The organism is Acinetobacter sp. YH01003, from assembly GCF_013420525.1.
Lineage (GTDB): Bacteria > Pseudomonadota > Gammaproteobacteria > Pseudomonadales > Moraxellaceae > Acinetobacter > Acinetobacter towneri.
Genome location: NZ_VOXY01000001.1, coordinates 173014 through 230684 on the forward strand (window position 1 = coordinate 173014; position 57671 = coordinate 230684).

At 41.4% G+C, this 57671-nt stretch carries 48 protein-coding genes and 4 tRNA genes (2 of these 52 only partly in view); 29 read left to right on the forward strand and 23 right to left on the reverse strand.

Annotation, left to right across the window (positions count from 1 at the left end; genetic code table 11):
* The 4 genes in view from pgaA to pgaD are tightly spaced (at most 4 nt apart) and all read left to right on the forward strand, a layout consistent with a single transcriptional unit that may run on beyond the window.
* Positions 1–879, forward strand: the 3' portion of a protein-coding gene (gene pgaA, locus FTT70_RS00855; protein WP_180095968.1) for a poly-beta-1,6 N-acetyl-D-glucosamine export porin PgaA. The gene continues 1524 nt to the left of window position 1, outside the view; only the last 879 of its 2403 coding nucleotides appear in the window; its start codon lies off the left edge, out of view; it ends in the stop codon at positions 877–879.
* A complete protein-coding gene (gene pgaB, locus FTT70_RS00860) occupies positions 879–2741 on the forward strand; it encodes a poly-beta-1,6-N-acetyl-D-glucosamine N-deacetylase PgaB (RefSeq protein WP_180043615.1) in 1863 nt (620 codons plus the stop codon). The genes pgaA and pgaB (FTT70_RS00860) overlap by 1 nt, the downstream gene beginning before the upstream one ends.
* Before the next feature lie 4 nt (positions 2742–2745).
* Positions 2746–4014 (forward strand): poly-beta-1,6-N-acetyl-D-glucosamine synthase, encoded by a 1269-nt coding sequence (gene pgaC / locus FTT70_RS00865; RefSeq protein WP_180043617.1) that lies wholly within the window; start codon positions 2746–2748, stop codon positions 4012–4014.
* Entirely contained in the window at positions 4007–4540 is a 534-nt protein-coding gene (gene pgaD, locus FTT70_RS00870) for a poly-beta-1,6-N-acetyl-D-glucosamine biosynthesis protein PgaD (protein WP_180043619.1), read from the forward strand. Before pgaC ends, pgaD begins: the two co-directional genes overlap by 8 nt.
* Here the strand turns inward: pgaD and pgaB (FTT70_RS00875) are convergent.
* Both pgaB (FTT70_RS00875) and trpS read right to left on the reverse strand, forming a co-directional pair.
* On the reverse strand, positions 4500–5756 hold the full coding sequence (gene pgaB, locus FTT70_RS00875; RefSeq protein WP_180043621.1) for a poly-beta-1,6-N-acetyl-D-glucosamine N-deacetylase PgaB: 1257 nt from the start codon (positions 5754–5756) through the stop codon (positions 4500–4502). The genes pgaD and pgaB (FTT70_RS00875) overlap by 41 nt on opposite strands.
* 416 nt (positions 5757–6172) lie before the next feature.
* Positions 6173–7186, reverse strand: a complete 1014-nt coding sequence (trpS, locus tag FTT70_RS00880) for a tryptophan--tRNA ligase (RefSeq protein ID WP_180168180.1) — start codon at positions 7184–7186, stop codon at positions 6173–6175.
* Between the two features lie 206 nt (positions 7187–7392).
* Between trpS and FTT70_RS00885 the strand changes: the two genes are divergently transcribed.
* From FTT70_RS00885 to FTT70_RS00895, 3 genes are all read left to right on the forward strand, one after another.
* Entirely contained in the window at positions 7393–8319 is a 927-nt protein-coding gene (locus tag FTT70_RS00885; protein WP_004972181.1) for a DUF808 domain-containing protein, read from the forward strand.
* Positions 8320–8353: 34 nt separating this feature from the next.
* Positions 8354–9259, forward strand: a complete 906-nt coding sequence (locus FTT70_RS00890) for a neutral zinc metallopeptidase (RefSeq protein ID WP_180168181.1) — start codon at positions 8354–8356, stop codon at positions 9257–9259.
* 84 nt (positions 9260–9343) lie between these two features.
* Positions 9344–9679: an MGMT family protein gene (locus FTT70_RS00895; protein ID WP_167845850.1), complete on the forward strand. Its 336-nt coding sequence runs from the start codon at positions 9344–9346 to the stop codon at positions 9677–9679.
* Positions 9680–9833: 154 nt separating this feature from the next.
* Here FTT70_RS00895 and FTT70_RS00900 read toward each other — a convergent pair whose 3' ends face one another.
* From FTT70_RS00900 to carA, 6 genes are all read right to left on the reverse strand, one after another.
* Positions 9834–10274, reverse strand: a complete 441-nt coding sequence (locus FTT70_RS00900; protein ID WP_004972175.1) for a universal stress protein — start codon at positions 10272–10274, stop codon at positions 9834–9836.
* Between the two features lie 189 nt (positions 10275–10463).
* Positions 10464–11102, reverse strand: a complete 639-nt coding sequence (locus FTT70_RS00905) for a CatB-related O-acetyltransferase (RefSeq protein WP_096901002.1) — start codon at positions 11100–11102, stop codon at positions 10464–10466.
* A gap of 135 nt (positions 11103–11237) precedes the next feature.
* On the reverse strand, positions 11238–11450 hold the full coding sequence (locus tag FTT70_RS00910; protein WP_180168182.1) for a hypothetical protein: 213 nt from the start codon (positions 11448–11450) through the stop codon (positions 11238–11240).
* A gap of 113 nt (positions 11451–11563) precedes the next feature.
* Entirely contained in the window at positions 11564–12040 is a 477-nt protein-coding gene (gene greA / locus FTT70_RS00915; protein ID WP_004972169.1) for a transcription elongation factor GreA, read from the reverse strand.
* Positions 12041–12122: 82 nt separating this feature from the next.
* Positions 12123–15353: a carbamoyl-phosphate synthase large subunit gene (gene carB, locus FTT70_RS00920; protein WP_180168183.1), complete on the reverse strand. Its 3231-nt coding sequence runs from the start codon at positions 15351–15353 to the stop codon at positions 12123–12125.
* Between the two features lie 15 nt (positions 15354–15368).
* Complete coding sequence (gene carA, locus FTT70_RS00925; RefSeq protein WP_154320968.1) at positions 15369–16508, reverse strand: glutamine-hydrolyzing carbamoyl-phosphate synthase small subunit; 1140 nt, start codon at positions 16506–16508, stop codon at positions 15369–15371.
* A gap of 323 nt (positions 16509–16831) precedes the next feature.
* Between carA and FTT70_RS00930 the strand changes: the two genes are divergently transcribed.
* Entirely contained in the window at positions 16832–17314 is a 483-nt protein-coding gene (locus FTT70_RS00930; RefSeq protein WP_167845852.1) for a hypothetical protein, read from the forward strand.
* A 124-nt stretch (positions 17315–17438) separates the two neighbouring features.
* Here FTT70_RS00930 and FTT70_RS00935 read toward each other — a convergent pair whose 3' ends face one another.
* Together FTT70_RS00935 and yhbY are read right to left on the reverse strand one after the other, a co-directional pair.
* Entirely contained in the window at positions 17439–17978 is a 540-nt protein-coding gene (locus tag FTT70_RS00935; protein ID WP_180059959.1) for a DOMON-like domain-containing protein, read from the reverse strand.
* Between the two features lie 6 nt (positions 17979–17984).
* Positions 17985–18308, reverse strand: a complete 324-nt coding sequence (gene yhbY / locus FTT70_RS00940) for a ribosome assembly RNA-binding protein YhbY (protein WP_004972158.1) — start codon at positions 18306–18308, stop codon at positions 17985–17987.
* 297 nt (positions 18309–18605) lie between these two features.
* On the opposite strand from yhbY, the gene rlmE reads away from it, so the two are divergent.
* From rlmE to FTT70_RS00960, 4 genes are all read left to right on the forward strand, one after another.
* Positions 18606–19256 carry a 23S rRNA (uridine(2552)-2'-O)-methyltransferase RlmE gene (rlmE, locus tag FTT70_RS00945; protein ID WP_004972157.1) on the forward strand — a complete coding sequence of 217 codons (651 nt, stop codon included), beginning with the start codon at positions 18606–18608 and terminating at the stop codon, positions 19254–19256.
* A 136-nt stretch (positions 19257–19392) separates the two neighbouring features.
* Positions 19393–21282 (forward strand): ATP-dependent zinc metalloprotease FtsH, encoded by a 1890-nt coding sequence (gene ftsH, locus FTT70_RS00950; protein ID WP_004972155.1) that lies wholly within the window; start codon positions 19393–19395, stop codon positions 21280–21282.
* Positions 21283–21458: 176 nt separating this feature from the next.
* Positions 21459–22313: a dihydropteroate synthase gene (gene folP / locus FTT70_RS00955; protein ID WP_218952752.1), complete on the forward strand. Its 855-nt coding sequence runs from the start codon at positions 21459–21461 to the stop codon at positions 22311–22313.
* 91 nt (positions 22314–22404) lie between these two features.
* The gene (locus FTT70_RS00960; protein ID WP_096900998.1) at positions 22405–22719 is read left to right on the forward strand and encodes a DUF5713 family protein; all 315 of its coding nucleotides are present in this window, start codon (positions 22405–22407) and stop codon (positions 22717–22719) included.
* A gap of 24 nt (positions 22720–22743) precedes the next feature.
* On the opposite strand, the gene FTT70_RS00965 is transcribed toward FTT70_RS00960, so the two are convergent.
* Both FTT70_RS00965 and FTT70_RS00970 read right to left on the reverse strand, forming a co-directional pair.
* Positions 22744–23169, reverse strand: a complete 426-nt coding sequence (locus FTT70_RS00965; RefSeq protein ID WP_180095976.1) for a hypothetical protein — start codon at positions 23167–23169, stop codon at positions 22744–22746.
* 117 nt (positions 23170–23286) lie between these two features.
* Positions 23287–23372, reverse strand: a tRNA-Leu gene (locus FTT70_RS00970).
* Positions 23373–23581: 209 nt separating this feature from the next.
* On the opposite strand from FTT70_RS00970, the gene FTT70_RS00975 reads away from it, so the two are divergent.
* On the forward strand, positions 23582–25354 hold the full coding sequence (locus tag FTT70_RS00975) for an alkaline phosphatase (protein WP_180168184.1): 1773 nt from the start codon (positions 23582–23584) through the stop codon (positions 25352–25354).
* Between the two features lie 70 nt (positions 25355–25424).
* Here FTT70_RS00975 and FTT70_RS00980 read toward each other — a convergent pair whose 3' ends face one another.
* The 3 genes from FTT70_RS00980 to FTT70_RS00990 all read right to left on the reverse strand — a co-directional run bounded on the left by FTT70_RS00980 (position 25425) and on the right by FTT70_RS00990 (position 26440).
* A complete protein-coding gene (locus FTT70_RS00980) occupies positions 25425–26156 on the reverse strand; it encodes a hypothetical protein (RefSeq protein ID WP_096900995.1) in 732 nt (243 codons plus the stop codon).
* Positions 26157–26265: 109 nt separating this feature from the next.
* Positions 26266–26351 (reverse strand) — tRNA-Leu (locus FTT70_RS00985).
* A 15-nt stretch (positions 26352–26366) separates the two neighbouring features.
* Positions 26367–26440: transfer RNA gene (locus FTT70_RS00990), tRNA-Cys, on the reverse strand.
* Between the two features lie 152 nt (positions 26441–26592).
* Between FTT70_RS00990 and folD the strand changes: the two genes are divergently transcribed.
* Both folD and FTT70_RS01000 read left to right on the forward strand, forming a co-directional pair.
* The gene (gene folD / locus FTT70_RS00995) at positions 26593–27441 is read left to right on the forward strand and encodes a bifunctional methylenetetrahydrofolate dehydrogenase/methenyltetrahydrofolate cyclohydrolase FolD (RefSeq protein WP_004972142.1); all 849 of its coding nucleotides are present in this window, start codon (positions 26593–26595) and stop codon (positions 27439–27441) included.
* Between the two features lie 270 nt (positions 27442–27711).
* Entirely contained in the window at positions 27712–28380 is a 669-nt protein-coding gene (locus FTT70_RS01000; protein ID WP_004972140.1) for a methyltransferase, read from the forward strand.
* A gap of 39 nt (positions 28381–28419) precedes the next feature.
* Here FTT70_RS01000 and FTT70_RS01005 read toward each other — a convergent pair whose 3' ends face one another.
* Together FTT70_RS01005 and FTT70_RS01010 are read right to left on the reverse strand one after the other, a co-directional pair.
* Positions 28420–28854, reverse strand: coding sequence for a hypothetical protein (locus tag FTT70_RS01005; RefSeq protein WP_026438295.1), 435 nt, complete (start codon positions 28852–28854; stop codon positions 28420–28422).
* Between the two features lie 294 nt (positions 28855–29148).
* On the reverse strand, positions 29149–30978 hold the full coding sequence (locus tag FTT70_RS01010) for a phosphoenolpyruvate carboxykinase (GTP) (RefSeq protein ID WP_096900993.1): 1830 nt from the start codon (positions 30976–30978) through the stop codon (positions 29149–29151).
* 417 nt (positions 30979–31395) lie between these two features.
* On the opposite strand from FTT70_RS01010, the gene FTT70_RS01015 reads away from it, so the two are divergent.
* The 5 genes from FTT70_RS01015 (at position 31396) to FTT70_RS01035 (ending at position 36670) form a co-directional block, all read left to right on the forward strand.
* Positions 31396–32334 carry a diacylglycerol kinase family protein gene (locus FTT70_RS01015; protein WP_004972135.1) on the forward strand — a complete coding sequence of 313 codons (939 nt, stop codon included), beginning with the start codon at positions 31396–31398 and terminating at the stop codon, positions 32332–32334.
* The gene (locus FTT70_RS01020) at positions 32315–33088 is read left to right on the forward strand and encodes a metallophosphoesterase (protein ID WP_131260664.1); all 774 of its coding nucleotides are present in this window, start codon (positions 32315–32317) and stop codon (positions 33086–33088) included. Before FTT70_RS01015 ends, FTT70_RS01020 begins: the two co-directional genes overlap by 20 nt.
* A gap of 185 nt (positions 33089–33273) precedes the next feature.
* Positions 33274–33564, forward strand: a complete 291-nt coding sequence (gene groES, locus FTT70_RS01025) for a co-chaperone GroES (protein WP_004972131.1) — start codon at positions 33274–33276, stop codon at positions 33562–33564.
* Between the two features lie 59 nt (positions 33565–33623).
* Positions 33624–35258 (forward strand): chaperonin GroEL, encoded by a 1635-nt coding sequence (gene groL, locus FTT70_RS01030; protein ID WP_180168185.1) that lies wholly within the window; start codon positions 33624–33626, stop codon positions 35256–35258.
* A gap of 260 nt (positions 35259–35518) precedes the next feature.
* A complete protein-coding gene (locus tag FTT70_RS01035; protein ID WP_004972128.1) occupies positions 35519–36670 on the forward strand; it encodes a helix-turn-helix transcriptional regulator in 1152 nt (383 codons plus the stop codon).
* A 38-nt stretch (positions 36671–36708) separates the two neighbouring features.
* Here the strand turns inward: FTT70_RS01035 and FTT70_RS01040 are convergent, their stop codons facing one another.
* Positions 36709–37905 carry a hypothetical protein gene (locus FTT70_RS01040; RefSeq protein WP_179988557.1) on the reverse strand — a complete coding sequence of 399 codons (1197 nt, stop codon included), beginning with the start codon at positions 37903–37905 and terminating at the stop codon, positions 36709–36711.
* Between the two features lie 283 nt (positions 37906–38188).
* Between FTT70_RS01040 and FTT70_RS01045 the strand changes: the two genes are divergently transcribed.
* The 3 genes from FTT70_RS01045 to FTT70_RS01055 all read left to right on the forward strand — a co-directional run bounded on the left by FTT70_RS01045 (position 38189) and on the right by FTT70_RS01055 (position 43529).
* Positions 38189–41293 carry a multidrug efflux RND transporter permease subunit gene (locus tag FTT70_RS01045; protein WP_180168186.1) on the forward strand — a complete coding sequence of 1035 codons (3105 nt, stop codon included), beginning with the start codon at positions 38189–38191 and terminating at the stop codon, positions 41291–41293.
* A gap of 165 nt (positions 41294–41458) precedes the next feature.
* On the forward strand, positions 41459–42793 hold the full coding sequence (gene mgtE, locus FTT70_RS01050) for a magnesium transporter (RefSeq protein WP_075175071.1): 1335 nt from the start codon (positions 41459–41461) through the stop codon (positions 42791–42793).
* Between the two features lie 145 nt (positions 42794–42938).
* Positions 42939–43529: a DUF4112 domain-containing protein gene (locus FTT70_RS01055; protein WP_131260660.1), complete on the forward strand. Its 591-nt coding sequence runs from the start codon at positions 42939–42941 to the stop codon at positions 43527–43529.
* Between the two features lie 111 nt (positions 43530–43640).
* On the opposite strand, the gene htpX is transcribed toward FTT70_RS01055, so the two are convergent.
* Together htpX and FTT70_RS01065 are read right to left on the reverse strand one after the other, a co-directional pair.
* Positions 43641–44546 carry a protease HtpX gene (gene htpX, locus FTT70_RS01060; protein ID WP_004972117.1) on the reverse strand — a complete coding sequence of 302 codons (906 nt, stop codon included), beginning with the start codon at positions 44544–44546 and terminating at the stop codon, positions 43641–43643.
* Between the two features lie 188 nt (positions 44547–44734).
* Positions 44735–45622: a lytic transglycosylase domain-containing protein gene (locus FTT70_RS01065; protein WP_004972115.1), complete on the reverse strand. Its 888-nt coding sequence runs from the start codon at positions 45620–45622 to the stop codon at positions 44735–44737.
* A 557-nt stretch (positions 45623–46179) separates the two neighbouring features.
* Here FTT70_RS01065 and ttcA point away from each other — a divergent pair.
* Together ttcA and FTT70_RS01075 are read left to right on the forward strand one after the other, a co-directional pair.
* Positions 46180–47100: a tRNA 2-thiocytidine(32) synthetase TtcA gene (ttcA, locus tag FTT70_RS01070; RefSeq protein WP_104853169.1), complete on the forward strand. Its 921-nt coding sequence runs from the start codon at positions 46180–46182 to the stop codon at positions 47098–47100.
* A gap of 248 nt (positions 47101–47348) precedes the next feature.
* The gene (locus FTT70_RS01075; protein WP_004972111.1) at positions 47349–47732 is read left to right on the forward strand and encodes an SCP2 sterol-binding domain-containing protein; all 384 of its coding nucleotides are present in this window, start codon (positions 47349–47351) and stop codon (positions 47730–47732) included.
* A gap of 163 nt (positions 47733–47895) precedes the next feature.
* On the opposite strand, the gene FTT70_RS01080 is transcribed toward FTT70_RS01075, so the two are convergent.
* A complete protein-coding gene (locus FTT70_RS01080; RefSeq protein ID WP_004972108.1) occupies positions 47896–49011 on the reverse strand; it encodes a transglycosylase SLT domain-containing protein in 1116 nt (371 codons plus the stop codon).
* A gap of 363 nt (positions 49012–49374) precedes the next feature.
* On the opposite strand from FTT70_RS01080, the gene greB reads away from it, so the two are divergent.
* Both greB and FTT70_RS01090 read left to right on the forward strand, forming a co-directional pair.
* The gene (gene greB / locus FTT70_RS01085; protein WP_004972106.1) at positions 49375–49872 is read left to right on the forward strand and encodes a transcription elongation factor GreB; all 498 of its coding nucleotides are present in this window, start codon (positions 49375–49377) and stop codon (positions 49870–49872) included.
* 86 nt (positions 49873–49958) lie between these two features.
* Positions 49959–50048, forward strand: a tRNA-Ser gene (locus FTT70_RS01090).
* Positions 50049–50152: 104 nt separating this feature from the next.
* Here the strand turns inward: FTT70_RS01090 and FTT70_RS01095 are convergent.
* The gene (locus tag FTT70_RS01095; protein WP_180168187.1) at positions 50153–50575 is read right to left on the reverse strand and encodes a hypothetical protein; all 423 of its coding nucleotides are present in this window, start codon (positions 50573–50575) and stop codon (positions 50153–50155) included.
* Between the two features lie 65 nt (positions 50576–50640).
* Here FTT70_RS01095 and FTT70_RS01100 point away from each other — a divergent pair, with 65 nt between their 5' ends.
* A complete protein-coding gene (locus tag FTT70_RS01100) occupies positions 50641–51699 on the forward strand; it encodes a restriction endonuclease (RefSeq protein ID WP_225530189.1) in 1059 nt (352 codons plus the stop codon).
* A gap of 325 nt (positions 51700–52024) precedes the next feature.
* Here FTT70_RS01100 and metH read toward each other — a convergent pair whose 3' ends face one another.
* Positions 52025–55714, reverse strand: a complete 3690-nt coding sequence (gene metH, locus FTT70_RS01105) for a methionine synthase (RefSeq protein WP_131261618.1) — start codon at positions 55712–55714, stop codon at positions 52025–52027.
* A 497-nt stretch (positions 55715–56211) separates the two neighbouring features.
* Between metH and FTT70_RS01110 the strand changes: the two genes are divergently transcribed.
* Positions 56212–57671: the 5' portion of an inorganic phosphate transporter gene (locus FTT70_RS01110; RefSeq protein ID WP_136144404.1), read on the forward strand. Its footprint extends 157 nt past the window's final position; the window shows 1460 of its 1617 coding nt (coding positions 1–1460); the start codon lies at positions 56212–56214; its stop codon lies beyond the right edge, outside the window.

Consider the following 57671-nt stretch of genomic DNA (forward strand, 5'->3'; position numbering starts at 1 on the left):
TCGATTCAGCATTCAAGTACTTGGTCGGAAAGTAAGTCTGATCAACAACAACTTTTAAATCAGCTTAAAGGCAGCAATGAACAGAATCATTGGACGCGTCTTAATAGTCCGTGGATGAATGATCATTATCGTCTGTTTGCCGATCATGCTTATCGCTGGTCAAAATACCAAGAAGGGAAAATAGATGATCAGCGAGTTGGTTTAGGTTTAGAGTGGAACAAGCAACGTAAAGCAGCCAGCATTTTGTTGTCAGATAGTGTGGACGATAGCCGTTTTGGCGTTGAACTCGATTGGACGCATGCCTTAAATGATCATTGGCAATATCGTCTTAATTTTAATACGCAGGCAAATATTCCCTTACAAGCTATTCGGGATGGTTACGAGGGCGAGTCGTATTTGGTTGGTTTGAACTGGCAACAGAATGAATCACGCAAAGCAGGCTGGCAATACCAATTGACGGATATTGATGATGGCAATACACGCCATGAAACATCGGCATTTTTTAGCCAGCGAATTTATTCAGCTCCGCATCATTTAACCACAGCAACTGTTGCAGGTTATTACGGTCAAAACGATAACATTGCGACCAATTATTTTAACCCTGAACGAAGCCACAGTCTTGAATTGCGCTTAGCGCACGATTGGATGACGTGGCGTAATTATGAGCATCATTTGAATCAGCGTTTTGAAGCGACTGTCGGTACCTATCAACAAAAAGGTTATTCAAATGATCCGATTTATAACTTTTTTTATGGACATGAATGGCAACTTTCCAGAACTTGGAAGTTGAATTATGGAGTGGGGTGGGGAGTACATCCTTACGATGGTGAGGATGAAGAAAAAACCTATGCAGTTTTAGGTTTTGAGGGACGCTTCTAATGAAAAAACAAATCAGTATTTTAAGTGCAATGTGTCTGGCATTGCTCAGTGGTGGCGCAGCTTCGGCATTTGCTAATAGTGCAACACAGCCTCAACCCAATGCAACTGACGCAGCTGCAACCAATATAGACAACCAACAAGCTTATTCGTTTGTCACCCTGACTTTTCACGATGTCCGTGATGATGTCAAAAAAAGAGGTGATCGTGATGTGTATGCGGTAAGCACCAAAAATTTTGCCCAATTTTTAGCGTGGATTAAGAAAAATGGCTGGCAGCCAATTCGTTTAGAAGATGTATGGCAAGCGCGTCAGTTTAAAAAACCGTTGCCTGAAAAAGCCGTATTAATTACGGTAGATGACGGTGCGCTCAGCAGCTATACCAAAATTTTCCCATTGCTCAAGCTGTACCAAGTGCCTGCGGTTTTTGCCATTCCAACCAGTTGGATTAATGGTAATACCCAAGCTGCCTATGAGGCTTATGGTTCTGGCAACTTAATGAACTGGGATCAGATGCGTGAAATTCAGCGCTCTGGTTTGGTCGAGTTTGTGTCGCACAGTGACAACTTACACTATGGTATTTTGTCGAATCCGCAACAAAATAAGCAGCCTGCGGCAATTGCGCGTTTGTATGATGAAAAAACCCAAAGCTATGAAAGCGACGCAGCATATAAGCAACGTATTCTGGCAGATTTAAAACGCTCTAAACAGGTACTGGAAAAAGAATTAGGTGTAGAAAGCCGAGCAATTTTCTGGCCTTACGGTGCAGCGAGTAAAGAAACCGAAGATATTGCAATAGAAGCTGGTTTTCCAATGTCATTCAGTTTGGGGAGTGTTTTGACCCTCGCTGATGCAGAAAAGACCTATCAACGCGCCTTGATTATGGATAACCCAACGCCAGAAGTGATTCATGAAGGCATGCGTGAATTTTTAACTTATACCCGTGCGCCGTATAAGCAACGCAAAAGTATTTTACGCTATGACTTGGCCGATATGGCTGCTGTAAGTTATGACCAAGCCGATCAAAAACTGGGGCAGCTTTTAAATCAGGTCAATGCACTTAAAACCAATACCTTGTTATTAAAAGTGGTAGCAGACAGCAATGCCGATGGCAAGGTGGATGTTGCGTATTTTCCAAACCGCCAACTGAAAATGCAGCAGGATTTACTCAACCGTACCGTGTGGCAAGCACGCACACGGGTTGGGCATCGCGTATATGCCGAGTTACCGCTCAGTTTGCAAACCCAACAGGGCTATAGCTTGGCAGACTTCACTACAGATTTGGTGAAAAATAATAGCTCGATTGAAGGTTTAATGTTAGATACAGGCTCTAGTCTGAATTGTGCTTTGGCGCAAGAGAAATGGACAGCAGAATGCCAAGCCGCTGTGCAGCAGATTATCGACATTAAAAACCAGACTAAAAAAGCGGCTAAATATTACACCAATATCAGTAACAACTACCAAACAGCTTTAAAAGTAGATGGTAACCAAACCTCATTTAAAGGCTTAAAACAAGTGGTTCAGCTGATTCCAGATCATGCCGATTTTATCTATATCAGCATTGATCCTGTTCAAGCTGCATCGCATTTTTCAGACCTCAAACATGCAATTGCGCATTTGAATGAACAAGAAAGACAGCATTTGATGGTGACTTTTGAAGTGAATCCTCAAGCGACTGCGCATCAATGGCAGCATTATCAAAATGCTTATGCTGCGCTCAGACAGTTGTCTATACAGAAATTAGGAGTAGAAAATTACCATTTGAATATGGGAGAGCAGGTTCATCAACACCTTTATGCGCCGCTCAGTTTAAACGAAAGCCCTTTGGAATATCGCGACCTATTCCAGACCAGAACAGGACGTTGATATTATGATGAACTTTGCACAATTTGATCTGAGTGATTTATATTTTGGCTTTGCATTTTTCTATCCGCTGTTTATGGCGTGGTTATGGATTGCAGGCGGAATCTGGTTTTATTTTAAGCGCGAATATCGTCAAAATGATTTGCCTGAACCTAGTCAGGAAGGCTGTAGTATCATTATTCCTTGTTTTAATGAAGAAGAACAAGTCCGTGCGACTATTCGTTACGCCATGCAGACGCAATATCCACTATTTGAAGTGATTGCAGTCAATGATGGCAGTAGCGATAGAACAGCCGAAATTTTAGATGAACTGGCAGCACAATATCCAAAACTTCGTGTAGTCCATTTGGCTGAAAATCAGGGCAAAGCCTATGCCTTGCGGGCAGGAACGATGGTCAGCCAATATGAGTTTTTGGTGTGTATTGATGGTGATGCCTTACTGCATCCGCATGCAGTATTCTGGATGATGCACCAATTGACCAGTTATCCGCGTGTGGGGGCTGTGACAGGAAATCCACGTATTATTAACCGTTCTAGTATTTTAGGTAAGTTACAAGTTGGTGAGTTTTCATCAATTATTGGTCTAATTAAACGTGCTCAACGTACCTATGGACGTATTTTTACTGTGTCGGGCGTGATCGCAGGTTTTCGTAAAACCGCTTTAGACCGCATTGGCTATTGGCGCGATGACATGATCACTGAAGATATTGATGTATCTTGGCGTTTGCAGTTTGACCACTGGGATTTGCAATACGTGCCGAAAGCTTTGTGCTACATCTATATGCCCGAAACCTTTAAAGGTTTGTGGAAGCAGCGTCTGCGCTGGTCGCAAGGTGGGGTAGAAGTCCTGTTTGCCTATGTGCGTAAGATGTTCAAATGGCGTTTGCGCCGTATGTGGCCGATTGCGATTGAAGCCATAATCAGTATTACTTGGGCATACGTAATTTTCGGGATATTCCTGTTATATCTGTATGGCTTATTTTTTCCTGTACCAACAGAATGGTACATCCAGACTATTTTTCCACAGTGGTATGGTGTAGTTTTGGGTGTGACTTGTTTGATTCAGTTCTTTGTCAGCCTCTGTATTGACCATCAATACGATAAAAGCCGTACATTCAGAACCTACTTTTGGGTCATTTGGTATCCATTATTTTTCTGGATTTTAATGATGCTGACGACAGTGGTGGCATTGCCTAAAACCATTCTGAAAAAGAATAAACGTGCGCGTTGGGTCAGCCCAGACCGTGGTTTTAGAGGAGAAGATGAACATGCCTAAATATGAAATGATTCAGGATGAATCTCAGCTCGAAATTCCTCAATATATTGATGAGCCAAAATATGTGCGCAATAAAAGTGCGGGCTATGGTCTATTCTTTTTAGGATGGCTGGTCTGGATTTGGCTGTTCTTGCCGCTGATTACCTTGCTGTTGTGGTGGTATGAAGGTTATACCGTTTATCACCACTTAATTATTGGCAATGGCCCAGATGGCCCGATCAGTTTGTTGCATATTGCTTTAGCCATCGACATTTTTATTCTGTTCTTGTTGGTGTGGGCAAGTTACAACTGGATTCGCTTTCGTAATAAAGAGCGTCGTCATGCACCGATCCCTGTGACTGCGGAACACATGGCGAAAAGTTTTGCTTTACAAGTTACAGATATTGAAACTTTAAAACAGGCTAAAAATGTGACTTTGCATTATGACGAAGACGGTGTTTTGCAACAGTACGCCATCAACCAAACTTTGCCAGTAGCGTCTGTCGCTACTGGGCTGAATCAGGTTCAGCCTCAAGCTGAAAACTAAGCTGCATGGGTTTGACTTGTGGATGCTGTGCAACAAAGTCATCAGGATAATAACCAATATGTTTCACACCATGCTGCTCTAAAAGTTGGATGCTGTGCTGCAATTCTTGAGTTGAAATTTTCTGCTGGTTGCGCCAATTGACCGTTTGTAATTCAAAAATAGTACGATCCAAATTTGGGTCGTATTTTTTTGCATGCTGAATTAAATCCAAATAGAATTTTTTATGGTTTTTGGCTTGCTCCATATAGGGCATGGCCATGATGGCATTGTAGTCATAATAACGATAGGTACTTGGCATGGACTGTGCAAACCATTGTTCACTTTGGGGTTGCGTGACCACGGGTGCATACATATTGCGCGCCACCAATAAATTGGGTTGGTATTGTTTGAGTACTTGAGTAATACCTGCTGCCAATTGATCTAAATAAGCAGTTTTATATTTGGCTAAGCGTGCCTGTTTGGGATGTCTGAGGTCTTTAAAAATACGATGTGAAAACCCCCATTGCTGATAATATTTACGTGCCAAAGCCGAAGAATCTTCATAATCTGACAAGGTCACATCATCATGGTATAACACGCCATCGACAGGATTGTGTTGAATGAAATCACGGTAAATATCCACAATAATTTCTAGGTTTTTCTGCTCAAAAGGTGAGAGGCGAATATAACCTTTTTGCCCGCCTTGACGATGTTGTACATAATTGAATTGCTGATTTTTCGGCAATTCCCACGCCAAAACAGGCAGCCATGCATAGACGTGCTGCACTTGTGTGTTTTGACGAATTTGCTGCAGTAGCTGTGGAAATAAGTTGTCACGCACAGGCACATAACGGTTTTCGAAATACACCTGATCTGCAGAGCCGTTGGCATCTGGGTCGGCAAAGGCCTGTAAAAAAATCGTATTTGGTCGAATGTTTTGAATGCGTTGAATCAAGGCTTGAATATTACGTTGTTGCTGGGCTTTGTCTGTATCGAAAACATAATCTAAATCAATATGCATAATCCGCATTTGCGCAATAGGCTTAATCTGTTTTGCTTTTTGTTGAGTCTGTTGTGTAGCGGGTTGTTCCAAGTTTTTTAGGACATTTTCAATAGGATGTTGAGTAATCACGGGTAAGCTTTGTGCATGTACCGCCATAGGCAGGGTTAGGCTGAATAGTCCAATTTGACATACTCGGTTCAAGGCTTGGCTAAATTTTTTTGGAAATACAGACATAAGACTTTCATCAAGCAGCACAGAATAGATTTACTCTAATCACAATAGCGGATAGTTCAAGTAATTTTTTGCATCTCGGGAAATTATTTTTATTGTTGTACAAGCTGTATAAACAGCTGATTCAAATAAAAAAATACGCAATGATTGGGGTGATCATTGCGTATGAAAAACGAATCTGCTTTCACAGCTTCGATAACGGAGAAATGTTATGAAATTAGGATTGCTCCTAAAGCATGTAAGTATACTAAACTGAGAATGAATACTATTCCGCAGTATTCAGGTTACGTGATGTTAAATCACGTAAGTAATAAGTGTTTTTTGTGAGTCGAGTCAGCTTGTGTTGATTTTTCACTCAAATAAAAAGTCTCTTATTCATGTGAATAAGAGACTTTAAAATATTTGTATCTACAAAATGCTTAGAAGTGGAATACACCCAAGCCAGCTTTCACTTCATCTAAAGTTTGCTGGGTAATATCACGGCATTTGTCGGTGCCTGTTTTCAAAATATCCATAATGTAGTCAGGATCTTTAGCAAGTTCGATACGACGTTCACGGATCGGCCCAATCAATTCTTTTAGAATGCCTTCCAAACGCTTTTTCACCGTACCATCGCCCAAACCACCACGACGATAATGCGCTTTCAGTTCTTCAAGTTCTTCTTTGTTGGTATCGAAGGCATCTAAATAAGTAAATACTACGTTGCCTTCAACCTGACCTGGGTCTTCGATACGCAGGTGATTTGGGTCGGTGTACATTGCATTGACAGCTTTTTTAATGTCTTTGTCTGTGGCATCTAACACAATGGTATTGCCCAGTGATTTTGACATTTTCGCTTTACCATCAAAACCAGGTAAACGTCCGACATTTGACAACAATGCCTGACATTCAGGTAGTAAGTCATGACCAATTTGACGATTCACCCGACGCACAATTTCATTGGTCTGTTCAATCATTGGAATTTGGTCTTCACCTACAGGAACGACCGTTGCTTTAAATGCAGTAATATCGGCTGCTTGAGCTACAGGGTAGCACAGGAAACCTGCAGGAATATCACGCTCAAAACCACGCATCTGAATTTCAGATTTAATGGTTGGGTTACGCTCCAAACGTGCCACAGTCACGAAGTTTAAATACAACATGGTGAGTTCGTTTAATGCAGGCAGGCAAGATTGCACGCAAATGGTGGTTTTTGTTGGATCAATCCCCACCGCTAAATAATCGGTTGCTACCTCAATAATATTACGACGGACTTTTTCAAAGTTATCGGCATTGTCAGTTAAGGCTTGAGCATCGGCAAGTAACAGATGTTGATGATGTGAGTCTTGTAAACCTACACGTGAACGTAAAGAACCCACAAAGTGACCTAAATGTAGTTGTCCAGTTGGACGATCGCCTGTCAAAATCACAGGACGATTATCTTGATTACTCATTTTTTATTCCAAGTCGTATCTACGACATCTATGTACCGATGAATTGCTACATTGTAAGGCATAACATTTTTCAATGTCACTTCCTTAAGTGAGTTGAATAGAATTTGCTGTAAAAAATTTTGCTGTAAAAATTAATGAAGTAAATACAGACCCTATATAAATTCAGTTTTAAAATAACTTGAAAATCATATAAGGATAACAACGCAATGGCGAGCAGCTTATTACTTTTATTAGATGACATTGCAACAGTTTTAGATGATGTGGCAGTTATGAGCAAAATGGCTGCAAAAAAAACCGCAGGGGTTTTGGGCGATGATTTGGCGTTGAATGCGCAGCAAGTCAGTGGTGTACGTGCAGAGCGTGAGTTGCCTGTGGTATGGCGTGTGGCTAAAGGTTCATTCATCAATAAGCTAATTTTAGTACCGCTCGCGTTATTAATTAGTGTCGTTGCGCCGTGGTTAATCAATCCTTTATTGGTGGTTGGTGGTCTATTTTTAAGTTATGAAGGTGTGGAAAAAATCATGCACACCTTACAACACAAAAAAGCCCAAACGGCTAAAGAAGCGCAACTTGAGCTAATTCAAACTGAGCAAGACCTTGCGGCTTATGAAACCGAAAAAATTAAAGGTGCTGTGCGTACTGACTTTATTTTATCGGCGGAAATTGTGGTGATTTCTTTGGGGACTGTGGCTGCGGCAGGCTTTCTAACCAAAGTGACAGTATTAAGTTTAATTGCGATTGCCATGACGGTGGGTGTCTATGGGTTCGTTGCGTTAATTGTCAAAATTGATGACATTGGTTTATACCTCACAGAACAAGCTGCCAATTTTAAACAACGTATTGGGAGTGGTTTACTGGCATTTGCTCCAATTTTAATGAAGACTTTATCTGTGGTGGGTACTGCAGCGATGTTCTTGGTTGGTGGAGGAATTATCAATCATGCTATTCCTTTTGTGCACCATTTCACAGAAGATACGGTAGAGTATGTACAAGACATCCCAACGATGGGCAGTATTGTAGGTTCAGTCACGCCAATGTTGATGAACCTTGTCGTGGGTATTTTGGCAGGCATCTTGGTGGTGATTGTGGTCGCACTTGTTCAAAAAGTGTGGTCAAAGTCTAAATCGGCTTAATCTATTATCAGAGTTTAAGAGAAGGATAAGAATAATGCGTTGGAAAGGTCGTCGAGTTAGCACGAATGTAGAAGACCGCCGTGGTGGCGGTGGAGCAAAAGCGGGCGGTATCAGTATTTTGGGCTTAGTGGTGGCCTTTGTTGCATGGAAGTTCTTTGGCATCGATCCGCAATCGGCTTATCAAGCGACCAAGCAAGTCACCTCACATGCGCAAAGTGCTGAAACTAAAGGTTTAGATAATCCAACTCCTGAACAACAAGAGGCGATGGAGTTTGTGGGCACTGTTTTGGCCGATACAGAAGATACGTGGTCACAAGTGTTTCAGCAGCAGTTAAATAGCCAATATATACCACCTAAACTGGTGTTATTTACAGGTGTGGTCAATTCTGGCTGTGGTACGGCACAATCGGCAATGGGGCCATTTTATTGTCCTGCCGATCAAAAAGTATATATTGATACTTCATTCTTCCAAGCCATGCGTCAGCAAATGGGCATTGGTGGTGAACAAAATCAGACTGAATTAAGCCGAAATGATCAGGCGGGCGATTTTGCTCAAGCCTATGTGGTGGCGCATGAAGTTGGTCATCATATTCAGACCATTTTAGGGATTTCAGAACAAGTGCATAAAGCACGTCAGCAAGTCAGCGAAGTACAGGGTAATCAGCTTTCGGTACGTCAGGAATTACAAGCGGACTGTTTATCGGGAGTGTGGGCGCATCATAACCATCAACGTACTCAATTCCTCGAACAAGGTGATATTGAAGAAGCAATGGATGCGGTACATAAAATTGGCGATGACTATTTACAAAAACGTGCACGTGGGCAAGTCGTGCCTGATAGCTTTACGCATGGTACCAGTGCACAGCGCGTACAATGGTTCCAGACTGGCTTAAAATCAGGCTTGATCAGTGATTGTGATACATTCAATGCCGCAATTTAACTGACTTAAAAATCAAGTTTTATAAACAAAAGGAGTGCTGCCAGTCGCTCCTTTTTTATAGGCTAAATGAATGCGAGTGGATAGATGCAAACAACGTTAAGCCGTAAACTGAGTGATGAATTAGCACACATGATTTTGAACGTGGTGTGTTTGATTCCAGCAGGTCAGGTTGCGACCTATGGGCAAGTGGCACGCCTAGCGGGTCTGCCCAAACATGCACGTTTGGTCGGTTATGTCCTCAGGCATTTATCGGCAGAACATACTGTGCCGTGGCATCGGGTGATTAATGCGCAAGGAAAAATTAGCCTAAGCAAACTAAACGCCCAAGGAGAAAATATACAAACTTTAAAATTACAGGAAGAAGGGATTGTGGTAATTGCAGAAAAGGTGAATTTAAAACAATACCAATGGCAGAATTAAACTGTGTTGCTAAACCGAATGTTTAATATTGAGATAAGATTAAGTAGAGACAGTTTGCTGAATGCAATGCTGCAAATAAAATTTCAGACAAACAGTGAGATCAGAATGAGAGAAGAGAGTTCCTCACTTCCGTAGAAATGAGGAACACGCAATCTTATTGACGTACAACCAGTACAGGTGTAGTGCCTTCGCTTAGGATGCTTTGCGCAACACTACCTAAGAATAATTTTTTCAAGCCAGTACGACCATGTGAACCAATCACGATAAGGTCAGCATTTAAGTCTTTTGCAGCATTGGTAATTTCGCGTGCAATTACTTGACCTTCAAGTAGTTTAGTTTCAGCTTCAACACCTTGTTCAGTGAATTTTTGCTTTGCTTCTTCTAAAGTTTTTACGATAGAAGCGCGAGCGCGTTCAATCAAGTCATTGGTTTGGTTTGCAGTGATGTATTCTGCAGCAATATACGGGTCAAGTGTAAGTACTTGTACCACAGTGATTTTACTACCAAATGCTTTTGCAAGTTCAGCAGCTTTTGCAACAGCGGCAAAAGAAGTTTCAGAACCGTCCACTGGTACGAGGATGTTTTGGTAAGCCATGAGTGTTTCTCCTTATTGTAATTTCAATACTTTAATAAAATATTCGCTCTGAGTCCTGTCTTATCTTACGCTGAATTCATATAGAATAAAACCCAGTAATTTCATAAAGATAATTGAGTGCTGTAAGTCCTTATTTCACCTTAATTTAGCATGAAATTATGAAGCTGTGCTTTCAATTCAACTAAAGTTTTAGTCATTTTTTGTTTGCGTGTTTGTCAAAAAATCGATCAGTTGATTGACATCATTACTCTGCAATTGTTCGCGGATTTTCAGTAAATATTTTTCATCAAAATCATACAGTTTTAGCGCCAAAAGTTGAGCAATCTCTGTTTCACTAAAGCGGTATTTAATTACTTTGGCAGGCACACCTGCCACAATAGCGTAAGGCGGTACATCTTGCGTAACCACTGCACCTGTCGCCACAATTGCACCTTCGCCTAGTTCAACACCTTGCATAATCATGGCGCGACTGCCAATCCAGCAGCCATCGCCAATTGTGGTATCACCTGCCGCAACAAAACTGCGAGTATCAAACGGAAAAGCCGAAACCCAGTCACTGCGATGCAATTGATTGCCACCCATCATAATCACGCATTCCGCACCAAAACAGACAAAATTGCCAATATGTAATTGATCAATTGGCTTGTCTGCTGTTGCAGGTTTGTCATGTAAATAACGCACCACACAACGTTCAAAACCCTGATCCCAATAGGCTGAATAATAAGAGTAATTGCCTTTGATGTGGATGTTGGGGTTTTTCACAGTTTTGGAGATGAACTCAAATTCGCACCAGTGTTTAACAGGGGAATTAATTAGCGTTTCGGACATGGTTTTTTCGTGTGGAGAGATGAGGGGATTATATCTGAAATTTTGAACCTCTCCCTAGCCCTTTCCTAGAAGGAGAGGGAATGTTCAAAATATTAGTTGACCACTACACTTTAGTGATTTGAAAGCTTAAAGTATCTATCTTAAAAAATTCCACAAATACATAAAAACATTTTTAACACTGTTTGGAAATAAGAATCCCCAAATAGCAAAAAAGAGTGATGATGCCAATACGATACTGACAGGACTGGTTTGTGTATTGATAAAGAGTCCCCAGACTGGAATTAAAATCAGTCCTAACACAGCCCCAGAAAGCGCATAAACAAATGCATGAGTGATGCGATTTTCCATCTTATTTTCCTCTATTTTTATCGCAGTATAATCTATAAGCTCGGCTGTATGATTTATAGGCAATAAAAAACCCCTCAAAGAGGGGCATCGCGTGTAGTCATCTTTATTAAAACTTAAAGATATTCTACATTCACAATTTCATATTCCACTTCGCCTTGCGGAGTGACAATTTTGGCTTCATCGCCTTCATTTTTGCCCAACAAACCGCGTGCAATAGGCGAATTCACTGAAATTTTATTGATTTTAAAATCAGCTTCATCATCACCTACAATTTTGTAGGTTTTTTGCTCTTCGGTGTCTAGGTTTTCAATGGTCACAGTCACACCAAAAACCACACGTCCGTTTTGTTCCAATTCTTTAACATCAATTACTTGGCAAGCGCCTAATTTACCTTCGATGTCTTGGATACGACCTTCGCAGAAACCTTGCTGTTCACGTGCGGCATGGTATTCAGCATTTTCTTTTAAATCGCCATGTTCACGCGCTTCTGCAATCGCTGCAGTAATACGTGGACGTTCAACCGATTTAAGTTGTTGTAATTCTTGCTCTAAAGCGTGTTTACCTTCAGGCGTCATAGGATAACGTTGCATGTTGTCCCTCTTTAAAAATATTGAAGTCTATAAATGAAAAAAGCCCGCCACCCGAAAGGTGACGGGACTTTATTGAAATGTATTAACCTACAGTAAGATCTTGCAGGCGATATACATCCATTGGTAATTTAATCGCTAAGGCTTGGCATACAGCATCTGCGCCATTCAAGGTCGTGGTGTAATACACTTTACCTTGCAATGCAGAACGACGGATTGAGAATGAATCCTGCTGAGCTTGTTTGCCTTCAGAAGTATTGATGATGAGGTGAATCTCACCATTTTTCAAGCGGTCTACAATGTGTGGGCGACCTTCAGTCACTTTATTCACACGTTCACACTCAATACCTGCATCGGTGATGACTTTATGCGTACCACCCGTTGCAACAAGTTTGAAGCCAAAATCAGCCAATTGTTTTGCAATACGCGCCACATGCGGTTTATCTGACTCACGTACAGATAAGAATGCATGTTTCACTTCGCCTTCAGTTGGGATTCCTGGTAAGCGATCATTCGAGCCTAACACAGCTTTATAGAATGCTTCACCAAAAGTTTTACCTACGCCCATGACTTCACCTGTAGATTTCATCTCAGGCCCAAGCACTGGGTCTACACCAGGGAACTTGTTGAATGGGAACACAGCTTCTTTCACAGAGAAGTGTTGCGGAATAATTTCTTTAGTAAAGCCTTGAGCTTCTAAAGATTGACCTGCCATACAACGTGCTGCAACTTTAGCCAATGATTCGCCAATACACTTAGAAACGAACGGAACAGTACGTGATGCACGTGGGTTCACTTCCAAGATATAAACGTCATTGCCTTTCACTGCAAACTGTACGTTCATTAGACCAATAACGCCCAACTCTTTTGCCATTGCAACAGTTTGACGACGCATTTCGTCCTGTACTTCATCTGACAATGAATAAGGTGGAATTGAACATGCTGAGTCGCCAGAGTGAATACCTGCTTGTTCGATGTGCTGCATAATACCGCCAATCACCACATCTTTACCGTCAGATACGCAGTCTACGTCAACTTCAATCGCATCATCCAAGAAACGGTCTAACAGTACAGGTGCATCGTTAGATGCTTGAACTGCATCACGCAAGTAGCGTTTCAATTCTTCTTCGTTATACACGATTTCCATTGCACGACCACCCAATACATAAGATGGACGAACAACGAGCGGGTAACCCACTTTCGCTGCTTCTGCGATACCTTCTTCAGCAGATTTTACAATGCTGTTGTTAGGCTGACGCAATTGCAGACGTTGAATCATTTGCTGGAAACGCTCACGGTCTTCTGCACGGTCAATTGCATCTGGTGATGTACCAATAATTGGCGCACCTGCCTCTTCTAAAGCGCGTGCCAATTTCAATGGAGTTTGACCACCGTACTGTACGATAATGCCTTTTGGCTTTTCAGTACGTACGATTTCAAGTACATCTTCCAAAGTAATTGGTTCAAAGTACAAACGGTCTGAAGTGTCGTAATCGGTAGATACTGTTTCAGGGTTACAGTTCACCATGATGGTCTCAAAACCATCTTCACGCATTGCAAGCGCAGCGTGTACACAGCAGTAATCGAATTCGATACCTTGACCGATACGGTTTGGACCACCGCCAATCACCATGATCTTGTCTTTCGCTGAAGGATTCGACTCACACTCTTCATCGTAAGTTGAATACATATATGCTGTGTCAGATTCAAACTCTGCAGCACAGGTATCTACACGTTTATAAACTGGGGTTACGCCCAAGTTCCAACGGTGTTTACGGAATTGCTTTTGTGAAATACCCATCAAGTTCGCAATACGTAGGTCAGATAAACCTTTACGTTTGAACGAACGGATGTTGTCAGCGTTTAGATCACCAAAACCTAAAGTTTTGATTTCATTTTCAGTGTTCACGATGTCTTGAATTTGAATTAAGAACCAACGGTCAATTTTGGTCGCTTCAAAAACTTCGTCCAAGCTAAAGCCATGACGGAATGCGTCAGCCACGTACCAAATACGCTCAGGGCCTGGAACTTTTAATTCAACTAAAATTTTGTCGCGTGCGCCTTCAGCACCCACTTCAATTTGTTCGTCAAAACCACACGCACCAGTTTCTAAACCACGAAGCGCTTTATTTACAGACTCTTGGAAATTACGGCCAATTGCCATGACTTCACCTACAGATTTCATCTGTGTGGTTAAAGTCGCGTCTGCTTGCGGGAATTTTTCAAAGTTGAAACGTGGAACTTTAGTTACAACGTAGTCAATTGATGGTTCAAATGACGCAGGGGTTGTACCGCCTGTGATGTCATTTTTAAGTTCATCTAGGGTATAACCAATAGCAAGTTTCGCAGCAACTTTTGCAATTGGGAAACCAGTGGCTTTAGATGCAAGTGCAGATGAACGAGATACACGTGGGTTCATCTCAATCACAACCATACGACCAGTATTCGGGCAAATACCGAACTGAACGTTAGAACCACCTGTTTCTACACCAATTTCACGAAGTACCGCTAAAGATGCATTACGCATCAATTGGTATTCTTTGTCCGTCAAAGTTTGCGCAGGAGCAACGGTGATTGAGTCACCAGTGTGCACGCCCATTGGGTCAAAGTTTTCGATTGAACATACGATGATACAGTTGTCGTTTTTATCACGTACAACTTCCATCTCATATTCTTTCCAACCAATAAGTGATTCATCAATCAATAATTGTTTGGTTGGAGAAAGATCGAAACCGCGTTCACAGATTTCAAGGAATTCTTCTTTGTTATATGCGATACCGCCACCAGAACCACCCATGGTGAATGATGGACGAATAATCACAGGGAAGCCAAAGCGAGATTGAATCTCAAGTGCTTCTTCCATAGATTCAGCAATTGCTGCTTTTGGACACTCAAGACCAATTTTGCGCATTGCTTCATCAAACAATTTACGGTCTTCGGCTTTTTCAATCGCGTCTTTGGTTGCACCAATTAATTCAACATTGTATTTGGCTAAAATACCGTTGGCATCTAATGCAAGCGCACAGTTCAATGCAGTTTGACCACCCATGGTCGGAAGTACTGCATCTGGACGTTCTTTTTCAATGATTGCTGCAACAGTCTGCCAAGTGATTGGCTCGATATAAGTTGCATCTGCCATTGCAGGGTCAGTCATGATGGTCGCAGGGTTCGAGTTTACCAAAATAACGCGGTAACCTTCTTCACGCAGCGCTTTACATGCTTGAGCACCAGAATAGTCAAACTCACAAGCCTGACCAATAACAATAGGACCAGCACCAATAATTAAGATGCTTTTAATATCCGTACGTTTAGGCATTATTTCGCTCCTTAATTACTTCTTAGCGGCTTCAATAAGTTCGATGAAATGATCGAACAAGAGTGCGCAGTCATGTGGACCTGAACTTGCTTCTGGGTGACCTTGGAAGCTAAATGCAGGCTTGTCTGTACGATGAATACCTTGGTTTGTGCCATCGAACAATGAACGATGCGTTGAACATACATTGCTTGGTAAGGTGCTTTCATCTACCGCGAAGCCGTGGTTCTGAGAAGTAATCATCACTGTACCAGTTTCTAAGTTCTGTACAGGATGGTTTGCGCCGTGGTGACCGTGCGGCATTTTCATTGTTTTTGCACCTGATGCAAGTGCAAGAATTTGGTGACCTAAACAGATACCAAATACAGGAGTATTCGTGGTTTCTACAATTGTTTTTACAGCTTCAATTGCGTAGTCACATGCAGCAGGATCGCCAGGGCCATTTGACAAGAAAATGCCATCTGGGTTTAACGCAAGGACTTTTTCAGCAGGGGTTTGTGCAGGAACAACGGTTAATTTGCAACCGCGGTCTGCGAGCATACGCAGGATGTTGGTTTTGACACCGTAATCGTATGCAACCACATGATATTTAAGTTCAGGTTGAGTAAAGCCTTTGCCAAGTTCCCATGAACCTTCAGTCCATTCAAAACCTTCAGGGTCGCAGCATACTTTTGCAAGATCTAAGCCGTTTAAGCCGCCAAATGCACGTGCTTTTGCAATTGCTTCTTCTTCAGTGATATTTTCACCAGCAAGAATACAACCGTTTTGCGCACCTTTGGAACGTAAAATACGGGTCAATTTACGGGTATCAATATCGGCAATTGCAACAACATTGTGTTGTTGTAAGTATTCGCCTAAAGATTGAGTAGAACGGAAGTTACTGTGTAATAAAGGCAAATCACGGATAATTAAACCGTTTGCCCATACTTTATGAATTCGACCTGACTCAACATCTTCATCATTGCAACCAGTGTTCCCAATATGTGGGTAAGTTAAAGTCACAAGTTGTTGTGCATAACTCGGGTCGGTCAAAATTTCTTGATAGCCAGTCATGGCAGTGTTAAAAACGACTTCACCAGTCGTGCTTCCCGTTGCACCGATAGACGTACCTTTAAAGATTGTACCGTCGGCGAGGGCTAAAATGGCGGGGGTGCTCAAACCAAAGCTCCTGAACTAAAACCACAAAAATAGGGCTGTAAAAAAGCGAGTAGACGAAAAAAAAGGAAGGTCAATATTTAAACCTACCCTCCTATGTCTGCTCGCTTGAACTTAACATTGCATTATACGCATGAACTCGCCAAAAGTCCATTGTGAATCTAACGAATATGTAAGATAAAAGACTTGCTTTTTTTGCTAGGTTTATGTTTTAGCGTGTAGTCCAAATGTAAGCAATCTACGATTGTTAGACAATCCAAAACCCATTTGAGTCTAAATTGCCTTATGCTTAATTTATAGACAACAACGACCTTGGGTAAAAGCGAATGACTGAACAAGATAAATCAGCCACTGAACCACAAAACAGTGCAATCAAAGCAGTAAGTGAAGGCGCTGAAAGGCTTGAAAAAGTAACGCATGATGCCAAAGAGCAGGTGCTTGATGTAGTTGCGGAAACGCAAGAAAAACTTCAAGCCGAAGCAAAACAACTCAATGCCAGCGTGCAAGAGCAATTGGGTCAGTTAAAGCAAGATGTGTTGCAAAAAATTGAAGCTTTAAAAGCACAATTTGGTAGTTCACCTAAAGATTTAGGCGAATTAAAAGACTTTGTAAAAACTGAATTTAGCGCAATTATTGAAGATCTTTCTAAACTTGGTAAAGAGTTGAAAGAAGATGTCAGCAGCATTTCAGTAAAACACAAAGATCAATTGGCTGAAACTTTTAAGCGTTCTAAAGAGCACACACTAGAAGCGTGGAAAAAAGTAAATCCATCAAAAACTGAAACTAATGATGAAACTGATCAAGCATAATCCAGTTTAATCTGTTGCTGATTCAGCCATAAAAAAAAGTGAGGTCATGCGCCTCACTTTTTATTTAAATTTCTTGCTCAAACCAAAAACTAGTTGTTTCAATCTAAACTACTATTAATCACAGTTAGAACTGATGTAGCCAATCGCGCTTATTGTGAAAATCGGCGGCAGGGCTGCTGTGTTGCATGGCATAAAATTGCTCGCCTTGACTGGTTTTGAGCACAGCCGTCAGCCCAATAAACAAATCTGTCCATTTCAGTTTATGTTTCAGCATAAATTCGGTTAAATCCAAACTGACATTTAAACCGTAATGCGTACGTTTTAGCTGATTCAACTCAATATCATAAGCGGCCACAGGTGGCATTTGCTCAGGATAACGATATTCTTCAAAGGCATAGGCTTGCCAAGCTTGAGAAGAGGAGAGATTGATTTCACGATAAAAATCTTCGCCCTGAACGCCAATGAAAATTTCAAAGCAGGTCTGTTTCCACAAAAAGTCCTGACGTGGATGTGAAGCTACCAATGCAGGCCATTCGACCCACTGATTCGGATCACGCAGCCAATAACCTACATTTAAGCTAAACGGACTTTGTTGTTCAATTGCACCGACCAAAGAAATCGCTTGAAACTGACGATCAAAGGCGCTGAGTTCGTAACTTGCCATATAAGCTTAGTTAGACAAATGAGCGTGACGAACTAAATTTGACAACTTGGCATTTTGTTTTGCTGCTTTTTTATAAAGTAAAGCAATTTTACCAATTGTTTGTACCACTTCAGAACCTGTTGCTGCAGCAATTTCAGTAATTACAGCTGCACGTACTTCACGGTCTTCACCACCAATTTTAACTTTAATCAATTCGTGATCGTTTAAAGCACGGTTGGTTTCTTCAATTACATTTTCAGTCAAACCTTGACCGCCAACCATCACTACAGGGTTAAGTGCATGACCAATTTGACGTAAACGCTTGCGTTCCTGAATAGAGAGAGCCGCCATAAAGATAACCTAATTTTAAAAACGGCTTAGTATAACAAAAGCCAATTTGAAACGCTGTAAATTCTATGCAAATAATCCGCGATCTTGCAGCAGTACAAAAATATCAAAATTGAACATTTGCTTAGGTTTATCCATTAGTGATGAGAGAGGTTTTTTATGCCACAGTACAGAAATAAGCGATGGATTTAATAGAAAAAACTTGTTAGTTATTGGCATTTAGATACAGATGTCTACTGCAAGCTTGCTAATTTTCACGTACAATCGCAATTTAGATGGCTATTCGTTACTAAGAGAGTTATGGCAACACGCATTACCAACCAAAAGTTATCCAAAAGTAGTCGTGCGTGGATGAGAGAGCACCTAGATGATCCCTTTGTGAAAAGAGCGCAAAAAGAAGGGTATCGTGCACGTGCTGCATACAAACTACTTGAGATTCAAGAAAAATATAAACTGATCAAACCGGGCATGACGGTGGTGGACTTAGGTGCAGCACCGGGTAGTTGGTCGCAAATCGCAGGGAAACTTGTCGGCGACAAAGGTTTGGTGATCGCTTCCGATATTTTGGAAATGGATGCACTACCAGATGTGACCTTTTTACAAGGTGACTTCCGCGAAGAAGAAGTTTTCGAAAAATTGTTAAATATTTTAAACGGACGCACGGTAGACGTTGTAATTTCCGATATGGCCCCCAATACATCAGGTAATAAAGCTGTAGATCAACCGCGTCAAATTTACTTATGTGAGTTGGCTCTCGATTTTGCCAATCGCGTATTGGGACCTAATGGTCAGTTTGTGGTCAAAGTGTTCCAAGGTTCGGGATTTGACGAATTTCGTAAACAGGTCGTGGACAGTTTTGATGTGTTAAAGACAGCAAAACCCGCTGCTTCACGCGCGCGTTCCAAAGAAGTATTCCTTATTGGACAAGGACGTAAAAAAGCGTCTAAATAAAGTTTACTTGCCAAGCCGTTAAAAATTGTGCATTTTGTACGTTTTTAATGAATTGTCTAGCTGATCTTCAGCTTTTTGAATGAAAGGTCACCCAGTAACGGGCATGATCAAATTAGATTGATATGGGAATAAAGCTTTGAGCGATCTCTTCAAGAATGCCGTATTGTGGCTGATTATACTTGGTGTGCTGATTCTAATTTTCAGCAACATCAATAACAGTGAAAAGCCAACTGCAATGAACTATTCAGAGTTCGTTACAGCGGTGAATGCTGGTCAAATTAAGCAAGTCACAATTGATGGCGAAAGAATTAGTGGCGAAAAAGTCAACGGCTCGTCCTTTGAAAGCATTCGTCCAGCAGTTCAAGACCCTGAACTGATGCCGAATCTGATTAAAAACAACGTTGTTGTTGAAGGTACTGCACCTCAACGTCAAGGTTTGTTAATGCAACTATTGATCGCAAGTTTCCCTGTACTTTTAATCATTTTGTTATTCATGTTCTTTATGCGCAACATGGGTGGCGGTGCAGGTGGTAAAAACGGCCCGATGAGCTTTGGTAAATCTAAAGCCAAAATGTTGTCTGAAGACCAAATTAAAGTCACATTTGCCGATGTTGCAGGTTGTGACGAAGCAAAACAAGAAGTGGTTGAAATTGTAGATTTCTTAAAAGACCCTGCTAAATTCAAGCGTTTAGGTGCAACTATTCCTAAAGGTGTGTTGATGGTGGGTCCACCGGGTACAGGTAAAACCTTATTGGCCAAAGCCATTGCTGGCGAAGCCAAAGTGCCATTCTTTAGCATTTCTGGTTCTGACTTCGTTGAAATGTTCGTGGGTGTGGGTGCTTCTCGTGTCCGTGATATGTTCGAGCAAGCTAAACGTCATGCACCGTGTATCATCTTTATTGATGAGATTGATGCGGTAGGTCGTCACCGTGGTTCAGGTACAGGTGGTGGTCACGATGAACGTGAGCAAACACTTAACCAAATGCTTGTTGAAATGGATGGTTTTGAAGGCAATGAAGGCATTATTGTTATCGCTGCGACAAACCGTGCCGATGTACTGGATAAAGCTTTATTGCGTCCAGGTCGTTTTGACCGTCAAGTCATGGTTGGCTTGCCAGACATTAAAGGTCGTGAGCAAATTCTGAATGTTCACTTGAAAAAACTGCCTTCAGTTACAGGTGTAGATGTCAAAGTCTTGGCACGTGGTACACCAGGCTTCTCTGGTGCGCAATTGGCGAACCTTGTGAATGAAGCTGCATTGTTTGCTGCCCGTCGTAATAAAAATACGGTGGATATGCACGACTTTGAAGATGCTAAAGATAAGTTGTATATGGGCCCTGAGCGTAAGTCGATGGTGCTGCGTGAAGAAGAACGTCGTGCAACGGCTTATCATGAAGCAGGTCATGCGATTGTTGCTGAAATGCTGCCGGGTACAGACCCTGTGCATAAAGTAACGATTATGCCGCGTGGCTGGGCATTGGGTGTGACATGGCAATTGCCTGAACATGACCAAACTAGCCATTATAAAGACAAAATGCTGAACGACTTGTCTATCTTGTTTGGTGGTCGTATTGCAGAAGAAGTCTTTATTAATCAAATGTCGACAGGTGCATCGAATGACTTTGAGCGTGCGACTAAATTAGCACGTGCGATGGTGACCAAATACGGTATGTCTGACAAGTTAGGCGTAATGGTCTATGAAGATGATACACAACAATCATTCATGGGTAGTTTAGGCAGCCGTACCATTTCTGAAGCCACCCAGCAACAAGTGGATGCTGAAGTTCGTCGTATTATTGATGAGCAATATAAAGTTGCCCGCGATATTTTGGAAAATAACCAAGACATTGCCCACGCAATGGTAAAAGCATTGTTGGAATGGGAAACCATTGATCGTGACCAAATCCGTGACATTATGGAAGGTCGTGAGCCACAGCCACCGAAGGTGTATATTGCAGACAATCCTGTGATTGATGTAACACCAACCGATGGTCCAAGCACACCGCCACCATTACCAGCGAGCTAATCAGCTCACATGATGTTAAAAAAGAGTCTTTGTATAAAGGCTCTTTTTTTATTCGTGTGGTTTATGTGCAGTTGTGACCGGAATATTAGGGTCTGTTGACGCTCATCGAAAAGAATTCCACATCTTTAAAATTAGCCTTGTTAAAATAAGCTTTTCAAATTGAAAGGAAGACCAGCATGCAGCTAATGCCATTACCCAAACGTGTATTGCAATGTGGACGTTTGCGTTTAGATTTATCTCAGCCGCATGTGATGGGAATTCTAAATGTGACACCAGACTCGTTTAGTGATGGTGGGCGACATAATGAAAAAGATGCTGCTGTGGCGCGTGCTTTGGAAATGATAGCCGAAGGTGCAACCGTGATTGATATTGGCGGAGAGTCAACACGTCCGGGAGCTAGTCCTGTGAGTGTAGAAGAAGAAATTCGTCGTGTGGTTCCTGTGGTAGAAGCCTTATCTGCTTATGATGTGGTACTTTCGATTGATACGTCACAGCCTGAAGTGATTCGTGCTGCCGTAGCTGCGGGGGCGCATATCTGGAATGATGTACGTGCGCTGACCCGTCCAAATGCGTTGCAAACAGCTGCTGAGTTAAATATCCCCGTGATTATTATGCACATGCGTGGTGAACCGACCACCATGAACAATTTAGATCAATATGATGATGTCACTGCAGATGTGATTGCAGAATTGCAGCAACGTGTCGCTGATGCTTTGGCGGTAGGGGTTAAGCCTGAAAATATCATGATTGATCCGGGTTTTGGTTTTGCGAAAAATGCACAGCAGAACTTGAAATTGTTAAATGAGTTGCATCAACTCAATGGTATGGGGTATCCAATGTTATCGGCATTGTCTCGTAAACGCTTTATTGGTGAAGCTTTAGGCGGAGCAGAGCCAACACAGCGTGCAGTCGGTTCAGTAGCGGCTCATTTACTCAGTATTCAGCAAGGTGCATGTATTGTGCGTGCGCATGATGTTAAGGCTATGTCTGATGCCATTAAAGTCTGGCAAGCAATGCAGTTGGCAAATTAATTGCAGTTTATAGATTTAGGGTGAAGCTAGAATTAAAGCCGTGCTTATGCTATATAGGCACGCTTGAATCTCTGTATTTTTGAGTGCCTGTATGTTTGCAGATTTACTTCTCCCGATGTTTGATGATGAGTTTTATCCTGATATTTTAGTTGCTGAGTTAAAACAACTGATTCAACAGTTTGCAAAACACGTGTCTAAATCCAATTTATCTGAAACGGATATTTATCATTTTGCAGATCAGACCGTGCAAGCCATTAATAAAATGAAACCACAATTTGAAGATCTGGATTCAGATTTGGACGATACCGCAGCAGATTATATTGCTGAGGCGATGATGATGGTGTTGCAAGATCAAGGCTATTTCGAGATTGAAACGGAAGAGTTGATTGCAACGAGAGAGTGGTGATAGACACTCTCTTTCAGCTTTCACTTATAGATGATTTAACAAATCATCCAAAACATCATTCAAATGGCAACTTTGCTGTGTATGTAGTTCTGCAATTTCCCGAACATTTAGCGTGTATTGACCATTGTGTTCACTTGGCTGTGCAATTAAATTGACCCAAAACTTTGTATTTTGTTGCAGCAAAGTTTTGAGTTGCTTTTCTTCTTCAGGATTTTGGAAATTTAATAAATATAAATTGTTGCCTAAGCTGCAACGACGTAATTGTAATTCTTGATTTTTATATTGCAATGTTCCTGCAAAAACATCATAAAATTCTGCATCAGTTTCAATTGGGTTTACGGATTCGGTTGCTGACTCAAGGCTGGGATTTTGTGCATGGCTTGCAAAACTGAGCAAGCAGCATAAACAGATCACCCATTTGAAAGAGAGGATAAAGCGTTGTAGAGACATTTCAAATCATCGGCACATAAGTGTTATCGTTTTCAATATTATTTTTTAGGCATAAAAAAACCAGCTTAATGCTGGAGTTCTTTATTTGCACCATTTGAATGATTTGATTCATTAAAATGGTGCCCGAGGCCAGACTCGAACTGGCACGCTTTGAGGGCGGGGGATTTTAAATCCCCTGTGTCTACCGATTTCACCACTCGGGCATGTGCGCAATAATAGAGGACGAAATAAATCTTGGCAAGTAAATTTATTTACAATTGCTTTCTTTTCAATCAATTCAACTTATTAGCTTGAAAAAAGTTCGGTTTGCAGCATATTTCTGCTGTTTGTCATCAATATTTCATGAATTTGAGATCAAAGCGAAATCATAAATTTCTATGTTGAGCGTTCAAGAAAAATAAAAGGAATATTCATGAACATTCGCTTAACTCGCCGCGAGCTGATTCAAAAAAGTTTGGCTGGTTTTGGGGCATTGTCATTGCCAGTCGCATTAACTGCATGTGGCGATGACAATGAAAATACAGTAGAAAATGCTTTAAAAGTGCAGTTTTTGCATGGTGTCGCCAGTGGTGATCCGCTGCATGACCGTATCATTTTATGGACACGTGTAACGCCAAATGATACAGCAGCGCGCATTGAAGTGGTTTGGGAAATTGCTAGCGATGAGGTGTTTAAGCAATTAGTAAACACAGGCAAAGTACAAACCAGTGCAGCGCAAGATTTTACTGTAAAGGTCGATGCAGATCGTTTGCAGACAGGGACTAAATATTATTACCGTTTCCGCTTTGGTAATACGGTTTCTGCTATAGGACAGACCAAAACCTTGCCACAACGCAGCGATCAAGTGAAATTTGCGGTCTGTTCTTGCTCGAACTATCCCGCAGGTTATTTTCATGTGTATAAAGAAATGGCACAGGAAAACAATCTGGATGTGATTATTCACTTGGGTGATTATATTTATGAATATGGACAAGGTGGCTACGCGACTGACGATGCAAAACAGTTAGGACGTACCTTTGCTGCAGACAATGATAAAGAAATTATCAAGTTAGATGATTATCGTAAACGTTATGCTTTATATCGTACCGATGCTGATTTGCAGACTGCTCACCAACGCCATCCATTTATTGTCATTTGGGATGACCATGAACTCAGTAATGATACTTGGGAAGCGGGTGCAGATAATCATCAAGAAGGTGAAGGTAGCTTTATAGAACGTAAAATTGCGGCATTACAGGCTTATTTCGAGTGGATGCCAATTCGTCCAGTTGCAGAAAATGATCATTTGAATATTTATCGCCAGTTTGATTTTGGTGGTTTGGTGAATCTGATGATGCTGGATACCCGTATTTTGGCGCGTCATAAGCAATTAGATTATGCTAACTATATGACGGCAGAAGGTATTGATGCTGCTAAATTTCAGGCAGATTTATTTAGTGATCAACGCACATTGATGGGTGGAGTTCAACGAGAATGGTTGCAAAAGCAGTTGGGGCAGTCTAGGGCTACTTGGAATGTTTTGGCTCAACAAGTGTTGATGGCGAAAATACTGATTCCACAAGAACTGTTATTGCCTTTAGCGAAAATCACCAATGGTGATCAGCAACCTGAAACACTTGCACAAATGAAGCAGAAAATTACAGAATTGGTCACGCTGAAATTGCGTTTAAAAGCGAATGATCCAACTTTGACAGCAGTAGATAAGGCACGTTTGTATGCGGTTGCACCTTATAACCTCGATGCTTGGGATGGTTATGCCTACGAGCGAGAAGTTGTGTATGGGACATTGCAGCAACTTGGGAAAAAAGCAGTGGTGTTGGCAGGTGATACTCACAATGCTTGGGCTGCAACCTTGCATACACATGAAACAAATCATGAGGTTGGGTTGGAATTCGCGACCAGCTCGGTATCATCGCCCGGAATTGAGTATTACTTAAATGTGCCTGCAGACGAAATGGCAGCGTTGGAATATGCCTTTCAAGAACTGATTGATGAACTGGATTATTGCAACTTAAATCAACGTGGTTATTTAACGGTGACTTTTGATCGTGCGCAAGTGGTTGCAGATTGGAAGTTTATAGATACGGTTAAGGCACGTGAATACAAACTCGATGATACGCGTGGTCATCAACAGAAGTATGGTGTAGACTTAAAACCAATCATTGATGTCGCTAAAACTACTTAAAATTGGTGTGATATTTACAGAAAACCGAGTCTAAGTTGCTCGGTTTTTTTTGATGATTAAGCGGAGGTTTTTAATCGAGTTTATCTTGAATATAACTGTCTAAATCTATGTATTTAATGCTTTTACATAAATTGTGTTCAACCTGCATCAGTTGTTGGTGTAACTGAATTGCATGTTGATATTGCTGATTCAATTGGGCAAAACGAGGGCTATTTTTATTGGAAAAATACATCCGATATTGAATTTTAGCAGCTTGACGATATGACCAATACGCAGCACGGCGAAATTGCGTTAAGCAATATTTTTGTTCAAGGCTTATGTGGTCACGGAACATATTCTCTTTATAGAAACGTACAAAACCAAAACTGATGCAGAAAAAGAATAAAATCCCTTGCAGAATTGCACTCTGAAAATAGGCGAAATTTACCGCTTGTAGCAGAATCAATACTGCTATTTTTATGGTGGCATGTTGCTGTAGTTGATACCACGATGCCGAACTGTGTTTAATTTGATACAACACATAAGGTAGAAGCAGCATAAAACCTAACATGATGGCTAAAATCGCCAATGCCTTGGCTTGAAAGGCATCGTACTGCGGTGCAAAGTTTTGAATCCCGTGCGCCAGACTGATTGAAATAGGAATAAAAATCAGGCAGGCCAAGACCCATGGAATCATTTCTTTCCAATCATCCAGCATGCCTTTGCTTTGAATAAAACCATAAAACAAAATATTTCTTTTAAATGCAGCAGGGTATTGTTGTTGCAATTGCTGCAAATCAAGAAGCGCTTGTTTAGGGTTCATAGAGGCATCATTGAATATTGAATAAAGAGGGGAAAACCTAAAATTTAGGCATAAAAAAACCAGCTTAATGCTGGGTTCTTTATTTGCACCATTTTAATCTATTTTAAAATGGTGCCCGAGGCCAGACTCGAACTGGCACGCTTTGAGGGCGGGGGATTTTAAATCCCCTGTGTCTACCGATTTCACCACTCGGGCATAGTTTTACAAGATTGGAGGCGGAGGTCGGAATCGAACCGGCGTCCACGGAGTTGCAGTCCGCTGCATGACCACTCTGCCACCCCGCCGCGTCTTGTGATGCGTATATTAGCAAGCTCTGAAAAAAAAACAATACTATTAAATGAGCAGATGCACATTAATTCGACATATAGAATAAAATAGTCTAAATAATCATGTATTATTTGCAAAATTGATTCATATCAACATTTGGAGATGTGCCGTGGCATTAATTTTAGACGGTCGTGCATTGGCAAAACAAATTGAAGCTGATCTGTTAACACGTGTAGAAGCGTTAAAAGCAAAATCAGGTCGTACCCCAATTCTAGCGACTATTTTGGTCGGTGATGACGGTGCATCTGCAACTTATGTACGCATGAAGGGCAATGCTTGCCGTCGTGTGGGCATGGATTCTTTAAAAGTAGAATTGCCAACAGAAACCACCACAGAACAATTATTGGCAGAAATTGAAAAATTGAATGCCAATCCTGATGTGCATGGTATTTTGTTGCAACACCCAGTTCCTGCGCAAATTGATGAGCGTGCTTGTTTTGATGCGATTTCACTTGCAAAAGACGTAGATGGTGTGACCTGTTTAGGTTATGGTCGTATGGCAATGGGCGAAGCTGCATATGGTTCTGCAACACCTGCAGGCATTATGACCATTCTTAAAGAAAAAAACATTGAAATTGCAGGCAAACATGCCGTTGTTGTGGGGCGTTCGGCAATTTTAGGTAAACCAATGGCTGCGATGCTTCTTGAAGCCAATGCAACAGTAACCATTTGCCATTCACGTACCCAAGATCTTGCAAGTTTTGTGAAACAAGCGGACATTATTGTTGGTGCGGTTGGTAAAGCTGAATTGATTCAAAAAGACTGGATCAAACCAGGCGCTGTGGTTGTTGATGCAGGCTTCCATCCACGTGATGGCGGTGGTGTTGGTGATATCCAATTGCAAGGCATTGAAGAGATTGCTTCTGCATATACGCCTGTACCAGGTGGCGTTGGCCCAATGACGATTACAACTTTGATTCGTCAAACGGTTGAAGCGGCTGAGAAAGCGTTAGGTTGATGAAGACCTCTCCCTAACCCTCTCTTGCGCTTCAATTTAAAAGCAGTGCTTTAAATTTTGCTCAGGAGAGGGGAAATTCATTGTGAAAATAATGGATGCTCCTTCTCTTGCGCCGTATACGGCTCAGGGAGAAGGCTGGGATGAGGGCTTAAAAATTCTCTCCCTAACTCTCCTAAAAAAGAGTGGGGAATTCATTGTAAAAATAATGAATGCTCCCTCTCCTTTAAAAAAGCAGAGGGAACTTTTTAAATTAGAACGAATAAAAATCCAATGAGCTGTACCTTTCAATTTCCTAAAGCCCCTGAACATCTTTTAGATGCTTTACATGATGTAATTCCAAATTGTGAATTACTGGCACAGCAATTGCCTGAAACGCCTATTTCACTTTGGCTTATTCCACCAGTATTTCCTACCGACAAGCTAGATGATGAAGTGATTCGTCGTATTTGGAATGATACGCCGTACTGGATTTTCTGTTGGGCTTCAGGACTTGCAATGGCGCAATGGTTATTGGCAGAACCGCAGCAAGTAAAAAATAAAGTCGTTTTAGACTTTGGTGCAGGTTCGGGCGTGGTGGCGATTGCTGCAAAAATGGCAGGTGCCAAACGGGTAATTTGTTGTGATATTGACCCCATTAGCCTTGCAGCCTGTCGAGCCAATGCTGAATTGAATGATGTGGTGCTTGAATATTTAGATGATCTATACAAAGCAGAACAAGTGGATGTATTGTTGGCTGCCGATGTACTTTATGATCAATGCAATCGCTTTTTTTTAGATGAGTTCTTAAAGTTCGCCCCAGAAGTTTGGGTGGCAGACAGCCGAGTGAAAAACTTTAGTCATCCACAATATATAAAAATAGATGAACGCAGCGCGACCACATGGCCAGATTTGGATGAAGCCAAAGAGTTCCGTAATGTGAGTTTTTATAAGACGCGATAACTCATCACGTCTTATAGGAAGCCAGTTTTGTGGCGCGAATTAATTGCAGCTATAACGCACAATGCGCAGTGTGCTTGGGCGAGCATCTAAGGCCTGACGTGTAGCATAGTTTTCACTGCTATGTAGCTCAGGTGTGTTCGATAAGCCAATAGAGGTGCGGCTTTGCCCAAGTTGGCGACCATACGGGTCTTGTTGGTTGGCTGCAGGATTCACCACTTCATTAATACTTAAAATCCGCAATTGATAAGTTTTATGCGCACCAAGTTCTTTTTGGCAGGCACGCTGTAATTTACTTTCATCGCGCTGTTGGTTTTGACGTCCTGCAAGCGTATAAGCCAATACGGCAGTGCGATCAGTTTTGCTTTCGACTTTATAGCCAACAAAACTATTCTCGTTTTGCTCTGGCAAACTTTGACAAGCGGATAAACCTAACCCAAGTCCCGTCATAGCCAAAATAATCATTGTATTCTTCATGGTTTTATTCATGATCATGTCCCATGTTTTTGATGTCATTTCATTCTTGTTTTAAGTATGCCATAGCTGAGAGGACAAAGCATGGCTTTGTTGGCGGTGTAGCAGGCTGTCTATATTTGAGCTGATAAGCGTGTGCTTGTGATGTCATGTTTTTACCTTGAATCTTCGTATTATTTAGTATTTACACATCAGGTGGGATTGTTGAAGAGCGGATTTCGGTGCTTTTAACACATAAAATATTAGGGCAATAAAAAAGGTCACCGAAGTGACCTTTTTTTAGCCATCAGCGTTGAATTACGCAGACTTAACCGCTTCAAGTAAAGCAGCTTGACGTGCTTTCAATGCAGCAGGTAAGCGCTCACCAAGTTTGTTGAATAACTCAGTGTGGCTTTCTAACTCTTTGATCCATTGTTCTTTGTCTTGCGCTGTTACAGTTTCAAATTGCTCTTTAGAGAAATCTAAACCAGTCCAGTTCAATTGCTCATACTTTGGAACGAAACCAATTGGAGTTTCAACAGCTTCTGCACGACCTTCGCAACGATCAATGATCCACTCAAGCACACGCATGTTTTGACCAAAACCAGGCCATACGAAGTTGCCTTCTGCATCACGACGGAACCAGTTTACATTGTAGATACCTGGTAATTTGTTGCCTGCAGCTTTTGCTTTCTCGCCAACTTGCTCACCCATCTCTAACCAGTGAGAGAAGTAGTCTGCCATGTTGTAACCAGCAAACGGAAGCATTGCAAATGGGTCACGGCGTACAATACCTTGTTGACCAACGGCTGCTGCAGTCGTTTCAGAACCCATCGTTGCTGCTTTATATACGCCATCTACCCAGTCAAATGCTTCTGAAATTAGAGGCACTGTGTCTGCACGACGACCACCGAAGATGAACGCTGAAATTGGAACACCTGCTGGATTTTCCCAGTCAGCATCGATAGAAGGGCATTGACCTGCTGCAACAGTGAAGCGCGCATTTGGATGAGCTGCTTTTTCTGCGCCAGTATGTGGTTGACCTTTCCAGTTGGTTAAGTTTGCAGGAACTTCTTTAGATAGACCTTCCCACCATACTTCGCCGTTGTCAGTCACAGCAACGTTGGTATAAATCACGTCTTTGTGCAGAGTTGCCATACAGTTCGGGTTAGTCTTGGTGTTTGTACCAGGAGCAACACCGAAGAAACCAGCTTCAGGGTTAATTGCATATAAGCGACCATCTTCACCTGGTTTGATCCAAGCAATATCGTCACCTACAGTTTCAATTTTCCAGCCTTCATAACCTGCAGGTGGAATTAACATCGCAAAGTTGGTTTTACCACATGCAGAAGGGAATGCTGCTGCGATGTAGTGTTTTTCGCCTTGTGGGTTGGTCACGCCTAAAATTAGCATGTGTTCTGCTAACCAGCCTTGTTCACGACCCATTGCAGAAGCAATACGAAGCGCTAAGCATTTTTTACCCAATAATGCGTTACCGCCGTAACCAGAACCATACGACCAGATTTCACGAGTTTCTGGATAATGTACGATGTATTTTTCTTTGTTACATGGCCAAGCAACGTCTTTCTCGCCTTCAGCCAATGGTGCGCCCACAGTGTGTACGCAAGGAACAAATTCGCCATCTGTGCCCAATACGTCATAAACAGCTTTACCCATACGAGCCATTTTAGACATGCTGACAGCAACATAAGGAGAGTCAGTTAATTCAATACCGATGTGCGCAATGTGGCTACCTAATGGGCCCATAGAGAATGGAACCACATACATGGTACGACCAGCCATTGAGCCGTCGAATAAACCGTTTAATTTAGCGCGCATTTCAGCTGGCGCTTCCCAGTTGTTTGTCGCACCAGCATCTTCTTTGTTTTCAGAGCAGATGTAAGTACGGTCTTCAACACGAGCAACGTCAGAAGGATCAGAATTTGCAAGGTACGAACCAGGGTGTTTTTCTTGGTTTAATGCTTGCATGGTGCCGTTAGCGATCATCAAGTCGATTAGACGTTGATATTCTTCTGCGCTACCGTCACACCATTCAATTTTTGCTGGTTTCGTTAACTTTGCAATTTCTTCAACCCATGCAATAAGCTTAGGGTGACGAACGAATTCTGGTGCGTTCACTTGGGTCATGGTGAGGCCTATCTTAAATGTGTACAAGTCGTGTACAAAGTACAATCTGAACGATGGGGTACATGGTTCAGATGAAATATGAAAAAAAAGTGGCTGTATTAAAGCACAAAAACATAAAAAAAATAAGACATAGGCTTGATTTAGCTTTATGTGAAAAATACCCATATAAATAATGAATAACATATATGAAACATGGGCTTACAACTTTTTTGTGTTCCATTTATCATTATTTAAAAAAATTATGGGCATTATTTATTTTAATTATTTTTAATTAAAACATGTACTTATATCTTAAATTTTATAAAGAATGATTATTGATTTAATGAATGGTCGTCATTCGATTTTTACATAAAGCTGCTTTTCATTCTGCATCAATTGGTTGAAATTAGAGCAAAAGCTTTAAAATGATTGAAGAAAATGTCGACAACATTACAGCCTTTATCTCTTATTTATAATCAAAAATCAGGATTTCATGCCACACAGCAAGAAGGTGTCTATGAAGAACTGTTGCATGTTTTGTCACAGCATGGTTTTGAAATCCAATTGTTTGAAATGGGTGAAATCGCCAATTTTGATCAACTGATGCAACAGGTGTTAGCACGGCATCAAGCAGCGCAGTTAAGCGGTGTTGTGGTTGCAGCGGGTGGAGATGGTACTTTAAATGCGGTTGCTGCAAAGTTAAAAGGGACATCTATCCCCATGGGTATTTTGCCTTTGGGCACGTTTAATTATGTGGCGCGCTTACTGAATATTCCGCTAGATTTAATTGAAGCAGCGCATGTCATCGCAACTGGCAGTACGCGTGCTGTGCATGTGGCACAAATCAATCAACACATCTATTTAAACAATGCCAGTTTGGGTTTATACCCTTTATTTATTCAAAAACGTGAGCGTTATAACCGTTATTTAGGACGCTTTCCTTTACATGCCTATACCTCGGCTTTAGATGTACTGCTGCGTGACCGTAAAGAATTAAAATTAGAAATAGAGGTCGATACAAAGCGCTATCCGCTGAAAACGCCGCTCATTTTCTTTGGGAATAATCAATTACAACTGTCTGAAATGAATTTACGTATTGCCAAAGCTGCTGCAGCAGGCAAAGTCGCAGGTGTTGCAGTGGCAAAGTCCGATAAATTGACTTTATTTAAAATTCTGTGGCAATTAATTCAGGGGAAGGCTGAGCAAGCCAATGATATGTACAGTTTTGCAGCAGAGCAGGTGGTCATTCATAGTAAACGCCAACAACTGACCGTGGCGCTTGATGGAGAAATTGTCAAAATGCGCCCACCACTGCGTATTTCTGTATTGAAAAATGCATTGAAGATTAAGGTGCCGCATGCTGCTGCATCTGTCTGATTTGCACTTTGGCACTGAAAATGTGGCTTGTATGCAGGCAGTACAACAACTGTGTGCAAGTATGCGACCGGAAGCGGTTGTGGTCAGTGGTGATTTAACCCAACGTGCACGCTATGCACAGTTTTATGCTTGTAAGCATTTTTTAGACAGTTTGAATTTACCGTATTTGGTTGTGCCAGGAAATCACGATATTCCGCTATATCATCTTTGGAATCGTTTTTTTAGTCCGTTTGCGCGGTATCAGTTGTTTTTTGGGCGTATGGAAACAATTTTGGAAACCGCCCATTTTTATGTGATAGGGGTGAACAGTATTCGGCGACGTTTTCATACTCGTGGGCATATTTCTTTGAATCAAATTCAGGAAATAGATACTTTGCTGCAAGCTGCGCCCACAAATAAGTTAAAAATTTTGGTGGCGCATCAACCATTTTATACACCACCAGATGATCGTCACGGTATTAAAGATTGCCCAGTGTTGGGACGAATTGCTTTAGAGCAGTGGAGCAAAAATGGTTTGTATGCCTTGCTGCATGGGCATTTACATCAACCAGCCGTGTATGACTTAAATCAAATTTATGCCTTAGGTGTAGCGCATCCTGTGCTGGATATTCATGCAGGTACTGCAATTTCGTATCGTTTGCATCAGGGCATACCCAATAGCTTAAATATATTGAGTAACCATGGGGATGTGCAGCATTACCTGTTCGATGCCGCACAAAAGCAATTTGTGTTGTGGCAACAAAATGCAGAATAAATCACCGATCTAGCCAACTTGTCTAAAAAAACAACAAAAATTGAAAAATTTTTAGCTTTTCCCCTTGAAGCGTTTTTTTCCATCCCCACAACTGTGTCATCTAAAATTTATTTTGATGATGACCAAAGGAATAAATAAGTCGTCATCAGGAATCTATACATAGACCTAGTCTGATGGAGTTATTTATGAGCAACATTCGTCCATTACATGACCGCGTAGTTATTCGTCGTGTTGAAGAAGAAACAAAAACAGCTGGCGGTATCTTGCTTCCAGGTTCTGCAGCAGAAAAACCAGCGCAAGGTGAAGTGATTGCAGTAGGTAATGGTCAAATTACAGACAATGGCGTACGCGCTTTAGACGTAAAAGTGGGCGACAAAGTCTTGTTTGGTACTTATGCAGGCACCACAGTTAAAGTAGACGGTGAAGAACTTCTAATTATGAAAGAGTCTGACATTTTAGCAGTACTTGAAGGCTAATTTCAGAACTCATATTCAAAGCAAATTTGAACATTATTTAAAAATATTTGGAGTTAAACATGTCAGCTAAAGACGTAAAATTTGGTGATTCAGCTCGTACAAAAATGATTGCAGGTGTGAACGTACTTGCAGATGCTGTGAAAGTAACTTTAGGCCCTAAAGGCCGTAACGTAGTGATTGACCGTTCTTTCGGTGCACCGCACATCACTAAAGATGGTGTATCTGTTGCGAAAGAAATCACCCTGAAAGACAAATTTGAAAACATGGGTGCACAGTTGGTTCGTGAAGTGTCAAGTAAAACCAATGACATCGCAGGTGACGGTACAACGACTGCAACAGTACTTGCACAAGCCATTTTAAATGAGGGCATCAAATCTGTAACTGCGGGCATGAACCCAATGGATTTGAAACGTGGTATCGACCTTGCTGTTAAGGCAGTCGTTGCAGACATTAAAGCAACGGCTAAACCTGCTTCTGACACGAAAGCGATTGAGCAAGTAGGTTCTATTTCTGCAAACTCGGACACGACTGTGGGCAAGTTAATTGCAGAAGCAATGGAACGCGTTGGTAAAGAAGGCGTAATCACTGTTGAAGAAGGTTCAGGCTTTGAAGATTCGCTTGACGTTGTAGAAGGTATGCAGTTTGACCGTGGTTATATCTCGCCATACTTCGCCAACAAACAAGACACGTTGACTGCAGAACTTGAAAATCCGTTCATTCTTCTTGTTGATAAAAAAATCGGCAACATTCGTGAATTGATTAGCGTGCTTGAAGCGGTTGCAAAAACAGGTAAGCCTCTTCTGATCATCGCTGAAGATGTTGAAGGCGAAGCGCTGGCAACGCTTGTTGTGAACAACATGCGTGGCATCATCAAAGTATGTGCGGTGAAAGCGCCTGGTTTTGGTGATCGTCGTAAAGCAATGCTTCAAGATATTGCAATCTTGACAGGCGGTACGGTTATTTCTGAAGAAATTGGTATGTCTTTGGAGCAAACATCACTAGAGCATTTGGGTAGCGCGCACAAAGTTACAGTCTCTAAAGAAAACACCGTGATTGTGGATGGTGCTGGTGATGCAAATCAGATTTCTGAGCGTGTTCAGCAAATCCGTGCGCAAATCGAAGAATCTACTTCTGAATATGACAAAGAAAAACTTCAAGAACGTGTTGCTAAATTAGCAGGCGGTGTAGCAGTCATCAAAATTGGTGCTGCAACTGAAGTTGAAATGAAAGAGAAGAAAGACCGTGTGGATGATGCGCTTCACGCAACTCGCGCTGCGGTTGAAGAAGGTGTTGTTGCAGGTGGTGGTGTTGCACTGGTGCGTGCTGCATCTGCACTTGATGGTCTGACTGGTGCTAACGATGACCAAAACGTAGGTATCAACATTCTTCGTCGTGCAATTGAAGCTCCGCTTCGTCAAATCGTAGCCAATGCTGGTGATGAGCCATCTGTAGTAATCAATGCTGTGAAGAACGGTGAAGGTAACTATGGTTATAACGCTGCGACTGGTGAATATGGCGACATGTTGGAAATGGGTATTCTTGACCCTGCAAAAGTAACTCGTTCTGCACTTGAGCATGCAGCGTCTGTTGCTGGCCTGATGTTAACAACAGAATGTATGATTACTGAAATTCCAGAAGACAAGCCAGCAATGCCAGATATGGGTGGCATGGGTGGTATGGGCGGTATGATGTAAACCTCAGCGTACCCAAACTTCAAAAACCTCGTATCGTCAGATACGGGGTTTTTTTTATGGCGTAGTTTTTGTAATGTAGAGATTGCACACATGAAAAGACAAAATCACCTAGCTATTTTTTATTTACACATTAAATGTGTAATATGTATCTAAACTCCTTTTTTTTGTGAATAAAACTCATTATTCTTTTTAGAACAATAAGAAAAACAAATGATTAAATAAATGTAATGCAGATTGGAGTAGGCATAAAGGGGATAAAAATGGATAACCGAGAACACGAAATTATAGGCAGTATTTATGATGCCGCTGTAGATGTGAATTTATGGCCGCAAGTAATTGAAAAAATTGTTCAATATACAGACAGTAAAACCGCCATTTTTACTGCCTTAGATCAATTTAGTCCAAGTTACGATTTTTTATTTAGTCACAATATTCCAGATGAAGCTTTGCATGCCTATCGTGATGAGCGGATTCGTGTGATTGACATGCAGTTACACCGAGTATTGTGGGAAAATTTAGGTGTGGGCCAAGTAGCGAGCTCGGATTTATCGCATTATGGGGAAAACCCTGAAAGTGATGAATATATCTTTTATGAACGGTGTTTGAATCCGACGGGAATTAGTTATATCTCGGCTGTTTTGCTCGATCAGGGTTCACATCGCTGGGCGGTTTTGGGATTACACCGTGCGCCAGATGTAGCGCCGTATCAACAAAAAGAGTTGGATTTTTTAAAGCATTTGGGTGTGCATTTACGCCGTGCTTTACAAATCCATCGTCAGTTTAGTTTGGTTAAACAAGAAAATTTAAGTTTGTATAGCGTGCTCGATCATTTAAAAACAGGTGTAATTTTGCTTGATCATCAGCTGAGTTTGACTTATTCAAACCCTTTAGCTCAAAGCATGCTGGAACACGATTCATGTTTAGATTTGGATTTGTATAATCGATTAAAAACCCATGCTTATGATCAAAGTCGTTTAGATCAACTATTACATTCAGCGTTGTTGGGACAGTCGGCATTAAACGCAGATGTAGGCGGTGTATTGTCTTTGTCAGATGCGAAAGGACAACAATTAATGCTGACTATCGTACCTTGTTCTAAATTAAAAAATATGCAGCATCAAAATGCAGGACAACATCAAATTGCGGTATTTCTGACCGATAAACATCAGCACTATGCCTTGTCTAAAGCCTATTTGCAGCAAGCTTATCAATTATCTAAACGTGAGTTTGAGTTGTGTGAGTTGTTGTTGAATGGTTATAAGTTAGAAGAAATTGCGGAACATTGCGGGATTACCCTCAGTTCGGTGCGCACTTATTTTAAAAATATTTATGAAAAAACCCAATGCAACTCGCAAATTGAACTTATGCATTTATTAATGGGTTGTACCATTCATTTTGAGCATATTGGTTAAAGCTGCCTAAGTTTGGCTTAGGCAGCTTTTGAATATGTTTAGTTACTACGTTGTAGGGTAACAGAGTCTTCGCCTTGCGGATGCAAGGTTAGGCTTGTTCCTGAGATGCTGTAAGTTGCATTCACTTTACTGCCATCCCAAGAGTCTTGTAAGCCACCGCAATCGTTGGTGTCATATAACACTTCTGTTGCGGCAAGTGTATTGGCTGTCATTGAATATTTGCCATATTCAATACCTGGGTTAGCGCAATCATCATCGCCTTCAGTGTCTAACAAGAAATAGAATCCTGTGTCAAAGAAAGCAAATAAATGAGTTTGATTAAATTGCCAAGTGCCGACTAAACCTGATGATTGTTTGACTTTAGTTAAAATATAGGTGCTATTACTTCCTACATCAGTCAGCACTAAATCTGTACCGTTATAACTTAGGCGGTAATGACCATCATTGTCTGGATGTGAAAGCCCGTAGTCTCCATTAGTATCTACTGAGATCACAGGGCTCAGCGCTGAAGTTAAAGCATTCCAATTTAGTCGTCCTGTTTCGATACCAGACTTCCCTGTTTCATCAGCTACATCTGCTTCACCTAGCGCATAACGTCCGTCTGGTAAAATATGTAATATAACAGCAGTGCTTTCAGTACGCCCAATTTCCCAAGTGCCTGCAATATCTTTATAGAAAGTGGCTTGGAAGTTTTCTGCAGCTTTTTCAGGTGTCACGATTCGATCTAGTGGGATATCGGTTTTAGGGATCACTTCATTGACAAACGTAGTTGAAAACTCTGCGGGTGTTTGCTCGAAATTCATATTCACAGCGGTTAAGGCTGTTTGAGTGTCTGCAGTAATTTCAATTCCATTGCTATGGTCGCCATCGCTATCTAAAGATTGTAAAAATACCATTAAGTTGGTACGGGCATTTTCACTTTCAGCCAAATCTAGTGGGGTAATACGTGCTTTAGCTTCAATGGCTTCACCAAGTTGCACATCACCAATAAAGAAGCGAACAGTATCACCCTCAGCATATTCAAACTCACCTTTATCATTGGTGATACCTTCAATACTTTCACCTGAACTCGAAGCTCTGAGATATTTAACCCCAGTTACAGGGCCATCGGTCAGTACACCAATCTGTGTTGCTGAACTCGGTGGCGGATTCTGATTGCTACCAGAATCATTGTCTGACCCGCCACATGCACTGAGTAAACCTGCTAAGGCTAAGCAAATTAACGTTTTTTTCATCATGATTTCCTTGTCATCTCGTTGTTTATAGACAAAGTATAAAAACATGGCTGAGTCGCTGCATATCCTAAAATGAGGAGGTTAAGGGCTTAAATCTGTGAGAAAAAATGAAGAAAAAACAACATTTTTGTGACAAAACTAGATTTTTTGATGTGCAGTCATCCAAGTTCTATTTTGCTGTGTTAATTTGAAACACGGTTTCAAGTTTTTTTGATGATCTTCATCCACTTGATTCATTTCATATTTAAATATCAACATTGCCATCTATAAGTGATCCAGTTTTATGCTGTCTAAATTTTTTATTGAACGTCCTATTTTTGCAGGTGTGCTCGCTATTATGGTGATGGCACTCGGGATTTTTTCAGTATTAAATTTACCTGTAGAACGCTACCCAGACATTGCACCACCTCGTATCACCGTCAGCGCAACGTATACAGGAGCTTCGGCAGAAACTGTTGAAGAAAGTGTGACTCAAATTTTAGAACAACAAATCAAAGGTTTGGATCATCTGCTGTATTTCAGTTCTAGCAGTGATTCTTCAGGACGAAGTCGCATCAGCATTAGCTTTGAAAATGGTACCAACCCCGATACCGCACAAGTCCAGGTACAAAATGCGATTAATGGCGCAATTAACCGCTTACCTGAAGATGTGCAACGTCAGGGGGTAAATGTCTTTAAATCATTGGGTGATACCCACATGGTCATTGGGCTGTACGATGCCACAGGCAAAAGCAGCAATATTGCCTTGTCTGACTATATGATGAGTCATTTAGAGCAAGAGTTGGCACGCATTGAAGGTGTGGGTGAGGTCGATGTTTTTGGTGCACAATATGCAATGCGGATTTGGCTGAATCCGTTAAAGTTAAAACAATACGCACTCATGCCAAGTGATGTACGTGCTGCAGTATTGGCACAAAATACCCAAGTCGCAGCAGGCGCAATTGGTGAATTACCCACAGCACAAGAACAATATCTCAATGCCAAAGTCACCTCAGGTTCACGCTTAAAAACGGTAGAAGAATTTGAAAATATTATTTTAAAAGCAGATCAGGCAGGTGGCTTTGTTTATTTAAAAGATGTGGCACGTATAGAACTCGGTGCAGAAAATTATCAAAACTTTAATACCATTAATGGTTTTCCATCGGCAGGGATGGGGATTTCTTTATCGTCTGGTGCCAATGCGTTACAAACTTCAGCCTTAATTCAAAAACAAATTGAGCATTTAAAACAACAATTGCCCGAAGGTTACCAAATTGTCTATCCACGAGATAACACGCCTTTCGTGCAGGAATCAATTAATGAAGTGGTGAAAACTTTAATTGAAGCGGTGATTTTAGTTGTCATCGTGATGTTCTTGTTTTTACAAAACTGGCGCGCGACGCTCATTCCTACCGTAACCGTGCCTGTAGTGATTTTAGGCACCATGGCCGTGTTGCAACTCTTTGGGATGAGTATTAACACGCTGACATTATTCGCTTTGGTCTTAGCCATTGGTTTATTGGTGGATGATGCGATTGTCGTGGTGGAAAACGTCGAGCGTTTAATGCACGAACAGCAGCTCTCGGCTAAACAGGCATCTATCGCATCTATGCAGGAAATTAGCGGTGCTTTGGTCGGCATTACCTTGGTTTTGACCGCAGTATTTATTCCAATGGCATTTTTTGGTGGTTCGACTGGAGTAATTTATCGCCAGTTTTCTATCACCTTAGTGACTGCGATGGCGCTGTCTTTAGGTGTGGCCTTAATTTTAACGCCTGCTTTGTGTGCTTTGATTTTAAAACCCAATTCACAACCTGCTCAATGGGCCATCTGGTTTAATCAAAAACTGGAAAGCTTAAAACAACACTATCTCAAATTATCAGGCTGGACGATTCAGCATAAAGCGATTTGTCTGGTTATTTTTGCAGGCTTACTGACGGTTTTTGCTTTGTTTTACCGTGCCCTACCTACCAGTTTTATCCCGAATGAAGATCAGGGCATGTTGTCGGTGCAATTTAAATTACAGGAAGGTGCGCCGTTGTCTAAAAGTCGTGAAGTGGGCGAAAGCATACGCGAATACTTTATGCAGCATGAAGCCCACAATGTTGATTTGGTGATGATTCGTTATGGACGTAATTTTTCGGGAACAGGGCAGAATTTAGGGCAGGGTTTTATTGCGCTAAAACATTGGGATGAGCGTCAAGGGCAACAGCATACCGCACAAGCTATTCGTGAACGTGCCATGCAGCATTTTCGACAGCATCCCAATGCACAAATTACCATTGGCATGCCCGCAGCAGTTCGTGGTTTGGGGCAAACCGATGGCTTAGAGTTCTGGATGCGCGATGTGAATGGTACAGGACGCGATTTTTTAATTCAGAAATTTCAAAATTTACAGCAGCAAGCCGCTCAATATCAAAGCTTTAAAAATTTAGATCAACGTGCCAATCCTGAAAAAGCGGAGTTAAACGTCACGATTGATCAGAAACAGGCGATGGCAGCAGGTTTAAATCAAACGGCTATTAACAGTACCTTAGCGGCAGCTTGGGGCGGTAGTTATATCAACGACTTTATTGACCGTGGTCGAATTAAACGTGTGATTATGCAGGGTGATGCCGAATTTCGTGGTAAACCTGAAGATTTGAATCAATGGTCGGTACGCAGTCAGCAAAATCAAATGGTACCTTTTAGCCAGTTTGCTCAACTCAGTTGGAGCGGTGGGCCAGAAGTCGTCAATCGTTTTATGGGGTATAGCGCCGTGCAAATGGAAGCCGATACTGCCGAAGGATATAGCTCAGGGCAGGCGATGCGTGATTTAGAACAGATGGTGGCACAGCAGCAGGGCATTGACTTGGCATGGAGTGGGTTGTCTTTTGAAGAAAATCAGTCCAGCAATCAGGCTTTGTTACTGTATTTGGTTTCCATCGGGTTTATTTTCTTATGCCTTGCTGCCTTGTATGAAAGTTGGAGTATTCCAACAGCCGTGATGAGTGCCATTCCTTTAGGAATTGGTGGAAATATTATTTTCAGCTATTTGGCAGGTTTCCCGAACGACATTTATTTCCAGATTGCCTTGCTTACCACCATTGGTTTGTCATGTAAAAATGCCATTTTAATTGTGGAGTTTGCTTCGGCTGCGCAGCAACAAGGCAAACAGGTGATTCAAGCCGCTTTAGAAGGTGCAAGCTTACGGCTCAGACCTATTTTAATGACCTCATTGGCATTTGGTGCAGGTATTTTGCCGCTAGTATTTGCCTTTGGTGCAGGTGCAGCAAGCCGTCAGGAAATTGGGGTGAGTGTTTTAGGTGGAGTTATTTTTGGCACAATTTTAGTGCTTGTTTTTATTCCGTTTATGTATGTGCTGGTTCGTTCTATATTTCAAGTGAATCGTTCATCACCCATAAACTAAAGATGTTTTTTATTAGGCACTTAGCAAAATTATAGGCTATGATATGAAACGCTAAAAATCTTGCATAAATCTACAGATTTTCGGTTTTTTAAGGGTTGGTTTGGGCCGAGACACTGCGCCCATTCTTCATTTTACGTTTTTGGAATGATGGAGTGGGTGAGAGCAATGACCAATCTGCACGCTGAACAGTTAGAACAAGCCTTACAATTGCATCAGCCAAGCACAGTACACAGCCTGATCGACAGTATCAATCCTGCCGATTTAGCCGACTTAATGCAGTATTTAAGCCTGAAAGCACAGCTGAGTTTAATTGAACAAATTGACAGTGCTGCCTTGGTGATGGAATTTTTACCACTGCATTCACAACTTCAAATTGCCGAAGCGATTGCACCGCAGCAATTGGTCAAACTGATTTCAGCCATGCATTCAGATGACCGCACCGACTTATTTAAGTTACTTTCTCCGCATTTACAGCGTTTTGTCAGCTTACACATTACGGAAGAAAAACGCGCACAGATTCAGACTTTAGCGCGCTATCCTGAAGAATCTGCGGGCGCGATTATGAGTTCGGATTTCGTGGTGCTCTCGCCAGAACTGAACATGCAGCAAGCTATAGATGAATTGCGCAGAATGACCACAGACCGGGAAACTTTGTACCTGATTTATATTGTCGATGAACTAATGAAACTATTGGGGGTTATTTCTTTAAGGGAAATTATTCAAAACCCGCCTGAACAAAAAATTAAAAATGTGATGTGCACCGATTTGGTCACAGGTTTGGTGACTGAAGATCAGGAAAGTATCGCGCAAAAACTCAGCCATTATGATTTTTTGGCCTTACCGATTGTAGATGATGCACAGCATTTACTGGGGATTGTCACCTATGATGATGCGATGGACGTGGTACAGGCAGAAACTACAGAAGACTTTTTAAAATCAAGTGCGGTAGCGTCTTCACCTGGCATGAGTATAAAAACTGCGCCAATTTTATTTTTATATCGCAAACGTGTGTTTTGGTTGGTGATTTTGGTATTTGGCAGTTTATTGTCTGGAATTGGCATTGCGCATTATGAAGACATTATTGCAGCACATATTGTACTGGTTTTTTTCTTGCCGCTTTTGGTCGGTAGTGGTGGTAATGCGGGTTCTCAGTCTGCGACCTTAATGGTACGGGCACTGGCTACAGGTGATGTGCAATTTAAAGATTGGCTGCATTTACTCGGACGTGAAAGTTTGGTGGCGCTATGTTTGGGTGGAACTATGGCTTTTGCGGTTTCAATTTTAGGCTATTACCGTGGCGATATGATGGTGTCTGTGGTATTGGCACTGAGTATGCTGGGCATTGTGCTGATGGGCTGTTTAATTGGCATGAGTTTGCCTTTTATTTTGCATCGCCTGAAACTAGACCCTGCCAGTGCCTCTGCGCCTTTGGTAACCTCGATTTGTGATGCAACGGGCGTGGTGGTGTACTTATTTATTGCTTCACAGTTGTTACTTTAAACACTGTCGGTGATGATGACTTATTCAAGACCTCATCTTAAACTTTTTGCATTGATCAAAATTCTGTTTATAAAATCATAACAGACCTGAGTAAAAAACTGCTTTATTCTCAAGTAGATTGCATTTACCCAACGATACGTTTTCTATGCCAGAACCTGCATCTTCAAAAAAACTTAGCCAGCAAGAGGTGATTCGCTTAGAGCGCGATTTAGCCAAGTTTGCCAATATGATGGATTCTGTGGTGCGTATTCCATTTACCAAGCAGGGCGTGGGAGCAGATGCCGCATTAGGCACTGTACCTGTCGCGGGGGATGTCGCAGGTTTTGCACTGACCTGTTATGCGATTTATAAAGCCAAACAAATTGGTGTACCACAAACCAAACTCACTCCCGTGATTAAACTTGCTGTGATGGATGCAGTAGTTGGTTTTGTGCCAATTGTCGGCACAGTATTTGATGTATTTATTCGTCCAAGCCGTAAAGCTTTAGATGTAGTGCATACGCATATCCGTGAAGAATATCAGATTCACAGTGAGCATCATGTGGTACATCCTTTTTTACATGAGCGATTGGAACGTAAACAGCAGCAGTCAGCATTTTGGCGTAATCCTGTAGTGGCATGGCTGTGGCTACATTTGCCTGATTTGCTTGGTGTGATTTTTCTTATTTTCTTTATTTGGGCAGCATGGCTCGGTGTAAGTTGGTTGTGGCACTGGTCACAAAGTTTTGCTGTTTAAATGAACCTGTTTAAAGTACAAAACCATCTGGCAGATCTAATTTACAGACATGAAAAAAGCTTCCCTGAGGAAGCTTTTTGGTGTCGCTGTTACAATATCTTGCTAGCAGTATTAAGGTAAATTTAATTGCTGTAAAGCTGCAACACGTTGTTCAATGCTTGGGTGAGTTTGGAATAACGCTGCCAAGCTAAAACCTTCTTCTTTACCTGCAGAAATCGCAAAAGCTTTCATTTCTTTTGGCATTGCATCAGGCATTTCAGATTCTGCCTGTAAACGTAATAATGCAGAAATCATGGCTTGCTTACCTGCCAAACGTGCACCTGCTTCATCGGCACGGTATTCACGTTGACGCGAGAACCACATCACGATTGAAGAGGCCAAAATACCAAATACGATATCCAGTACAATGGTAATTGCAAAATAAGCCAAGCCTGGTGCTTCGCCATCTTCACGACCAAATACGTTACGGTCAATGAAGTCACCTGCAACACGGGCAAAGAACATGACGAATGCGTTGACCACACCTTGAATCAGTGCCAAGGTCACCATGTCACCATTGGCAACGTGACCAATTTCGTGTGCCAAAACTGCACGTAATTCATCTTTGTTCATACGCTCAAGCAGCCCTGTAGATACAGCGACTAAAGCATCGTTTTTATTCCAACCTGTTGCAAAAGCATTCGATTGGTAAGAAGGGAAAATACCCACTTCTGGCATTTTGATACCAGCACGTTGCGACAATTGCGCAACTTCATTTAATAACCACGCTTCAGCTTGGTTACGAGGGGCATTCGGGTCAATTAATTCAGTCCCAGTTGTTTTTTTCGCCATCCATTTAGACATGAATAGTGAAATTAAAGAGCCAACCATACCAAAGACAAAACAGATGACCAACAGGTTGCCTAGGTTTAAGCCACCCGCGCCATGGTAACTACCGACACCGAAGAGTGACAAAATTATGCCAGCTACAACCAGTACCGCGAGGTTGGTTAGCAAGAACAAACCAATCCGCATCATTGAGTAAATCCTCTTATATTAAAAATGTAATCTGATTTATTAATAAACCATGCAGTAAATATGCGGTGTATGTATTAAAAATTCAAGAAAAATAATAAAACTGTACTAAAAATATTTTGAGCTGATACTGCAATCGGCACTTCATTTGAGCTTGCGGCAACGCAAGCTCAAATGAAGTGCTGTAGCTTTTATTCTGAAATAAAAATACGTGCCGAAGCCGTGGCATTCCCTGTCGCGTAAGAACCTGCAGGTGCATCGGTAAAGCGACCATCGGCAGCCATAATAATTTGACGTTGTGGACGTTTGTTTGCCGCCACTTGATGATTACTGGCAGTGTAATTGTCTGACTGCGCAATCACTTGTGCATTTTGACTCTGAGTATTGCTATTGTTATTTGCCGTAATCGCGTTACTGCCAGAACTTGCACTAACGCCGCTAGCATATAGGTTGCTATAGCGACTGGTCACACGACGTACATAATCCTGTGTTTCACGAAAAGGCGGTACGCCGCCGTATTTTGCAACATTGCCTTCGCCTGCGTTATAGCCCGCCAAAGCTAAAGTGGTGTTGCCATTAAAGCGTTTGAGTAACCAAGCCAAGTATTTTGCACCCGCCATAATGTTTTCATGCGGGTCATAAGCGTTGCTGACATTAAAACGTCGTGCTGTCGCAGGCATGAGCTGCATTAGACCTTGTGCACCGACAGGCGAGCGGGCGTTGACATTAAAACCTGATTCGGTATGCATCACTGCTTTAATTAGACCTTCTGAAACACCGTGTTGTTGTGCTGCTTGCTGAATAATGTGGTCAAAGGCGTTTTTATTGCGGCTATAACTTGGCAATACCGATGCTTCGGAATTGCCCCAGTTGCGATAACTGTGAATATTGCTGTCTGGATAATAGGTGACTTTTACTTTTGTCAGCGAACGATCTGCACTTTTGCGGTTAGTCAGCAAGGTACTGCCATTGCTGTCCTTATACATATAAATTTGACCTGCGTGCGTTGTCGTTGCCAAAGGCATGATGCTGGCAGTCCCCAAAATATACAGTAAAAAGGCATTAATTTTATTGTTCATGCTGTGAATACACTAAAAGCTGTCCCCAAACAGTTAATAGGAGTTTAACAAAAATCTCACAGATGAAAAGGCTTTGTACAAATTCATTTACAGTAGTGTCGAAAAAAATCAAGCTTAATTGCTGACAGAGTAATCAAAAAAAATATTTATTTTTTTTTAATTGGATCAGCTTGACACACTTAAGTGTATGATTTTAAATTAAAATAAAATCGATTAAAAAGTGATCAATTTAAAGAGAAGCCTTAGAATAACGGCAAGAGGCGTTGTCAAGTTGTTTTAAATCCACAAAGTTATCCACAGCTTTTGTGGAAAACTGTGGAAAAGTCCAAAAGATAAGCATCTTGGCGAAAAAGTGAACCTGAGGGTTCAAACTTGCCACAGAAAAAAACGATCTGCGCAGATAGAAATAAAGTGTGTAAACAGAAATGAACGCGCAGTCAGAAATTAAGTTCTTTGACGAAAAGGAAGATTGCGATGAAATTACATTCTTTTGATGCGGGATTGGTCTGAATCGGCTAAAATTGCGCGGTAATTTTTTTCATGGGTTAATCGCGTCTATGTTCTCACCAGTTGAGTCCGATCAAGGCTTTAATTTCAAACCAGAACTTCCAACCAGCTCTGCGTATTATCGTTTGTTGAAAAAGCTGCGTCGTCAAGTCGGGCATGCGATTCGTGACTTCAACATGATTGAAGATGGCGATAAAGTCATGGTGTGTATTTCTGGTGGTAAAGACAGTTATACCTTGTTGGACATTATGTTGCAGTTCAAGCGCATCGCACCCATCAATTTTGATGTGGTGGCTGTGAACTTAGACCAAAAGCAACCAGGCTTCCCTGAAGATGTATTGCCGCGTTATTTAGAAGAAAATAACATCCCATATTACATTTTAGAAAAAGACACCTATAGCATCACCAAGCGTTTAACGCCTGAAGGTAAAACTTACTGTGCAGTGTGTTCGCGTTTGCGTCGTGGTTCTTTGTATGGCTTTGCGCAGGAAATAGGGGCAACCAAAGTGGCGCTTGGGCATCACCGTGATGATATTTTGGCGACTTTTTTCTTAAACTTGTTCCATGGCGGTAGCTTAAAAGCCATGCCACCGAAGTTGTTGTCATCAGACAAGAAAAATATGCTGATTCGTCCACTGGCTTATGTGGAAGAAAAAGACATCATTAAATATGCAGAAATGCGTAAATTCCCAATTATTCCGTGTAACTTGTGTGGTTCACAGGAAAACTTACAGCGTGCCATTATTAACGACATGTTACGTGAGTGGGATAAAGCACATCCTAAGCGTTTGCACAGTATTTTTGGCGCATTACAGAATGTATCGCCATCGCAGTTGGCAGACCGTGAATTATTCGACTTTGAAGCGTTAGACAGCCAGCGCGTATTTGATTTTGCCGATCAGGCCGAACAAAACGCAGCAGAGCAAAACAAACGCATCAATATGGTCAATTTAGGCTACGCTGCAGACTAAGCGATAACAGCCTGTCAATCCCTTTAAAATGTAATCAACACCAAGCCAGAGCTTGGTGTTTTTTTATGAATTTGATTTATTTGAGAAAGTCGTCATTTCGACTAAAAATACAAAAACTGAACGTCCCGTACAAAATTTCTTAGCCTTTCACGAAAGGTTCATGCTATAACAATCAGCAAGCAAAACAGCTTAATAATGATGGTGTCTGGATAGACAACACACATGCACAAATATATTGAGGAAAAATCATGCCTGCTTTTTTAACTGATGATTGGTTTGCAACTGTAGAAAATTTAACGGCTCAAGCTGGTGATTTAAACCTACCTCCAGCACTTGCAAATCTGGCAATTAACTTAGTGGTGACTGATGCTGCAGGCAACACAGAATTGTCTTTAGATGGCGGTAAAATCCAAAAAGGTTTGGCGGACAACGCAAAAACAACATTAAATATGGATGCGGAAACTTTACGTAAAGTATTCCTAGAGTTTGACATGGCGGCTGCTATGCAAGCCTTTATGACAGGTAAAATCAAAGTACAGGGCGATATGTCACAATTAATGGCATTACAAACTGCAAAACCAAGCCAAGAACAAAAAGACTTATTTAAGAAGATTCTTGAGCAATCTGCTTAATTCAAGCGATTTACGCTGTAGCAGGCGAATTTCCCGCTATAGTACAAAAAAGCCTAGCTGAAGTATCAACTAGGCTTTTTTATGCACTGCAGCTTTAACAGCGCATTATTCATGTTTGAATTGCAGCTGATATACACTGCAACTCAATCACGCGAGGTAAATTTTAGATATTCACCAATTGCGGTGTGGTCTTAATATGCTCAAGGTAGGCGCGAATACGAGTCACATATTGCACTGCTTGACGATAACGACCATTGCTCGCTTTGTTACGGTCTAAATACGCATATAGGTTAACCCAATTGTTCGGGTTTTTGCCTTGTGAGCGAATACGCTTCTGAATTTGACTGACTGCACCAGGACCCATGTTATAAGCGACTAGGGCATACCAGTTACGATCAGGAAATGGAATATGCTCATAACGGCTCAGCATTTGGTCATAATACTTAGCACCACCCTGAATACTTTGTGCAGGATCGGTACGGTTGCTTACGCCCATCGCTTTGGCTGTATTATTGGTCAGCATCATAATACCGCGCACACCTGTTGGCGAAACCGAGTTGGGTTTGAGGTAAGATTCCTGATAACCAATTGCCGCCAAAAGATGCCAGTCTAAATCGTACTGCGTGGCAGTCTTTTTAAAGTTGGCCTTATATAAAGGTAAACGATTACGCAAATCCCGCTGGATCACATCCCACGATTCTTGTTTGACCACATTACGATTATAAAATGAAGCCAATTGGGTAATTGAGCCGTTTTGCTTGCCACGACAAACAAAGTTGCTTGCGGTTTGGCTAAGAGGATCATCTGCGTGTTTAAACACCCAGTTCAGCTCACTATTTAAACCATTACGCTTTAAAGTATTTAAATCGCCACAACTGGCAGAAAATGCCGTGAGTTGCTGCTTTTCGATGCTTTGGATACTCGACGTGGTCATGGCAAAGTTCGCTTTACCAGAAGACACCCATTTTAAAGCGGTCGCATTGTCGCTTACCGTTTTAAATTCGAGTTTCACATTCATGCTGTCGGCATAGTTACGCACAAGGTCATAACCAAAGCCATGTAAATGTTGTCCATCTTTAAACACTGTGGTTGGATTTTCCACAGACACAACGGTCAATTTGTTCTGATTGACGACGCTGTCAAATTGATGAACGGCTTTGCCTGCGTTAATACTGTGGAATGGGAGAAGAACAGTACTGAAAGCGAGGACTTTGAATGGGAGGCGATTAAAAAATGAGTGAAGGCTAAGCCTAGACCCAGACGTTGAACTACTGTGCATGTTGGCTCCGCTACAAGTAATTTATGCCCTAAAAAGCAAAGGCAACACACCTTAAACTTTTTCAAGTTTGATAAATTCAATAAGGGTTGGGCAGTCATGACGTCATTCAAAATGACTTGGGATTAAAGGGAAAATGTGTAAAATTTATACACAGGTTAAAAAGTGATCAAAACTAAAAGATGTGCGAATAATAAAGATGAAAATTTTGGATGTCAAATTTTGTACATAAATTTTTTGAAAAATGTAACATAAGATATTCATTTCATTGAGAAATAAATTTTATAAATTTTTATTGTGTATAAAAATGCAATAAAATATAGGATTGATGTTAACCAAATGTAAAAAACCGGCTGCAAAAACACCATGAAATCTAACTTAATTACACGTTCTGGACACGATAAACTCGTGGCAGAGTTACAGCATTTGTGGCATGAAGAACGCCCTGAAATCACCAAAAAAGTAAACTGGGCGGCAAGTCTCGGCGATCGCTCTGAAAACGCAGATTACCAATATAACAAACAGCTTTTGCGTAAAATTGACCGTCGGGTACGTTATTTGGGCAAGCGTTTAGAAGAGCTGCGTATTGTCGATTTTGCACCAGAACAAGAGGGTAAAGTATATTTTGGCGCATGGGTCGAAATTGAAAATGAACAAGGCGAGCAAAAGACCTTGAGAATTGTGGGCGTGGATGAAATTTATGATCATCATCCACAACATATTTCGATTGATTCACCTATGGCTAGAGCTTTGTTGTCTAAACAGGTAGATGATGAGGTGGAAGTGCAGACGCCGTTAGGCAAAAAGAGCTGGTTTATTAATTCGATACGCTATGAAAAGCCTGAAATTGCAGAAAATGACTGATTTTTGATTTTATTTTGAACATTTGGATCATAATTTTTAGAAAATATTTGCCAAGCTGAATTTTTCTTTATATGATAGCCGCCATTGGAAGCGTGGCAGAGCGGTTTAATGCACCGGTCTTGAAAACCGACGAGGGTGTGAGTCCTCCGTGAGTTCGAATCTCACCGCTTCCGCCAAATATCAATGACTTAGCCCTGACATACTCAGGGCTTTGTTGTATTTGGGGTTTATGCAAGGTAAGCCTGTAGTAAGCATAATAAAAACTTGGTTTGAGTTTAAATTATTGTTCAAGACTAAATACAATCTCAAATTGGATACCATCCCAAATAGTTAATTCACCGATCCAATTGGTTTTTGCATTAAATCTTTTAGGGTATTGGCTGCCATCTTTGCCATCTAAAATATTTTGAAAATCCGAGCTTTTATCGAGCATAGCTATAATAGGTCTAATTTTTAATTTTTCTTCTAATGCTAGATCAAGGTTTTTCTTAAATTCATTACGTCCATTACCAGGCCATCTATCAATACGGTCACGATAAACCTGTTTTCTTTCAGTTGGATGTTTAGATAATAAAGGTTTATGACCCCATAAACTAACAATTAGCTCATTATTAGAGCTAATTGAAGATACTGACCAGTTCGGATTTTTAAGATCAGCATCAAATTTTTTAAACTCAGAAACGATACCCACAATAATACTCATATTCAAATTAATCCTTATTTAAGATATGCTGAACGGCGTAAATTACAAGTATTTAAGGTTAATAAATGTCTGATACTCCGACTGTTTGGGGTGTACACATGGGCGTACATGTTGGAACTGAGCCAGTTGAAAAAAATTACATTGGAATTGGCTGGTCAGAGTTAGGTGATTTAAGTCAGATTGATGCTGATAGGGAAGCCTTTAAATTTGCTTTGCAAGCAAAGCAACCTGATTCTTCAATGCCTTCTATCCGAACTCAGGTAGCCACAATTTACAGATTTATGCATGTGGTAAAAACAGGAGATTATGTGGTATACCCATGCAAATCGGATAGATTGGTCTATATTGGTATTATTAGTGGAGATTATGAGAGAGCTAATTCTGAAGACGAAGATGCTTATTTAAATCGTCGTCCTGTAACATGGCTAACACCTAATGGAGTCCCACGTAACAATTTTTCTCAAGTAGCGTTATATGAAATTGGTGCTTACATTACGTTGTTTGAAATTAAGAAAACAGCAGGTGATTTTTTAAATGCTGTAGGTATTGAATACCAAGCTACAATAAATAAAGACCCAATAGTTGAGTTACAAGAGCAAGAATTAGAACAAGAAGAAATACCCGATGATGAAACAGTAACTAAAGTAATTAATGAAACAGCAAAATATTCAACTGAAGATTTTATTATTCGCAGATTACATCAACATTTAAACGGTTATCAGTTTGAAGAATTTGTCGCTCATTTGCTTGAATGCATGGGGTATGTTGCTAGGGTTACTCAGAGGTCGGGTGATGGCGGTGTTGATGTTATTGCTCACAAGGATACACTTGGCTTCGAACCCCCTATTATTAAGGTTCAATGTAAAAAAACTTTAACATCTAATGGCTTACCTGAAATAAATCAACTTTTAGGTACTCTTGAAGATGGCGAATATGCTTTATTTGTTAATCTTGGAAGTTATAGTAATCAAGCAAAGAGTAAAGCTACGAATAAATCACGGTTAAGACTTATTGATGGTAAAGAGATTGTAGAGTTAATTTATCGTTATTATGAAGATTTTAAACCACAATATAGAGCTTTAATCCCTTTAAAGCAGGTTTTTATTCCTGATATTGGTGACTAATTCCTAGTATCGTCAGGATTTGTTGCCTAAACATTCAGAAGCCGAATTTTCCGAAATCCATTCAAATTTAAGTAACAACTCGGATATGTGGTCTGTCTAAGTCCGTAAATTTATTTAATGTAGTCATACGTACATGAATCTTAAAAGAAAATTCTACTTTTAGATTATTTTATTTTAGGGGGATTACGATCTTCCAATAATTTGATGCAATTTAGCTAAAACTTCCTTTTAACAAAAAACCAGTGAATTTTACAATTCACTGGTTTTTGAAATGACATTATGTAGAGCGCATGGGCAGATGAACCACCCATGCAGCGCAATGCACTTAATTAATCGAATCATCCAAGTTTGGAGCTAACCAACGCTTCGCTTCATCTAAACTCCAGCCTTTACGCTGTGCATAATCTTCAAGCTGATCTAACGAGATTTTACCCGCGTTAAAGTACTCAGAAGCAGGGTTGGCATAGTAGAAGCCGCTCACAGATGAAGGCGGCCACATTGCAAAGCTGCTCGTAAGCTGTGTGCCAATCTTTTCAGTCGAACCTAACCAGTTAAACAGTGTGGCTTTTTCAGAGTGCTCAGGGCACGCAGGATAGCCCGGTGCAGGACGAATCCCTACATATTTCTCTTTAATCAGCTCTTCATTGCTTAGCTGCTCATTCGGCTGATAGCCCCAGAATTCTTTACGAATACGCTCATGCAAATGCTCTGCAAATGCTTCTGCAAAACGGTCACCCAAAGACTGCACCAAAATGGCAGAATAGTCATCGCCTTTGGCTTTAAACTCATTGGCCATTTCTTCCGCACCAAAAATCGACACGGTAAAGCCGCCCAAGTAATCTTGCCCTTGCTCTGTAGTTGCGACAAAGTCTGCCAAAGACAAGTTTGGTTTACCTGTGACTTTGTCTGACTGTTGACGAATATGATGGAAGGTATGCGTTACTTGATTACGTGCTGCATCATATACTTGTACTGAATCTGCCGCAGAACGGTTGGCAGGGTAAATCCCAAAGACTGCACGTGCATCAAAGCGATTATTTGCAATAATATCTTTGAGCATGGCTTGCGCTTGGTTATATAAGTCGGTTGCAGCTTCGCCCACCACTTCATCTTCCAGAATTTTCGGGAATTTGCCCGCCAAACTCCAAGAAATAAAGAATGGTGTCCAGTCAAAGTATGGCAACAAGGTTTCAAGCGGGTAATTGGTCAGCACTTGTGTACCAATTAATTTTGGTACTGCAGGCGTGTAGTTGTCCCAATCAATTTTTAAACCATTGTCGATGGCTTCTGCATACGACAATTTCGCAGCTTTTGGTTGCTTATTGGCAATACGTTCACGAATTTTAGCGTATTCCGCACGATGCTCTGCAACAAAAGCAGGTTTCATTTCAGGGGAGAGTAAGGTTGTCGCAACACCAACGGCACGCGAAGCATCGGCAACATAAATCACTGCATCATTTGAGAACTGTGGATCAATTTTAACTGCAGTATGTGCTTTAGATGTAGTTGCGCCACCAATCAACAATGGAATGTTAAAGCCTTTACGCTGCATTTCTTTGGCAACAAAAACCATTTCATCTAAAGATGGGGTAATCAGACCAGACAAGCCAATGATATCGACTTTTTCGTCAATGGCAGTTTGCAGGATTTTTTCTGCAGGTACCATCACACCGAGATCGACAATATCGTATCCATTACAGCCCAAGACTACGCCCACAATATTTTTACCAATGTCGTGAACGTCGCCTTTTACCGTTGCCATCAAAACTTTACCTTTAGACTGACCTTCGGTTTTTTCAGCTTCGATGTACGGGTTGAGCCATGCAACGGCTTGTTTCATTACACGTGCAGACTTCACCACTTGTGGCAGGAACATTTTACCTGCACCAAACAAGTCACCAACTACGTTCATGCCATCCATCAACGGGCCTTCAATTACATCTAATGGACGTTTGGCTTTCAGGCGCGCTTCTTCGGTGTCTTCATTAATAAAGGTGGTGATGCCTTTAACTAAAGCGTACTCAAGACGTTTTTCGACAGATTCACTACGCCATTCTAAGTTTTCTTCGGCTTTTTGTGCGCCTGATTGACCACGATATTTTTCTGCCACTTCTAGCAGTTTTTCTGTGGCATCCTGACCGCTTTCACCTTGGTTCTGGTTCAGAATAACGGCTTCAACTGCTTCTTTCAGTTCTTTCGGGATGTCATCGTAAATTGCCAACTGACCTGCGTTGACAATCCCCATGGTCATGCCTTGCTGAATAGCGTGATATAGGAATACCGCGTGAATGGCTTCACGTACAGGTTCGTTACCACGGAATGAGAAAGATACGTTCGATACACCGCCTGAAATCATGGCATGCGGCAGGTTTTGTTTAATCCAGCCTGTGGCTTCAATAAAATCGACTGCGTAGTTGTTGTGTTCTTCAATACCTGTCGCAACTGCAAACACGTTCGGGTCAAAAATAATGTCTTCGGCAGGGAAGCCAACATCATTGACCAAAACGTCATAAGAGCGTTTACAAATTTCGCGCTTACGTGCCACAGTATCGGCTTGTCCGACTTCGTCAAAGGCCATAACAATGACAGCTGCGCCGTATTGGCGGCAGAGGCGGGCTTTTTCGACAAACTCGTCATAACCTTCTTTTAAGGAAATAGAGTTGACAATGGCTTTACCTTGTACGCATTTCAAGCCTGCTTCAATGATTTCCCATTTAGAGGAGTCAATCATGATAGGTACGCGAGAAATATCAGGCTCAGATGCCACCAAGTTCAGGAAGTGCACCATCGCACCTTCTGAATCGAGCATGCCTTCATCCATGTTGATGTCGATGATTTGCGCACCGCTTTCTACCTGTTGACGAGCAACATCTAAGGCTTCGGCAAAGTTTTCTTCACGAATTAAACGCAGGAATTTTTTAGAACCTGTGACGTTGGTACGTTCGCCCACGTTTACAAATAAAGAGTCATCATAAATGTTAAATGGTTCTAAACCACTTAAACGGCATGCAGGTTTAATCTCTGGAATTTTACGCGGTGGAATGTCTTTTACCGCATTGTAAATCGCGCGGATATGATCAGGCGTTGTACCACAGCAACCGCCTGTAATATTGATCAAGCCGCTTTCAGCAAATTCTTTGAGGAAAGCTGCGGTTTCTTCAGGCGTTTCATCATAACCACCAAATGCGTTGGGTAAGCCCGCGTTCGGGTGTGCAGAAACAAACACATCGGCAACGTCTGAAACGGTTTTAACGTGTGGACGCATGGCATCTGCGCCCAAAGCACAGTTAAAACCAATTGAAAGTAAATCGCCATGACGTACCGAGTTCCAGAAAGCTTCAGCAGTTTGACCCGTTAAGGTACGTCCTGAAGCATCGGTAATGGTACCTGAAATCATCAACGGCAATTCACGCCCGAGCTGTTTAAACACTTCTTTGACCGCAAAAATCGCAGCTTTACAGTTTAAGGTGTCAAATACAGTTTCAATGAGCAGGATATCTGCACCACCTTCAATTAAGGCATGCGCAGCTTCAATATAGTTTTCTTTGAGTGCATCAAAGCTAATGTTACGAAATGCAGGGTCGTTTACATTTGGTGAAATTGAACAGGTACGCGATGTTGGCCCAAGTACACCTGCCACAAAACGTGGTTTGTCTGGTGTTGAATATTTTTCACAGGCAGCTTTGGCTAAACGCGCTGCTTCGCGGTTAATTTCTGGAACCAAATCTTCCATGTGATAGTCAGACATAGAAACACGTGTGCCGTTAAAGCTGTTGGTTTCAATAATGTCTGCACCCGCATCTAAGTAGGCTTCGTGAATACCCTGAATAATGTGCGGTTGGGTCAGTACCAATAAATCATTGTTGCCTTTGAGGTCATGTGCCCAATCTGCAAAACGCTCACCACGATAATCGGCTTCTTCCAATTGATGGCGTTGAATCATAGTACCCATAGCACCATCGATAATTAAAATTCTTTGGGCAAGAAGCGCTTTCAGGGTGGTAAGCGTGGACATAAAAAACCCTTTATGACTGAATCCGAAATGAGCGCTATTTTAGCAGAGTTCGCACGGCTTTCGTGCACTTGAAGCGACTAGAGAGAGTGGAAGTCGTAAAAATAGTGCATAAAGCAGTATTTTTAGGATTTTGCTGTAGCTTTTGAACCTAAATAAAAGTTGTGATGAGGAACATTCTAATTTTGATTTTACTTTGATGCGTCATCGCTTTGTCATATTGCTCAGGCAAAATTGGCTCACGGTAAATTTTGTCTGAAATTTTAGACAAATATGACAAAGGTGTAACAATCTAAATTTGAGAGAATGGCATAAGAAAAGTAGGTTTATTTATTCTAAGTGTTTAAATTTAAAAGTTAATTTTAATTTTATGCACAAAAAATACAGCTTAAAGTGTGAAAATAAAGTATGAAAGTTGCTTTATATAACAGCTCTTTGTCATATAATTGTCACAATTTAATTGAACAATAAGGGGATTTTAAATCCTCTTTTCTGCTTGCATGAATTCTAATCCAACTCCTGTAGATTCAGCACACAAGTCGACCACTAAATCGACCAATGTTCATGTGCCTACACCGAAATTTTTTATGCCGGTGTTTTTAACGATCATCGTTTCTACCCTTATTTATATTGGTTTCCAATTGTCTGCGGACTTATCCCACGTGCCTGCGCTGAGTATGTACTCGGTGATTTTATTGGCGACCGCTTTATTCATTGCCTTAGGCTTTGAATTTGTGAATGGTTTCCACGACACAGCCAACGCAGTGGCAACGGTCATTTATACTAATGCCTTGTCTGCACCTGTGGCAGTAATGTGGGCGGGTTTCTGTAACTTCCTTGGGGTGATGGTCGCCAGTGGTGCAGTTGCCTACGGTATTATTGCCTTACTTCCAGTCGAACTAATTATGAATGTCGGTTCAGGCGCAGGCTTTGCCATGGTTTTTGCCATGTTGATTGCCGCGATTGTCTGGAACTTGGGAACGTGGTACTTCGGTATTCCTGCTTCAAGTTCGCACACTTTAATCGGTTCGATTTTAGGTGTGGGGATTATGAACTACTTGATTAACTCAGGTGCGGGTGCAAGTGGTGTAGATATGGAACAAGTCATGAAAGTGGGCAAGGCTTTATTGTTCTCGCCACTGATTGGTTTTGCTTTTGCTGCGATTTTGTTCTTCTTGGTGAAAAAAATCTTCAAGAAACAAATGGAGTTGTTCCAGCCGCCTGAAGGCAATAAGCCACCACCACCACTGATTCGTGCCATTCTAATTTTTACTTGTACTGGGGTAAGTTTTGCGCATGGTTCAAACGATGGTCAAAAAGGCATGGGTTTAATCATGTTGATTTTGATCGGGATTGTGCCGTTGGCGTACTCATTAAATAAAGAGTTAGGCCAAAACCACATTCAATCGTTCCAGCAGCTTTCAACGCAAACGGCTGATGTGATTTATCCACAACATGCCGATATGCCAGATGAAAAAGCGCGTCAGATTATTACTAGTTATATTCAGACCAAAGAAATTACTCCTGAAGTCGTGCCTGCTTTGGCAAGCTTAACGGATCATTTGGGTGAGCGTGTGGGTCAATATGGCAACTTGAAAGATGTGCCTGAAGCTGAAGTAGCAGAAATGCGTAATGATATGTATTTAAGCACGACTTCATTCAAGCGTTTAGACAAAGCCAATGCCTTGCCTGAAATGTCGGAAGAACAGAAAAAAGTGGTTAAAAGCTACCGCAGCCATTTAGATTCATTCTTACAATACATTCCAACTTGGGTCAAAGTTGCCGTTGCCTTAGCACTAGGCTTGGGTACGATGGTCGGCTGGAAACGTATTGTGGTGACTGTTGGTGAACGTATCGGTAAGCAGCACATGACTTATGGTCAAGGTATGTCTGCCGAGCTTGTGGCAATGTCAACTATTGCTGCTGCAGATGGTTTGGGGATGCCAGTTTCAACTACACA

Excerpts from the sequence above, each read along its gene's own strand:
- FTT70_RS00965 (WP_180095976.1), bottom strand. The coding sequence starts at position 23,169 with ATGTCTCTACAACGCTTTATCCTCTCTTTCAAATGGGTGATCTGTTTA.
- greB (WP_004972106.1), top strand. The coding sequence starts at position 49,375 with ATGAAATCTAACTTAATTACACGTTCTGGACACGATAAACTCGTGGCA.
- FTT70_RS00935 (WP_180059959.1), bottom strand. The coding sequence starts at position 17,978 with ATGGCAAGTTACGAACTCAGCGCCTTTGATCGTCAGTTTCAAGCGATT.
- FTT70_RS01005 (WP_026438295.1), bottom strand. The coding sequence starts at position 28,854 with ATGAAGAATACAATGATTATTTTGGCTATGACGGGACTTGGGTTAGGT.
- groES (WP_004972131.1), top strand. The coding sequence starts at position 33,274 with ATGAGCAACATTCGTCCATTACATGACCGCGTAGTTATTCGTCGTGTT.
- FTT70_RS01040 (WP_179988557.1), bottom strand. The coding sequence starts at position 37,905 with ATGAAAAAAACGTTAATTTGCTTAGCCTTAGCAGGTTTACTCAGTGCA.
- folP (WP_218952752.1), top strand. The coding sequence starts at position 21,459 with ATGCAGCTAATGCCATTACCCAAACGTGTATTGCAATGTGGACGTTTG.
- groL (WP_180168185.1), top strand. The coding sequence starts at position 33,624 with ATGTCAGCTAAAGACGTAAAATTTGGTGATTCAGCTCGTACAAAAATG.
- ttcA (WP_104853169.1), top strand. The coding sequence starts at position 46,180 with ATGTTCTCACCAGTTGAGTCCGATCAAGGCTTTAATTTCAAACCAGAA.
- FTT70_RS00980 (WP_096900995.1), bottom strand. The coding sequence starts at position 26,156 with ATGAACCCTAAACAAGCGCTTCTTGATTTGCAGCAATTGCAACAACAA.
- mgtE (WP_075175071.1), top strand. The coding sequence starts at position 41,459 with ATGACCAATCTGCACGCTGAACAGTTAGAACAAGCCTTACAATTGCAT.
- FTT70_RS01095 (WP_180168187.1), bottom strand. The coding sequence starts at position 50,575 with ATGAGTATTATTGTGGGTATCGTTTCTGAGTTTAAAAAATTTGATGCT.
- htpX (WP_004972117.1), bottom strand. The coding sequence starts at position 44,546 with ATGATGCGGATTGGTTTGTTCTTGCTAACCAACCTCGCGGTACTGGTT.
- FTT70_RS01015 (WP_004972135.1), top strand. The coding sequence starts at position 31,396 with ATGTCGACAACATTACAGCCTTTATCTCTTATTTATAATCAAAAATCA.
- pgaD (WP_180043619.1), top strand. The coding sequence starts at position 4,007 with ATGCCTAAATATGAAATGATTCAGGATGAATCTCAGCTCGAAATTCCT.
- pgaB (WP_180043615.1), top strand. The coding sequence starts at position 879 with ATGAAAAAACAAATCAGTATTTTAAGTGCAATGTGTCTGGCATTGCTC.
- FTT70_RS01010 (WP_096900993.1), bottom strand. The coding sequence starts at position 30,978 with ATGACCCAAGTGAACGCACCAGAATTCGTTCGTCACCCTAAGCTTATT.
- pgaC (WP_180043617.1), top strand. The coding sequence starts at position 2,746 with ATGATGAACTTTGCACAATTTGATCTGAGTGATTTATATTTTGGCTTT.
- FTT70_RS00885 (WP_004972181.1), top strand. The coding sequence starts at position 7,393 with ATGGCGAGCAGCTTATTACTTTTATTAGATGACATTGCAACAGTTTTA.
- metH (WP_131261618.1), bottom strand. The coding sequence starts at position 55,714 with ATGTCCACGCTTACCACCCTGAAAGCGCTTCTTGCCCAAAGAATTTTA.
- FTT70_RS00930 (WP_167845852.1), top strand. The coding sequence starts at position 16,832 with ATGACTGAACAAGATAAATCAGCCACTGAACCACAAAACAGTGCAATC.
- FTT70_RS01055 (WP_131260660.1), top strand. The coding sequence starts at position 42,939 with ATGCCAGAACCTGCATCTTCAAAAAAACTTAGCCAGCAAGAGGTGATT.
- FTT70_RS01075 (WP_004972111.1), top strand. The coding sequence starts at position 47,349 with ATGCCTGCTTTTTTAACTGATGATTGGTTTGCAACTGTAGAAAATTTA.
- FTT70_RS00895 (WP_167845850.1), top strand. The coding sequence starts at position 9,344 with ATGCAAACAACGTTAAGCCGTAAACTGAGTGATGAATTAGCACACATG.
- FTT70_RS00975 (WP_180168184.1), top strand. The coding sequence starts at position 23,582 with ATGAACATTCGCTTAACTCGCCGCGAGCTGATTCAAAAAAGTTTGGCT.
- FTT70_RS01080 (WP_004972108.1), bottom strand. The coding sequence starts at position 49,011 with ATGCACAGTAGTTCAACGTCTGGGTCTAGGCTTAGCCTTCACTCATTT.
- FTT70_RS00905 (WP_096901002.1), bottom strand. The coding sequence starts at position 11,102 with ATGTCCGAAACGCTAATTAATTCCCCTGTTAAACACTGGTGCGAATTT.
- FTT70_RS01020 (WP_131260664.1), top strand. The coding sequence starts at position 32,315 with ATGCTGCTGCATCTGTCTGATTTGCACTTTGGCACTGAAAATGTGGCT.
- FTT70_RS01000 (WP_004972140.1), top strand. The coding sequence starts at position 27,712 with ATGAGCTGTACCTTTCAATTTCCTAAAGCCCCTGAACATCTTTTAGAT.
- trpS (WP_180168180.1), bottom strand. The coding sequence starts at position 7,186 with ATGAGTAATCAAGATAATCGTCCTGTGATTTTGACAGGCGATCGTCCA.
- FTT70_RS00890 (WP_180168181.1), top strand. The coding sequence starts at position 8,354 with ATGCGTTGGAAAGGTCGTCGAGTTAGCACGAATGTAGAAGACCGCCGT.
- FTT70_RS01100 (WP_225530189.1), top strand. The coding sequence starts at position 50,641 with ATGTCTGATACTCCGACTGTTTGGGGTGTACACATGGGCGTACATGTT.
- yhbY (WP_004972158.1), bottom strand. The coding sequence starts at position 18,308 with ATGGCGGCTCTCTCTATTCAGGAACGCAAGCGTTTACGTCAAATTGGT.
- FTT70_RS01045 (WP_180168186.1), top strand. The coding sequence starts at position 38,189 with ATGCTGTCTAAATTTTTTATTGAACGTCCTATTTTTGCAGGTGTGCTC.
- FTT70_RS00910 (WP_180168182.1), bottom strand. The coding sequence starts at position 11,450 with ATGGAAAATCGCATCACTCATGCATTTGTTTATGCGCTTTCTGGGGCT.
- carB (WP_180168183.1), bottom strand. The coding sequence starts at position 15,353 with ATGCCTAAACGTACGGATATTAAAAGCATCTTAATTATTGGTGCTGGT.
- FTT70_RS01035 (WP_004972128.1), top strand. The coding sequence starts at position 35,519 with ATGGATAACCGAGAACACGAAATTATAGGCAGTATTTATGATGCCGCT.
- pgaB (WP_180043621.1), bottom strand. The coding sequence starts at position 5,756 with ATGTCTGTATTTCCAAAAAAATTTAGCCAAGCCTTGAACCGAGTATGT.
- FTT70_RS01065 (WP_004972115.1), bottom strand. The coding sequence starts at position 45,622 with ATGAACAATAAAATTAATGCCTTTTTACTGTATATTTTGGGGACTGCC.
- rlmE (WP_004972157.1), top strand. The coding sequence starts at position 18,606 with ATGGCAACACGCATTACCAACCAAAAGTTATCCAAAAGTAGTCGTGCG.
- FTT70_RS00900 (WP_004972175.1), bottom strand. The coding sequence starts at position 10,274 with ATGGCTTACCAAAACATCCTCGTACCAGTGGACGGTTCTGAAACTTCT.
- greA (WP_004972169.1), bottom strand. The coding sequence starts at position 12,040 with ATGCAACGTTATCCTATGACGCCTGAAGGTAAACACGCTTTAGAGCAA.
- FTT70_RS00960 (WP_096900998.1), top strand. The coding sequence starts at position 22,405 with ATGTTTGCAGATTTACTTCTCCCGATGTTTGATGATGAGTTTTATCCT.